This is a genomic window from Streptococcus parasanguinis, assembly GCF_016648925.1.
Classification (GTDB): Bacteria; Bacillota; Bacilli; order Lactobacillales; family Streptococcaceae; genus Streptococcus.
Map to the genome: position 1 here is coordinate 1 of NZ_JACLQX010000017.1, position 48,159 is coordinate 48,159.

A 48,159-nucleotide genomic window follows, 5' to 3' on the forward strand; every position below is an offset into this window, starting at 1 on the left:
AGCCCACTCAACCACTGCGTCTTGCTCGACAATCCAAAAACAATTGAGAGGCTAGGACTTTTGTCCCAGCCTCTTTTAGTCGGTTTTATTAGTAATTTGATGGAAAATCTTTTGCCACGTTTCATGGCGACGCCAGATACTGGTATGGATTTGACCGTCTAGTTCATAGCGGATAAGTTTGGTCTTTTGGCTGATGGACTCTAGTTCAAAGTTTTGGAATTGAACTTGGTCACTTGCGAGAGCCTCTATTAATTCTACCTTGTGGTGTTCGTGACCGGTATCGTCAATCAAGGTATAATTATCCGCTAGCAATGTATCAAACTCTTGCTTAGCATAGAGGCGTTTTTCGTAGGTTAAGAGTTTCTTTTCAACGTTTTCGATCAGCTCATCTTCAGGAATTGAGCTAGGTTCCACATGGACGTCAATGTCAAAGACTCCAAATTCTTCTTTTAGGAGATTCTCGACTTCTTCTGTGATCGCATGGCTTTCATAGACTGAAAGATCGGGATTCATCTCCAAGACAACGTCCAGATAGATATTGCTTCCGTAGGTCCGTCCGCGTTGGTATTTCACACGCGCAATCTTAGGGAGTTTTAAAATAGCTTTTTCGTAATCTTCGAGGAGACTATCGTCAAAGCCATCTGAAAGACTAAAGGAAGATTCCATAAAAATATCGTAGGCTGTTTTGAGGATAAAGAAGGTGATGATGATGGCTACGATTTTATCGACAATTGGATAGTTAAAAGCACTAGCAGCGATCGCGATCGACGTTCCAAGAGATGTGACGACGTCTGAAAGATTGTCTTTTGCGGCTGCTTTTAAGGCTTTTGATTTGGCCCGTTTTGCTAAGCGAAGATTGTAGAAATAAACGCCTAGCATGACAAGGGCTGAAACCACTCCGACGCCAGCACCGAGTGGATCAATGCTAACTGTTTCATTGCTGAAGATCTTTTGGAGGGTATCGCGTAAGACATCAAAACCGACATAAAACATAATGATGGAGGTGACTAGACTAGCTAGATCCTCAATTTTCCAGTGACCAAACTTGTGATCACGGTCAGCTGGTTGGCGAGCGAGACGAATCCCGATGAGCAGGGCAGCATTGCTGATGATATCAGATAAGTTGTTAAATCCATCGGCTACCAAACTGGATGAATGAAGTAGATGGCCGGTAGCCAATTTTACTGAAGAGAGCAATAAATAGGCTAGAATACTAATGATAGCGCCACGTTCGGCCAGTTTTAAGTTACTGTATGGTTTATCCAAAATATCCTCCTAGACCTCGGATGAAATCCTGTTTTCTTTAAGCTACTATTATATCGTTTTTGGAAGGGAAATTCAAATGAGTCCTTTTTTAAAAGAAGCTAGACCGGTTTTTGTGGTATAATAGAACGATTGAATGAATGAGGAGTATGAGATGAATCCTTTATTGAATGGTATGAATGATCGCCAGGCAGAGGCGGTCCAAACGACAGAAGGTCCCCTTTTGATCATGGCGGGAGCTGGTTCTGGTAAGACACGTGTCCTGACCCACCGGATCGCTTACTTGATCGATGAAAAAATGGTCAATCCTTGGAATATTTTGGCCATTACCTTTACCAATAAAGCCGCTCGGGAGATGAAGGAGAGGGCCTATCAGTTAAACCCAGCGACTCAAGATTGCTTGATTGCCACCTTCCACTCCATGTGTGTGCGTATCCTCCGTCGAGATGCGGATCATATTGGCTACAATCGCAATTTTACCATTGTCGATCCAGGTGAGCAACGGACCTTGATGAAGCGGATCTTGAAGTCCTTGAATTTAGATCCTAAGAAATGGAATGAACGAACCATTTTGGGAACTATTTCCAATGCCAAAAATGACTTGATCGATGAAGTGGCCTATGCTGCCCAAGCGGGAGATATGTATACCCAGATCGTCGCCAAGTGTTATGAGGCTTACCAAAAGGAACTCCGTCAGTCAGAAGCGGTGGACTTTGATGATTTGATCATGTTGACCTTGCGTCTTTTTGATCAGCATCCAGATGTACTGACTTATTACCAGCAGAAGTTCCAATACATCCATGTAGATGAGTACCAAGATACCAACCATGCCCAATACCAATTGGTCAAACTCTTGGCTTCTCGCTTTAAAAATATCTGTGTTGTTGGGGATGCGGACCAGTCTATTTATGGCTGGCGGGGAGCGGATATGCAGAATATCCTGGACTTTGAGAAGGATTATCCTGATGCCAAGGTCGTCTTGTTAGAGGAAAATTATCGCTCCACTAAAACCATCCTCCAAGCAGCTAACGATGTGATCAAAAACAATCGGAACCGCCGTCCGAAGAATCTTTGGACCCAAAATGAAGACGGGGAAGAGATTGTTTATTACCGGGCCAATGATGAGCAGGATGAAGCGGTCTTTGTTGCCAAAACCATTGAAGAGCTGAGTCGCGAAGCTGGCTATAAGCATCGTGATTTTGCGGTTCTCTACCGGACCAATGCCCAGTCACGGACCATTGAAGAAGCACTGCTCAAGTCCAATATTCCCTATACCATGGTAGGGGGCACCAAGTTCTACAGCCGGAAGGAAATTCGAGATGTTATTGCTTATTTAAACTTGATTGCTAATCTCAGTGACAATATCAGTTTTGAGCGGATTATCAATGAACCCAAGCGTGGAATCGGGCCAGGTACAGTGGATAAGATTCGTGATTTTGCCCAAATGCAAGGGACCTCACTTCTGGATGCTTCAGCCAATATCATGCTCTCTGGCATTAAAGGAAAAGCAGCTCAGTCTATCTGGGACTTTGCCAATCTCATTCTTGATTTGAGAGAAAAATTGGACCAGCTGACCATTACAGAGTTGGTCGAAGAAGTCCTTGACAATACAGGTTATATGACGGCCCTAACCAATCAGGGAAATCTGGAAAGTCAGGCCCGCATCGAGAATATCCAAGAGTTCCTATCTGTTACCAAGAATTTTGATGAAAATGGCGATTCTGTTGAAGACGAATCAGGTGTGGACACCTTGAGTCGTTTCTTGAACGACTTAGCCTTGATTGCCGATACAGACGATGGAGCGCAAGAGACCTCAGAAGTCACCTTGATGACCCTTCACGCGGCCAAAGGTTTGGAATTCCCAGTGGTCTTCTTGATTGGGATGGACGAAAACGTCTTTCCTCTTAGTCGAGCGGCAGAGGATCCGGATGAGTTGGAAGAAGAACGTCGTTTGGCTTACGTGGGGATCACGCGGGCAGAGAAGGTTCTCTTCTTGACCAATGCCAATTCTCGTTTGCTCTTTGGGCGGACCAGCTACAACCGTCCGACGCGCTTTATCAATGAAATTAGCTCAGATTTGTTAACCTACCAAGGATTAGCGCGTCCGGCCAACACTAGCTTTAAGGCTTCTTATAGCAATGGTGGCGGAACGACCTTTGGAAAAGGCATGAGTCTGTCACAAGCCCTTCAAGAGCGCAAGAGACAAGCAGCTCCAAGTGCCCTCACATCATCAAGCCTCCCCTTTGGCAATAGCAACCGTTCTAGTGACAAAGAGAGCGTCGCTTGGTCTATTGGCGATATTGCTATTCACAAGAAGTGGGGAGAAGGAACCGTGCTTGAAGTATCAGGCAGTGGCAATACCCAAGAGCTTAAGATTAACTTCCCAGAAGTGGGTCTCAAGAAACTCTTGGCCAGTGTCGCGCCGATTGAGAAGAAATAAGTGGAGATCAGGAAGCTAAGTTCACTGTTTCAGATTATAAACAATCAACCTCTATCCAGCAATCTTAAGTTATTACTGAATGAGACTATTGAAATAGATATTTTGTAACTAGTGCAAAATAGATTGAGACTTTTCGCCGTGAGGAAAAGCACCAGAAACACATTAGTTTCTGGTGCTCGGTAGATTTGAGACGTAAGGCTCAAATCTAAGGTATGGAATCCCAACGGGAGTCGCTACCGTCCGTCCTCACTTAAGGAAAGTCTCTATAGAGAAATGAATATTCAGTTAAAACCAGCAAGCCTCGTTTGCTGGTTTTGATTTTACAGGTGACATGATATAATATACTAAGAATAGAGAAAGAGGCAGGCTATGAACGAAATCAAGTGCCCCAACTGTGGGGAAGTTTTTACAGTTAATGAAAGTCAATACAGCGAGCTCTTGTCACAGGTACGGACAGCTGAGTTTGACAAGGAAATTCATGAGCGGATTCGGCAAGAATTGGCTTTGGCAGAGCAAAAGGCCCTAAATGAGCAGCAAGAGAGGTTAGCTAAGAAGGACCAAGAAATTGCCCAGTTACAGAACCAGATTCAACAGTTTGATACCGAAAAAGAATTGACCAAAAAAGAGGTGGAGCAAACCGCTAGCCAAAGTCTGCTAGAGAAAGAAAAAGAAGTTCAACAACTTGAGAATCAGCTGGCGACCTTGCGCTTGGAGCATGAAAACAAACTGCAAAAGACGCTTTCTGACCTAGAGAAAGAAAGAGACCAGATCAAAAATCAGCTCCTTTTACAAGAAAAAGAAAACGAGCTTTCTCTGACTTCGGTGAAACAAAACTATGAAGCCCAGCTTAAAGCGGCCAATGAGCAAGTTGAGTTTTACAAGAATTTCAAGGCCCAACAATCAACCAAGGCCATTGGGGAAAGTCTGGAGCAGTATGCGGAGAGTGAGTTTAACAAGGTTCGTAGCTTTGCCTTCCCTAATGCCTATTTTGAAAAGGACAACAAGGTCTCTGCACGTGGGTCTAAAGGGGACTTTATCTTCCGTGACTTTGATGAAAATGGGCTGGAATTCATTTCCATCATGTTTGAGATGAAAAATGAAGCAGATGGAACTGAGAAGAAGCATAAGAACGCTGATTTTTACAAAGAATTAGACAAAGACCGTCGGGAAAAGAACTGTGAGTATGCTGTTTTGGTAAGTATGCTTGAAGCAGATAATGACTACTTCAACACAGGGATTGTCGATGTTAGCCACGAGTATGAGAAGATGTACGTCGTTCGTCCTCAGTTCTTTATCCAGTTGATTGGTCTCTTACGCAATGCGGCTCTTAACTCTCTAAAATACAAGCAAGAACTAGCACTTATCCGTGAGCAAAATATTGACATCACCCACTTTGAAGAAGACCTGGATGCATTTAAAGTTGCCTTTGCTAAGAACTACAATTCGGCTTCTGTCAACTTTGGCAAGGCTATCGATGAAATCGACAAGGCCATCAAACGGATGGAAGAAGTCAAGAAATTCTTGACTACGTCAGAAAACCAACTCCGCCTCGCTAACAACAAGTTGGATGATGTTTCCGTTAAAAAATTGACTCGGAAGAATCCAACCATGAAGGCTAAGTTTGATGCCTTGAAGGAAGACTAGGAGGCTCCTATGCAGATACGAAAAGCAACCATAAAAGATGCTGAAGCCCTACTGTCTTTATACGAAGACTTGGGCTATCCAACAACCGCTTCTAAGCTGTCTCGACGTTTAGAAATGATACTTTCTCAGCCACATTATGGCTGTCTTCTAGCTGAAAGAAACGGAGTAATTTTAGGTTTCTTAGGTTATGCAAAGCTCTTCTTTTTTGAAGCAGATGGGTCTTACTATCGAATTTTAGCTTTGTCAGTTGCAAAAGAAACAAGACGACAAGGAATTGCTAGTAGGCTAATCGATGAATTGAAAAAACAAGCGGTAAAAGAAGGGGTTAAGGCGCTGGCTCTAAATAGTGGATTAACCGCTGAACGAAATGCTGCACATCAGTTTTATCAGGCAGTTGGATTTGAAAAAGTAACTGCCGGCTTTGCTCTGTATTTAAAAACTCAACATGAATAAACATGATAAAATAGGAGAGAAAACGAAGTAATGTCTTCAACAAAAGGGAAAACCTTATATTTGAACAAAAAGAGCATGGACTATGTAACATTTGGAAAAGGTAAACAGCCATTAGTGATCATACCAGGATTGGGGGATGGATTGCAGACGGTTAAAGGTATGGCTATGCCTTTTTCAATCACATACCGTATACTTGCCAAACGTTACAAAATCTATGTTTTTTCTCGAATCAATGAGCTGAGACAGGGCTATACAACGCGGGATATGGCAGCAGATGTAGCAGAAGCAATGGAGGCGCTGAACTTAGATACATCTTATGTTATGGGGATTTCGCAAGGTGGAATGATTGCCCAATGGTTGGTGGTGGATTTCCCTGAAAAGGTTCAAAAGCTCATCTTAGCCGTGACTACTGCAAAACCTAGTCAACTTGCTAGAGAGCGAATTGAGCATTGGCAAAAGCTTAGTCAATCTGGAACTTTTAAGCATCTCATGCTGGATATCGCAAAGCACTCCTATACGCAAAAGAGCTATCAAAAGTGGCGGTTCCTTTATAATATCATGGGTCGCTTGGGGCGAATCAAAGATGAAAATAGAATTGCCATTCAGTCTCAGTCTTGCCTTACTCACGATAGCATTGAGGTCTTAAAGGAAATTCAGTGTCCAACCTTTGTTCTTGGTGCGCTTGAAGATGATGTGATTGGTGTGGACGGATCCAAGGAACTAGCAAAAGCGATTTCGGATTGTCAACTCCTCATTCTTAAGCATTCTGGGCATGCTCTTTATGAAGAAAATAAAGCATTTCAAGAGGCTGTCTGTGGATTCTTAAACTAAAAAACGCTGGAAAAATTCCAGCGTTTTTATTCTAGTTAAATCGCAAAGAGATCGTTTAGGTTTTCTGCCATGGTTGGGTGGGTAAAGATTTGTTTTGCGATGTAAGTATAAGGGATCTTGTTGTCCATCGCCATGGTGATCAGGTTGATGATTTCGCCTGCAGCTTCTCCAAAGAGCGTCACTCCAAGAATTTCTTTAGTTTCTGGGTTGACCACGGCTTTGAAGGCACCTCGAAGGTCTGCATTGACGTGTCCGCGTGGCATAGCAGCAACTGACAATTCTTTAACAGCAACTGGAAGCCCTTTGTCGCGTGCTTCTTGCTCGGTCAAGCCGACTTGGGCCAAAGGAGGAGCAATGAAGAGTGTTGTCGCATAGTTTCCGCGTGTTTCGAGATTGTAGCTACCATCGCCTGTGAGGTAGTTGAAGACGATGCGGAAGTCATCGAGGGACATATAGGTGAATTGAGGACCACCATTGACATCCCCAACTGCAAAGACACCAGGGACGCTGGTTTCCAAATGACGGTTGACTTGAATCGCTCCACGATCAGTGACTTGGATGTCTGTGTTCTCAAGACCAAGACCAGCTGTATTTGGCTTACGTCCTGTTGCGTAGAGGAGGATATCGAACTCGAAGTTTCCTTTATCGGTTACAAGGGTTAAGCTGTTTTCGCCATCCTTAATTTCTTGGGTATGAACGCCTTGCAAGAATTGAATGCCATCTTCTTCAAGGTAGCCTTTTGCAAGAGCTGCAATGCTTGGCTCGATCCGTGGCAAGAATGCTTCAGAAGCGTCTAGTACCGTTACTTGGCTGCCCAAGGTATTGTAAAGGTGGGCAAATTCCAATCCGATTGGTCCACCACCAAGGACACCGAGGCGTTTAGGTAGGTTTTCCAAACGTTGAATACCGGTTGAATCCACGGCAAATTTACTTTCAGCTAATCCTGGGATCGGAAGGACATTTGGCACAGCACCAGTATTAATAATAATGGTTTCAGCTGTCAATTCTTCCTTTTCCTCACCAGCTTGAATTTCGATGACCTTGTTAGAAACGAAACGAGCCGTCGCATCGATAATGTCTACACCAGTTCCAGCAATCGTTGCGTAGTTCTTACCATTGAGACGAGTAGTGACTGCATTTTTCTCATTCATGGCTTGCTCAAAATCCAAGCCTTTTTCTGCTGCAACAATCAAGGTCTTGGTGGGAATACAAGCGATATTGATACAAGTACCACCGTACATAGATTTGCTCTTTTCAATCAGAGCGACTTTTTTTCCTTGGCTTGATAATTTCGCTGCGAGTGTTTTACCAGCTTTACCAAATCCAATCACAATAACATCATACATTAACATATGTTACACCTTCTTTCGCTTTCTATTGTATCAAATCCATTTTAAAAAGTCTGAAATCTGCTACGGGATTTTTTAGGAGCTCATGAGAAGGGGGAAAGAGGGACAAGAAGTCTTGTTTCATGGTATAATAAAGGGTCGGTGGACCGGATGGTCACACAATCAGTTAGAAAGAGCAAATCAGATGGACGGAATTATCAATGTAAAAAAGGAAGCAGGCATGACCTCACATGATGTGGTATTTAAACTGCGAAAAATCTTAGGAACTAAGAAGATCGGCCATGGGGGAACGCTGGATCCGGATGTGGTGGGAGTGCTTCCAATAGCAGTTGGCAAGGCGACCCGGATGGTCGAATTCATGCAAGATGAAGGCAAGGTCTATGAAGGAGAAATCACTCTGGGATTTTCTACCACAACGGAGGATGCCAGCGGGGATGTCGTGGAGCGGACCCCAGTGGAAGTGCCTTTAGATGCAGAAGAGGTCGATCGCATGATTGCCCAAATGGTGGGAGAGATCGAGCAGGTACCGCCTATGTACTCCGCGGTTAAGGTCAATGGGCGTAAGCTCTATGAGTATGCACGGGCAGGAGAAGAAGTGGAACGCCCTGTCCGACAGGTGACGATTTATGAATTCACGCGTACCAGTGAGATTGGCTACGAGGAAGGACTAGCCCGTTTTCGCTTCCGGGTTAAATGCAGCAAGGGCACCTATATCCGGACCTTGTCGGTGGATTTGGGTCAAAAACTGGGTTATGCAGCCCATATGTCTCATCTGACACGGACCAGTGCTGCCGGTTTGTCACTGGAAGATTCCCTGACCTTAGAAGAAGTGGCTGAAAAAGTAGCACAAGGAGATTTGAGCTTCCTTCACCCACTTGAAATTGGCACCGGGGATCTGGAAAAAGTAGAGCTGACAGTAGAAGAGGTTGGCGAAGTTCAAGTGGGACGCTTTATTCCAGTTGAGAGTGACTCCAAAGAGTTAGCTGCTTTTTACCAAGGAAAATTGGTAGCCATTTTAGAAAAAAGAGAAGAACTTTACAAACCTCGAAAAGTCTTTCTAACAGAAAGTGTGTTACAATAAATTCATGAATATTCGTACGATTACTACTGCTAACCAGATCCATTTGGAGAATGAGACAGTTTTGGTTCTGGGCTACTTTGATGGCCTGCATCTGGGGCATCAAGAACTCTTTAAAAAGGCGCGTCAGATCGCGGATGAAAAAGGCTTGAAGGTCGCTTTGTTAACCTTTCCTGAATCTCCTAAGTTAGCCTTTGTTCGCTACCAACCAGAATTACTGCTTCATTTGCAGAGTCCTGAGGATCGGTTCCAAAAATTAAACGAACTAGGAGTGGATGAGCTCTTCCTCATTGATTTTACGACCGATTTTGCTTCTAAAACCGCCAAAGAATTTGTCGATCAATTTGTCAAAGCCTTGAGAGCCCGAGTTTTAATTGCTGGATTTGATTATAGTTTTGGCTCTGATAAGAAAAAGGCCTCTGACTTAGCTGCTTATTTTGATGGTCAAGTGGAAGTCATTTCTCCTGTATTGGATCAGGGGGAAAAGATTAGTTCAACCCGCATTCGTCAAGCTATCCTAGAAGGACGCGTCCAAGAAGCTGCCTGTCTACTTGGTCACCCTTTATCCAGTCGAGGAATCGTCGTGCATGGGGATGCGCGTGGACGCACCATTGGCTATCCTACTGCCAATTTAGCGCCGATTGATCGGACCTATCTCCCATCAGATGGCGTTTATGTAGTCGATGTCGATTTTAAAGGGCAGACCTACCGTGGGATGGCTTCTGTCGGAAAAAATGTCACCTTTGATGGAAAAGAGCTTCGTTTCGAAGTCAATCTCTTTGATTTTACAGGAGATATCTATGGTCATACCCTGACCATTCATTGGTTGGATAAGATACGAGAAATGGTCAAATTCGATGGGATCGATCAACTAGTGGCTCAATTGAAAGAAGATGAAGCAATTTCACGAAACTGGACCAAGAGGCTGGGACAAAAGTCCTAGCCTCTTAATTGTTTTTGGATTGTCGAGCAAGATGCAGTGGTTGAGTGGGCTCTACTACGCTGATTTCATCAGCTTTTACAGCCCTACTCAACTGTGCGGAGGTGGGACGACGAAATCGAATTCTAACGAATTACCGATTTCTGTCCCACTCTCTTTTTTCGGGCCTCTTCTTGGGAAAAATGAAAGGGATTTCTTTTTTCCACTGAAATTCAGAAAAATCGTCTAGAAATCAAAAAAGCGCTTTTCAAGCACCTATTTTTTTTGTATAATAGAGTCAGATAGTTATATATAAAAAAAGAAGTGAACCACATGATTACATTATTTTTATCGCCGAGTTGTACATCATGTCGAAAAGCTCGGGCTTGGTTAAAAAAACACGATGTTCCATTTAAAGAACACAATATTATGACAAGTCCTTTGAGCAAACAGGAGTTGACAAGTATATTGGCCTTGACCGAAAACGGAACAGACGACATTATTTCAACTCGTTCAAAAATTTTTCAAAAATTGGATATTGATGTTGAAGATTTATCCATCTCAGCCTTGATCCATCTGATTGAGGAAAATCCTAGTCTCTTGCGGAGACCGATTATTTTAGATAACAAACGCATGCAGATTGGCTTTAACGAAGATGAAATTCGGGCCTTCTTGCCACGGAGTTATCGCAAACAAGAGTTACGCTCTGCCACTCTAAGAGCAGAAATAAACTAAGAAGTATGTCGAATGCAAAAAAATTATAGTTACCCACTGGACTTATCGTGGAGCACTGAAGAGCTTGCTTCAGTGCTTTCTTTTTTCAATAAAGTTGAAGAAGCCTATGAAAGTAAGGTAGAGGCCAAAGAATACATGGAAGCCTACCGCGCTTTTAAGAAGGTCGTGCCTAGTATCGGAGAAGAAAAGCGTCTTGGGCGGGAGTTCGAAGAAGTGAGTGGTTATTCTCTCTATCGTGCGACCCAGGCTGCAAAGCAAAAAGAGGAAGGATGGTTTTCTCTTGAAGAATAAATTAGAGTTTGCCAAACAAATCGTTTTAGAAGCTGGAGACTATTTGCGTCTTCATCTTCATGATGACTTGATGATCTCAAAAAAGACTGGGCCGACAGATTTAGTAACCCAGATGGACCAACAGGTTCAAAAGGATTTGGTTGAAAAAATCACAAGTCGCTATCCAGAAGATCGGATTTTTGCGGAGGAAGATGGCCTTCGTTCGCCGATCTCAGAAGGTTCTGTTTGGGTGATTGATCCAATTGATGGGACCAATAATTTTGTGACCCAAAAGGAAGATTTTGCGGTGATGGTGGCCTATTTTGAAGACGGAATTGGTCAGTTTGGCCTGATCTACGATGTGATGCGGGATCACCTTTTTTACGGGGGTGGAGAATTCCTTGTTTATCGCAATGAGGTTGAACTGACGCCCTTTGTGGACCAACCTCTGGAAAACCTTTTGATTGCTTCAAATGTCGGCATGCTTGAGAAAAATGACTGGGGCATGGCCGATCTTGGTATGGACTCTCTTGGCATTCGGGTCTACGGAAGTGCCGGTATTAGTTTTTCAAAAATTCTCTCAGGTGGGATTCTAGCTTATTTTAGCTATATCTGGCCTTGGGATTATGCCGCAGCTGCGATCATGGGGGAACAGTTGGGCTATACCGTTTTAAATCTAAATGGAGATAAACCTAATTACCAGTCAGTGGAACCCATTATGATGGTTCCAAAAGTGAAGTTAACAGAAATTCAAACCTATCTTAAGAAAGGGAGAAGTTAAATGAATTTTCCCAATGGTTTTAAAGAAAAATACCAGCATCTTCTAGGTGAGGATGCTGCTGCTTTTTTTGCGACCTTTGAGCAAGAAGCAGTATCGGCCTTTCGGACTAATCCTTTGAAAGAAACTCAAAAAGCATTTGATGATCCGATTCCCAATACCCCTTGGGGACATTATGGAAAGGTCTCAGGAAAATCCATCGAGCACGCAACGGGCTTGGTCTATTCGCAAGAGCCAGCAGCTCAGATAGTGGCCCAAGTCGCCCAGCCTAAGCCAGGAATGAAGGTCTTAGACTTGGCCGCAGCTCCTGGGGGAAAGACCACCCAACTCTTGTCTTATTTGGACAATCAAGGACTCTTGGTCTCCAATGAAATCCACAAGGGACGCTCGAAAATTCTCGTAGAGAATGTCGAACGTTTCGGTGCCCGAAATGTATTGGTAACCAATGAGTCAGCCGATCGCCTGGCAAAAGTTTTCTCAGGCTTTTTTGATCTGATTGTATTAGATGCTCCTTGTTCGGGTGAGGGGATGTTTCGTAAGCAACCAGATGCCATGGACTATTGGTCTGTCGAATATCCTCGAGAGTGTAGTCTTATTCAAAGAGAAATTCTGGAGGATGCCCTCAAGATGTTGGTTCCAGGTGGTTCCTTGGTTTATTCAACCTGTACCTGGGCTCCAGAGGAAAATGAAGAAATTGTATCCTGGCTTTTGGAAAACTATGATCTGAAGCTGGAAACGATCGAGAAGATCAATGGTATGGCAGAAGGCATTGACTATCCAGAAACGGCGCGCATGTATCCTCATCTCTTTAAAGGGGAGGGACAATTTGTTGCTAAGTTCCGTTATCTAGGAGAGAATCGACCTGCCAAAATCCCTTCCAAAAAGGACCAATTATCTGCAGAACAAAAGAAATGGTGGCAGGAGTTTGCTAAGAAACACTTGAAGATCACTCTAGAAGGTGTCCTCGAAACCTTTGGGGACGAACTCTACTTGGTTCCACTTGGTTTACCAGATTTGCGAAAAGTAAAAATCGCCCGAAATGGCTTGCATCTAGGCACCTTCAAGAAAAATCGATTTGAACCTAGTTTTGCCCTTGGCCTTGCTCTAAAACCGAGTGAGGTCAAAGAGACCGTTTCGATCACGCCTGAAGACTTTGTTCATTATGTGGCGGGAGAGACGGTTCAATTAAAGGAAACGCATCCAAATGGATGGTACCAGGTCCTGGTTGAAGGCAATGGTTTGGGCTTTGCCAAAGTGACCGGACAGACCCTGAAAAATTTCTATCCAAAGGGGCTTCGTTTTAGGTAAAATGCTGGGCAAAGAACCCGTTCTATGATATAGTGGAAGTACAGGTTTTTTTGAAAAAAACTTGTCAAAATCATAAGTGAAATAGTGAAATATCAAGGAGACATGATTTGAAAAAGTCTAAAAAGCTGATCCTAGGACTAGCGACGATCGCATTAGCAGGAAGTTTATCTGCTTGTGCGTCTTGGATCAATCGCGGAGAATCCATCACTGCTGTCGGATCGACTGCCTTACAACCCTTGGTTGAAGGAGTAGTAGATCGCTACATTGAAGAACATCCTGGTAAGATTGTGAATGTACAAGGAGGAGGTTCTGGTACAGGACTTTCACAAGTTCAATCAGGCGCTGTTGATATCGGAAATAGTGACCTTTTTGCAGAGGAAAAATCTGGGATTGATGCTTCTAGTCTGGTCGATCACCAGGTAGCCGTAGCAGGGACAGCCATCATTGCCAATAAAAATATCTCAGTAGATAATTTGACAACAGAGCAATTGCGAAAGATCTTTACGGGTGAATATACCAACTGGAAGCAATTGGGAGGTCCAGATCTTGAAATCACGATTGTGAACCGAGCGGTTGGTTCTGGTAGCCGTGCTGTCTTTGATGCCATCATCATGGATGGCAAACAGCCCAAGCAGGCCCAAGAGCAAGACTCTAATGGAATGGTGAAAAACATCGTTTCTCAGACGCCAGGAGCCATCTCTTATCTAGCCTTTACCTACTTGGATAGCAGTGTTAAAACCATGAAGCTTAATGGCTATCAACCAACTAAAGCCAATGTCGTCAACAATAACTGGCCAATCTGGTCTTACGAACACATGTATACTAAGGGAAAACCTAATGAGTTGTCTAAAAAATTCATTGACTACATGATGACCGATGAGGTTCAGCAAAAAGTTGTTGGCAAGATGGGTTATATCCCGATCAATGACATGAAAGTTACCCGTGATTTAAAAGGGAATGTGACAAAAAAATAAAAGAATTAGGTAAAAAATGAACGAAGTAGCAAAAAAAATGCTGACGAAATCAAAAAACTCCCGCCTAGAAAAATTTGGGAAGACCATTACCTTTCTATGTATGAGTTTGATTGTTGTCGTCGTTGCCATGATTTTGATTTTCGTGGCCCAAAAAGGTTTATCGACTTTCTTTGTTAATAAAGTCAATATCTTTAGTTTTCTATTTGGGAGCTCTTGGAATCCTGCTGCAAAGGAATTTGGAGCCCTACCCATGATTCTAGGTTCCTTTATTGTAACCTTGCTTTCTGCCCTCTTGGCAACGCCGTTTGCCATTGGTGCAGCAGTTTTCATGACAGAAGTCTCCCCCAAAGGAGCTCGTTTCTTGCAACCAGCGATTGAGCTTTTGGTGGGAATTCCTTCAGTTGTTTATGGATTCATTGGTCTTCAAGTGGTCGTCCCATTTACCCGTAGTCTCTTTGGAGGGACTGGTTTTGGGATCCTCTCAGGGGTCTTTGTCCTCTTTGTTATGATCCTACCAACTGTTACCTTTATGACGACCGATAGCCTCCGAGCTGTACCCCGTCATTATCGGGAAGCTAGTATGGCCATGGGAGCGACCCGCTGGCAAACCATTTGGCATGTCACGCTTAAGGCAGCCCGCTCTGGAATCTTTACAGCGGTCGTCTTTGGCATGGCGCGTGCCTTTGGGGAAGCCTTGGCGATCCAGATGGTAGTCGGAAACTCTGCAGTGGTACCAACCTCGCTCACAACACCAGCTTCCACCCTCACCTCTATTTTGACCATGGGAATCGGAAATACCGTCATGGGTACGGTCAATAACAATGTTCTTTGGTCACTTGCCTTGGTATTGCTCCTCATGAGTCTTGCCTTTAACAGTGTGATTAAACTGATTACGAAAGAAAGAGGTAAGAAGAACTATGCACGCTAAACGAATGGATAAAATTGCCACAGGAGTGCTGTATGCTATTTCAGGGATCATCGTTGCGATTCTTGCCTCATTGATCCTTTATATCTTGGTCCGTGGCTTGCCCCATGTATCTTGGCACTTCTTGACTGGGAAATCTTCTTCTTACCAAGCAGGAGGAGGGATCGGAATTCAATTGTATAATTCCTTCTTCCTCTTGGTCATTACCTTGGTGATTTCCTTCCCACTTTCTCTTGGAGCTGGGATTTACCTCTCTGAGTACGCTAAAAAAGGTCGTTTGACCAATTTGGTTCGTACCTGTATTGAGATCTTGTCTTCTTTGCCATCTGTCGTTGTAGGTCTCTTTGGTTACCTGGTCTTCGTTGTCCAGTTCAAATACGGATTTTCGATCATTTCAGGGGCCTTGGCCTTGACCGTCTTTAACCTGCCACAGATGACCCGCAATATCGAAGATAGCTTGCAGCACGTTCACCATACACAGCGCGAAGCAGGTCTAGCACTGGGCTTGTCTCGCTGGGAAACTGTGATTCATGTCGTGGTACCAGAAGCTCTTCCAAGTATTATCACTGGGGTCGTCTTAGCCTCAGGACGGATCTTTGGGGAAGCTGCTGCCTTGATCTATACTGCAGGTCAATCGGCTCCAGCCCTTGATTGGTCAAACTGGAATATCTTTAGTGTGACCAGTCCGATTTCGATCTTCCGTCAGGCTGAAACCTTGGCTGTCCATATCTGGAAGGTCAACAGTGAAGGAACTATTCCAGACTCGATCGAAGTCTCAGCCGGTTCTGCCGCAGTTCTTTTGATCTTTATCTTGATCTTTAACTTTGGAGCGCGCAAACTCGGAAGTTACCTCCATAAAAAACTAACATCTGCTTAAAGGAGAAGAAATGTCAAAATACAATTGGGATGAGAGACACATCATTACTTTTCCTGAAGAAAAGGTGGTCCTATCGACCAAAGATTTGCATGTCTATTATGGAACGAACGAGTCCATTAAAGGCGTTGACATGCAGTTTGAAAAGAATAAGATTACAGCCTTGATCGGTCCCTCAGGATCTGGGAAATCAACCTACCTCCGTAGTTTGAACCGGATGAATGATACCATTGATATTGCGCGTGTAACGGGTGAAATTTGGTATGAAGGAATCGATGTTAATCGTCCAGATATCAATGTTTATGAAATGCGCAAGCACATTGGGATGGTTTTCCAACGGCCCAATCCTTTTGCCAAATCGATTTATAAAAACATTACCTTCCCGCATGAACGCGCTGGGGTGAAAGACAAGAAGATTTTGGACGAATTGGTCGAAACTTCTTTGAAGCAGGCAGCCCTATGGGATCAGGTCAAGGATGATCTTCATAAATCAGCCCTGACACTTTCAGGTGGCCAACAGCAACGACTTTGTATCGCACGGGCCATCTCTGTGAAGCCAGATATCTTACTCATGGATGAGCCAGCTTCAGCGCTTGATCCGATCGCGACAGCGCAATTAGAAGAAACCATGCTTGAGTTGAAGAAGGATTATACCATTGTCATCGTGACCCACAGCATGCAACAAGCAGCCCGTGCTAGTGATTATACTGGTTTCTTCTACCTTGGAAACCTCATCGAGTACGATAAGACTTCGAATATTTTCCAAAATGCGAAATTGCAATCGACTAACGATTATGTATCGGGTCACTTTGGATAAAGTAAAATGACAACAAAAAGGAAAATAGAATGACAGAACCAATTTTGCAAGTCAAGGACTTGTCGGTTTATTACAATAAAAAGAAGGCTCTAAATAGCGTCTCCTTGGACTTTGCTCCAAAGGAGATTACAGCCTTGATTGGTCCTTCAGGATCAGGGAAATCTACCCTTTTAAAAGCCATTAACCGCATGGGCGACCTCAACCATGAGGTCACCACAACAGGAACCATCCTCTACAATGGACATAATATCTACGGACCACGGACCGATACGGTCGAATTGCGTAAGGAAATCGGAATGGTCTTCCAACAGCCCAATCCTTTCCCAATGTCCATTTATGATAATGTGACCTATGGATTGATGATTAATGGTGTCAAGGACAAGGCTGTCTTGGATGAAGCAGTTGAAACCTCTTTGAAACGCGCGTCCATCTGGGATGAAGTCAAGGATCGCTTGCATGATTCAGCTATCGGGCTTTCCGGTGGTCAGCAGCAGCGGGTCTGTGTGGCGCGGGTTCTTGCGACCAGTCCAAAGATTATTCTTTTGGATGAGCCTACTTCAGCGCTAGACCCGATTTCAGCTGGGAAGATTGAAGAAACCTTGTATGGACTAAAAGACCGTTACACCATGCTCTTGGTGACGCGCTCCATGCAACAAGCGAGTCGGATTTCCGATAAAACTGCCTTTTTCTTGGATGGCGATTTGATTGAGTACAATGATACCAATGAAATGTTCTTGAACCCAACTAAGAAAGAAACAGAAGACTATGTCTCTGGTAAATTTGGATAGGAAGAAAATAAAATGTTACGAGTTCAATTTGAAGAAGATTTAGAAAAGTTGCATAACCAGTTTTATGCAATGGGAAATGAAGTGTTGAGTCAGATCAACCGTACGGTTCGTGCTTTCGTGACCCATGACCGTGAATTGGCCCGTCAGGTCATCGAAGATGATGCGGAGATCAACGAATACGAAGTGAAGCTAGAGCGTAAGTCTTTTGAGATTATCGCCCTTCAACAGCCCGTTTCACAAGACCTTCGTGTCGTGATGACCGTCTTAAAAGCAGTCTCTGACTTGGAGCGGATGGGGGACCACGCAGTATCGATTGCCAAGGCAACGATTCGCATGAAAGGGGAAGTCCGTATCCAATCTGTTGAGGAAGAAATCAGCAAGATGGGCCGTGAGGTCAAAGATTTTGTCGAAGCGACACTAGATGTTTACCTCAAAGGCGATGTGGATTTGGCCTATGAAGTTGCTTCACGAGATGAAGTCATCAACCATTACTTCGATAGCATCCAAGAATTAGCAACAGAAGAAATTCGGAAAAATCCAGAGTCCATCGTGACTGGTCGTGATTATTTCCAAGTGATCAACTTCTTGGAACGCATCGGAGATTATGCAAAAAATATCTGTGAATGGGTAGTTTACTTTGAAACAGGTAAAATTATCGAAATGTAAGATCAGGACGTCTTTCCGATCTCAGACAGGCATTCTCATGCTTGTCTTTTCTTTTATTTTGACTTTGTGATAAAATAGTTTTATTAGGGCTTTTGATTGGAAAGCATGGAAAATAAAAAGGAGGAAATTATGCAAGCAGTTGCACATTTTATTGATACATTTGTACCTGAGCACTACGATCTATTCTTGGATTTGAACCGCTCTAGTAAAACTTTCTCAGGGAAAGTGACCATTAACGGAGAAGCAAAAGAGACTCGTATCTCGCTTCACCAAAAGGATTTGACCATCGAAACAGTAGAAGTAGCAGGTCAAGCTCGTCCATTTACGGTTGATGATGCCAATGAAGCAGTTTATGTTGAATTGGAAGGCACAGGTCAAGTGACAGTTACCCTGACCTATTCTGGTAAGATCACAGACAATATGACTGGGATTTACCCATCTTACTACAGCATTGATGGCGTGAAGAAGGAAGTCCTCTCTACTCAGTTTGAGAGCCATTTTGCTCGTGAAGCTTTTCCAAGTGTGGACGAGCCTGAAGCCAAAGCAACTTTCGATCTTTCTTTGAAATTTGACCAAGAAGAAGGTGAAATTGCCCTTTCAAATATGCCTGAAATCGATGTAGAAAACCGCAAAGAAACAGGAATTTGGAAATTTGCTACGACTCCACGGATGTCTTCTTACCTCCTTGCCTTTGCAGCTGGAGATCTTCAAGGAGTGACAGCTAAGACTAAGAATGGAACCCTTGTCGGAGTCTATTCAACAAAAGCTCACCCATTAGAAAACTTAGATTTCTCTTTAGATATTGCCGTTCGTGCTATTGAATTCTACGAAGACTACTATGGCGTGAAGTATCCAATCCCTCAATCTCTTCATATCGCCCTTCCAGACTTCTCTTCAGGTGCGATGGAAAACTGGGGCTTGGTAACCTACCGTGAAGTCTACCTTCTTGTTGATGAGAATTCGACTGCCCAAAGCCGTCAAACAGTAGCCTTAGTGGTGGCTCACGAGTTGGCTCACCAATGGTTCGGAAACCTGGTGACCATGAAATGGTGGGATGACCTCTGGTTGAATGAAAGCTTCGCCAATATGATGGAATATGTCAGCTTGGATGCTATCGAACCAAGCTGGAATATCTTCGAAGACTTCCAAACAACCGGTGTGCCTGCTGCCTTGAAACGCGATGCTACAGATGGCGTTCAATCCGTCCATGTGGAAGTCAAACACCCTGATGAGATCAACACCCTCTTTGACCCAGCAATTGTTTACGCCAAGGGTAGCCGTCTCATGCACATGCTTCGCCGTTGGTTAGGCGATGACGCCTTCCGTAAAGGCTTGAAGATCTACTTTGAAAAACACCAATACAGCAATACCATCGGTCGTGACCTTTGGGATGCTCTTGGGCAGGCTTCAGGTCGTGATGTCGCAGCCTTTATGGATTCATGGTTGGAGCAACCAGGATACCCTGTTGTCTCAGCTTCTGTGGAGAACGATACCTTGATCATCCGTCAAGAGCAGTTCTTCATCGGAGAAAGAGAAGAAAAAGGTCGCAAGTGGGTTGTTCCTTTAAATAGCAACTGGACAGGTATTCCAGATACTTTGGAAACTGAAGTCTTAGAAATTCCAAACTACAGTGCCTTGAAAGCAGCTAACAGCGGAGCTCTTCGCTTCAATACAGAAAATACAGCTCATTATATCAGTGACTACCGTGGGGAATTGTTGGAAGACATCCTTGCTGAACTTGCTAGCTTGGATAGCACTTCGAAACTACAAGTGGTTCAAGAACGCCGTCTCTTAGCGGAAAGTGGTCAAATTTCTTATGCAAGCCTCTTGCCAGTGATTGAACACTTGACAGAAGAAAGTTCCTACTTGGTTGTTTCAGCTGTTTCGAGCGTCTTAGCTGGAATCAGTCTCTTTGTGGATGAAGGAACTGAAACAGAAGCGGCCTTCCATGAGTTGTTGAAACGCCTGAACCGTTACAACTTTGAACGCTTGGGTCTAGAAGCTAAGCCTGGTGAAACAGAAGAAGACGAAAAAGTTCGTCAACTAATGATTGCTAATATGATCAAGGCCAATGATGAAGCTGCAAAAGCTCAAGCGAGCGCTATCTTTGAAGCGCATGCAGATGATTTGGAAAAACTTCCAGCGGCCATCCGTTTGCAAATCTTGGTCAACCAAATCAAGCACCAGGAAACCAAGGAGCTTAGCCAACAATACCTGGATACTTATGTTAAGACAGTTGATGGAAACTTTAAACGCCAGTTGGCGGCTGCACTTTCTTATACCAAGGATAAGGAAACTTTGGAAGCTCTATTGAAGGAGTGGAAGAACAAGGATGTGGTGAAACCTCAGGACTTGGCTATGAGCTGGTATTACAACTTCTTGCATGATGACTTTACCCAAGGTAGAACCTGGACTTGGGCGCGTGAAAACTGGGATTGGATCAAGAAAGCCCTCGGTGGTGATATGAGCTTTGATAAGTTTGTCATCTACCCAGCTAACTGTTTCAAGACCCGTGAACGGTTGAATGAATACAAGGCCTTCTTTGAGCCTCAATTGGATGATATGGCGATCAGCCGTAATATCAAGATGGGAATTAAAGAAATTGCAGCTCGTATTGATCTTATCGAGCGGGAGAAAGCAGCAGTAGAAGCCGCTATCCTTGCGACAAAATAGATTGAAAAAAGATGCTACAGAATTCATTCTGTAGCATCTTAGAATGTAGACAACGTCATCTTTGAAACTTTCCTTAGGTGAGGACGGACATCAGCGAACTTCTTTGAAGTTCCATGACTTAGTTTTGAGCCTAAGGTCTCAAAACTCCCGAGTGCCTGAAACAATTGTGTTTCAGGCACTTTTCTAACGGCGGAAAGTTTCAGTGTATATTTGATTGAGACTTAAAAAATATATTATTTTAATTTTTGGGGCATCATTTAGGTTGGTTAATGATAGTTTAACTACATCCTAATGGAGTGGGAAAGAAGTCCTCTCTTTTCAATTTTTCCACCCTCGCATAGATACAACAGTCTGGAAGAGTGTTGGAGGTTGCAGATAAAGGAAATACTGTTTGCGTCACCTCAAAGCAGTGCTATGAGCAATCAACCAATGTGTCAAACTGTTATTTCTATCTAACATCAAAGGCTGGACAGATTTTGCCCAGCCTCTTTTTTATAAATGACCTGAATAAGACCTCAAAGGAGAAGGATCATTAGTTTACTGGACTTGGTAAGAGGATCTCCGTTCGATAATGGCCATTTTCTTTGAATCGTTTGATAGTTCCTTGGTATTCTTGTACTAGGGCATCAACGTTTCGCAAGCCCCAACCATCTCTTTGACGTGTTTTACGAGTCTCTTGTTCCTGTTCATTAAAGGTATTGTTGATCGAAATAAATAGATTTTGTTGAAAATAACGTATATTCAGAGACAATGTTCTCTCTGATTTATCAGTCAATCGAAGACAGGCTGAAATACTATTATCCAAACAATTTCCTAAAATAACAGCTAGAACATCTGGCTGAATAGATAGTTCTTGTGGGATAAAGCAGTTAATATCCAATTCAATTTCATCTTCCACATCGTGCAGTTTTTGATTCAGTAAATAATTAACCGTTGGATTTTTGGAGTAAAAGGTTTGTTTTCCTGAAATACTATCGGTTAACGATTGAAGGTACTCTCTAGCCTCATCAGGATTTTCTTCTAGAAGTGCCAAGAGGGTTAAATGTTTATTTTTTAAGTCATGCCGAAGACTTTGCAATCGTTGGTATTCTTCTTGAGACTGCTGTGTTTCTCTTAATTGGAATTGAAGTTGTTCTTTATCTAATTTATTTTGATAATAAGCGTGCTGTTGTTGAGAAAGATGTAAGGTAAAATACAGCGAGGAAAACGACAATACAATAAGAGACAAGAGTGAAATGACAGAAAGATAATCTGGTCCAAATACTTGCCCTTGAATAGCAGATACAGTAAAGGCAAAAATAATCGATAAAATCGGCACGATAAATTGATAAAGCCAATTTCTTCTAGATGTTGCCATGCTTAACTTTTGATGTGTTCGAAATAGCTGTCGAAGAACAAGAGTGATCACAGTTGAAAAAAGAAAACTGATGGCAAGGTAACCACTAATCATTCCTAAATTTTTCGATACTTTTGATAGTGGAAGAAATAGTTGGATAGCTTGATTGAGGACAGCTCCGGCTAATAATGTCAGGCTTGTTTGTAAGAATATCCAAAAGGAAGAATCACGAAAGGAGTAGCCAAAATAGAGTCCTACAAGAGAGGATTCTAAAATACTAAGAAGGAGATTGCTGACTAAAAAAACGCGACTTTCTAAAAATAGAAACACTAGAGCCACATGAAAAAGAAAGCAACAACAAAGGACTAAAAGTGTCTCTTTTGAATGTTTACTTTTGGATATTGGCCCATAAAATAAAACACTTGCTAGAAATAAGTCAAACAAGATACTAATGATCCGCAATCCTATTAGCATTAGAAATTCCTTTCACTGAGATAGTTATAGTATTTTTCTTTAAAAGAAGACTGGAACTTACGACTAATTGGAAGTGAATGTTCCTCGGTTCCATTTAGCAAAATAGTTACTGTTTTCGCATCAAAATCTTTGATATATTTGGGATTTACAATATAAGAAGCATGAATTTGAATAAAATAATCAGGTAGTTTATCTAAAATTTCTTGAGTTTTCAGTAAGGACTTATAGGTATCTGCTAGTGTGTAAATAAAAACGGAACGCTTATCTTTCTCAAAATAGGTAATGTCACTTAAAGGAATAGAGTAACTTTGTTTTCCAAATGAGAAGTTAAAGATGGTTTGTCCTAAATCTAAATAACGTAAAATTCTGTCTACTACCTTATTTAGCCTTTGAGGTTCAATTGGTTTTACTAAGTAATCAAAAGTCTGTACTTCAAATACTTGTTCCATATAATCACGATAGCTGGTCACAAAAATAATGGGGATAAAAGGATTGAACTGACGAATTTCACGTGCAAGGTCAATTCCAGAAATTTGTGGCATATCAATATCCAAAAAAACACAATGTGTATCCCTTGTTAACTGTTCTAGCATTTTTTGTGGATTTGTATATAGTTTTGTTTCTACAGGAACCTTGTCGTAAGAAAGTAAATACTGTTCTAACTGACTAGCATCTCTAGTTGAGTCATCACAAATAACGACGTTTAACATAAGTCCCCCTTATCAAATTGAGTTGGCTAATTATGACACTAAAATGGTAAATCATGACGTAAACCAAGGAAAGTCATATGTTTATTATACAATAATCTTATCAAAAATGAAGGAAGCTGGGAAAATCTTCTCAGTCTTGAGTGATGAGATGAAGACATTTGCAACACTGACTATTAGAGATTTGACAAAATCATTTGATAAGCAACATTTTGCTAATAACCATATTTCCTTAGAAATAGAAGCCGCTAAAATTACAGCTTTTTTAGGACACAATGGTGCTGGTAAGTCCACCCTCTTAAATCAAATGATTGGTTTTACCAAACCTGATAAAGGAGACGTTAGCTATGGAGACATTTCTTTTGTACAGAATCGTAAACAAGCTCGCTCAATGATGAGCTATATGTCTCAACAGTATGCACCACTTGAAAAATTAACGGTGGAACAAAACTTAGAAATGCTTGGAAGAATGAGAGGGTTAAACACCATAGATTTACAAAAAGAAATGAATCAGCTCTTAACCGAGTTGGAAATTGAGGACTATCGGGCAAAACAAGGAAAGGATCTCTCAGGTGGTTTAAAGCGTCTGACCTCTTTTGCAATGGCTTTAATCGGATCTCCGACCATCATTCTTCTTGATGAGCCGACGAACGATGTCGATCCAATACGTCGTGAAAAACAGTGGCAATTATTACAGAAGTTGGCGCATAAAGGGCATACCATTATTATTGTGACACATAACTTGTTGGAAGTTGAAAAATATGCAGACAACTATGCATTATTTAACCATGGGAAGTTAATCAAATCAGGACCAGTTCAGCAAATAACCTATCAAAAACAGTATCAAATCTCTTTTGAATTTAGGAATGCAGATAGCTTAGCTCTATTTCAAGATTATACCATTATCAATGGTTCGATTTGCCAGATTGAAATAGAAGAGAAGGAGTTAACGAGACTGCTACCAAAAATAACACAGGAATTGGATAGAAAGAATATTTTTAATCTGTCACTTGCTCAGAAAAACGTATCCATTTCAGATCTTTATAGAGAGGAGTTGACAAACTGATATGACTCAATTTTTTTACTTACTTCGTTGGAACTATCTTCGTCAAAAAGATCTATTTCTACTCTTTACGCTAGCTCAGGTTCTGTTGTCCATTTCACTTCTTTTTGGTTATCCACTAGTGATCGGTGAGATTGATACGACAGCTGCCTACTATCTCTCTTCTGGTTCAGTTCTGATAGGAATCATTTCTATTGGCTGTACTATCTCATCCCCTGTTATAGCAAATGCGAAGTCAGAAGGACATGTAGACTACGTACGAGCCCTTCCAATACCTCGAATTCTGATTTCCTTAGCAGATCTTTGGATGTGGATGATTGCTATTTTGCCTGGAGTGTTCATTTCTGTTATACTGGGCTATTTTCGTTTTTCTGTCCGCCTAAATGTATCTGTTCTGGCTGTTTTCATCCTATTTCTGATCTGTCTTACGATGATCAGTCTTGGATTTGCCATTGCTTATACTTTTTCTCCCAATATTGTCACGCTGATGTCTCAGTTGATTCTCATGATTGGTTTGATGTTTTCTCCAATCATGTACCCAGCGAGTCGTCTTCCAGATTGGGTAAACCATCTCTATCATGTTCTTCCATTTGTCCCTTCTGTCAACCTCCTACGAGCTTGTGTCTATAGTCATGGTCACGTCTCATTTTTTGACTTCACTATTCTGATCATCTGGATTTTGCTAACACAGTTACTGATCTTGAGAGTTCTTTATAAGGAAAAATAAAGGAAGGAGGGGAGATAGAAGGTTCTTCTTCGAAACAGTAATCCATTTAAAAGTAGTTTAATTGAAGAGATTTACAAATGTATGCCTATAACAAAAGAGGCTGGGACAAAAGTCCTAGCCTCTCAATTGTTTTTGGATTGTCGAGCAAGACGCAGTGGTTGAGTGGGCTCTACTACGCTGATTTCATCAGCTTTTACAGCCCTACTCAACTGTGCGGAGGTGGGACGGCGAAATCGAATTCTAACGAATTACCGATTTCTGTCCCACTCTCTTTTTTAATATATCCGCTAAGCCCTTTGTGTATTATTTGAAATACCAGTGGTGTTTGAGGCTGGCAAAAATCGCCTTGCTGGTGATCGTGATGATGACCAGTTTGATGAGGTCAGCAAGGATAAAGGGAGCAACGACCAAAGTAAATGCTTTTTGGAGATCGGTATGCGTGACCAGCATAAAGCCGATAGCTCCTGACACAAAGAGGAGAGCACTACTGAGGAGATTGGCAAAAAAGATAGTGAAAATGCTGGATTTAGCATTGGTAAATAGAGACGTGATCCATGCTCGGAATGGGAAGAAGAGGAGGAAACCAGCAGTAGGACCAAGGAAATGCGAAGCACCACCAGCACCTCCGGCAAATACTGGAAAACCTAAGAAGCCTAAAAGCAGGTAGAGGCAGACTGTGACAAAGGCATGGCTGGGTTTATAGATGGTCCCGATGATCCCGATCATGAGTGTCTGTAGGGTCAAAGGAATCGGACCAAATGGAATGGTGAATTGAGATAGGACGGAGATCATGGCCACTCCAATGGAGATGAGAACTAAGGGAAAGATTTTCTTCATAACAGTTAACCTCGTATTTATTCTATGGTAACTATTCTACAATAAGGAGCTCAACCTGTCAATAGCCCACGCTTGTTTTAGGATTTTTTAAGTAAAAATTTAGGCAGGCTTAAGACTCCTAAAGTATAATCGCCTTACTAAAGGATCGAGCTCCCTTTAAATTTTAAAAGAAAAGTACTTGTACAAAAAGATAAAAGGTAAAAAGATGAATCAAAAAGAAACAAAACAAGTAGTCGAAACGCAAGAATCCAAAGAAAAAATGGTTGTCCTCAAACGAAGTCCTAAGTGGTGGATTGGCATGGCAGCCGTTGGTGGATTGTTGGTTGGTGCTGGAAGTGGCTTTGGTGTCGGTGTCATCGCCTCACAATCTTCCAATAATCAACAATTTTCTCAACCGGTCCAAACGGGTCAGAACCAAGGATCTAATCAGCAACAAAATAGTCAAAATGGCCATGCTTCACAAGGAAACCAGCAAACTGGTGGCCCACAGGATGGCGGTCCTCAAGGCGGTGGTCCACAAGGTGGTGGCCAAGGACAAGGCGGCCCACAAGGTGGCGGACCTGGTCAGATGCCACAGGAAGGCAATGGTGGCCCACAAGGGAATGGTCCAGATAACGGCATGAACCAATCTGGCGGACAAGAAGGGAACCAGGGTTCCTCTAAAAAGTCCAACAAGAAGAATTCAAAAAATAAAAACAAGACGAGTGATAGTCAAAGTAACAAAGAAAACACGACAAACTCATAGAATTAGCCTTCCTCAGGCAGGCTGAATTTGATCATAAAACCAGGTTCTAAACTATAGGAAATGAAGGCAAGTCGTGTTATAATGGTTAAGAATAGATTAGAAAGACTCGCTCACGAAAGAGAAGAGGATACGATAATGATTAAAATTCTATTGGTCGAAGATGACCTTGGTTTGTCAAATTCAGTATTTGATTTTTTAGATGATTTTGCGGATGTCATGCAGGTCTTTGACGGAGAAGAAGGCCTTTACGAAGCAGAAAGCGGGATCTATGATTTGATTTTGCTGGACCTCATGCTTCCTGAAAAAGACGGTTTCCATGTCTTGAAAGAATTGCGTGAAAAAGGCGTGACAACCCCTGTTTTGATCATGACAGCCAAAGAAAGTCTGGATGACAAGGGACACGGATTTGAGCTAGGGGCAGACGATTACCTCACCAAACCTTTCTACCTAGAAGAACTCAAGATGCGGATTCAAGCCCTCTTGAAGCGCTCAGGAAAGGTCAATGAAAATACCCTCAATTATGGCAATTTGAAGGTCAATTTATCTACCAATTCGACTTATGTGGATGGGAAAGAAGTGGAACTTCTTGGGAAGGAATTTGATCTTTTGGTCTATTTCCTTCAAAACCAAAATGTCATCCTTCCAAAGACCCAGATCTTCGATCGTCTCTGGGGCTTTGATAGTGACACAACCATCTCAGTGGTTGAAGTCTATGTTTCAAAAATCCGTAAGAAATTAAAAGGTACTGATTTCGTTGAGAACTTGCAAACATTGCGCAGTGTGGGGTATATCTTAAAAGATGCTAACCAGAATTAAGAAAACCGTCGGGGAAGATGATTTTTCCTACTTCATCCGATATTTTGGGCTCTTTACTTTGATATTCTCAGCCATGACCCTGATTATCATCCAGGTCATGCGCTCGAGTCTCTATACAACGGTCGATGAAAACCTCAAGACTCTCAGTCAGGATCCCTACTCGCTTGTAGCGATTGCTTATCGAGACCAGCGACAGTCAAATACCAAAGGAGATGATAATGATCATGAGATGATGATCCCAGATCATGATAAATCAGAACCTAAAGGGGATGTCACATCCAATACCACTGTTGTTTTGCTCAATAAAAAATATGAAAACTTGACAACCGGTAATGGGTTTTTAAACTTCAAAACCGTGACGTTTGGTCGAAAGCTCCTCAACAAGGTTTCCCAACTTCAAATTACAAATAGCTATGGGAAAAAAGAAAGTTACCGGGCCTATATGGCAGAGTTGAGTTTATCTGATGATGAAAGTGATAGTGATATCAAGTATGCGGTTGTCATGACCAATATCAGTCAGCTAGAGCAGACCAGTGAAGAGCACGAAAGTCAAATTGCCCTTGTCATGATCTGCTTCTGGGGAATCTCTTTATTCGCTAGTCTCTTCTTAGCACGTCTCAGCGTCAAGCCCCTTCTTGAGAGTATGCAAAAGCAAAAGGCTTTCGTGGAAAATGCTTCCCATGAGTTGAGGACGCCTTTAGCAGTTCTGCAAAATCGCCTCGAAACGCTTTTTAGAAAGCCTGAAGCGACCATTATGGAATCGAGTGAGAATATTGCATCCAGTTTGGATGAAGTTCGAAATATGAAGCTCTTGACCACCAACCTTCTTAATATCGCTCGAAGAGATGACGGCTTGAAGCCGGAGATGGAAGATATCGAACCAAGCTTTTTCGATCAGACCTTCTCGAATTTTGAGATCATTGCAGAAGAAAATGGCAAAATCTTCCGAGGAGACAATCAGGTGGACAAAGTCATTTGTTCTGATAGAACGCTCCTCAAGCAATTGATGACCATTCTCTATGACAATGCCTTGAAGTATACCGATGAAGATGGTGAGATCCAGTTTGAAGTTCAATTGAAGGATAAAAATCTTCTTTTGAGAGTGCTGGATAATGGTCCAGGGATTCGAGATGAGGATAAGAAACGGATCTTTGATCGTTTTTACCGGGTCGACAAGGCCAGAACCCGTCAAAAAGGTGGATTTGGCTTGGGGTTATCCCTCGCTAAGCAAATCGTAGAAGCCTTTAAAGGGACCATTCAAGTCAAAGATAATAAACCAAAAGGGACCATCTTTGAAGTGAAATTATCCATTAAGACGGAAAGTCGTAAAAAAAATCGTTCATAATCTTTTAAAAATAGAAAAGAGGAAAACCTATGAGTTCAAAAATGTTGCACACTTGCCTTCGTGTGGAAAACTTAGAAAAGTCAATCGCTTTTTACCAAGATGCTTTTGGTTTTGAAGAAAAACGTCGGAAAGATTTTCCAGACTACAAGTTCACGATTGTTTATTTGGCCTTGCCTGGAGATGACTATGAGCTGGAATTGACTTACAATTATGATCATGGTCCATATGTCATCGGAGATGGCTATGCTCACGTTGCCTTGAGTACTCCTGATCTAGAAGGTTTGAATGCGGAACACAAGGCTAAAGGCTATGAAGTGACAGAACCAAAAGGTCTTCCAGGGACGCAACCGAATTACTATTTCGTTGTAGATCCGGATGGGTATAAAGTAGAAGTCATTCGCGAAAAATAAGAGGGACTAAAAATAGGAGGCTGGGATAAAATTCCTAGCCTCTCAATTATTTTTGGATTGTCGAGCAAGACGCAGTGGTTGAGTGGGCTCTACTACGCTGACTTCATCAGCTTTTACAGCCCTACTCAACTGTGCGGAGGTGGGACGACGAAATCGAATTCTTACAAATTACCGATTTCTGTCCCACTCTCTCTTTTTATGAAACCATTTACAAAAAAGGAATGTTTTTTCGAGAGAAATTTGCTATAATAAAGTTATGAGATTCAAACACACGAAAACTATTTTATTAATCATTACAAATCTCCTTTTACTAAGTCTTTTGTATATCAGCTATCAAAAGATTCAAAGGGTTCGTGAACAAAAAGCCTATCAGGATCAGTTTGCCAAGGTCACCCAACTCGAGAAAAGCTCTGAAAAAGGGAAAGATGTTCAAGTTCAGGAAGGGATTTTAGGAACTTCTTATGTGACGGCTTATTATCCTACTAAGGATGGACAGCCTGTTGAGATTGTGAAAGAGAAGATCCAAGAAGACCTTCAGCGTCTAGGATCCGATGAAAAAACCAAAGAACCAAAGCATTTGACCTTCTACCATAGTGAAGAAGCAGAAGCGCCTTTTGTTGGTTATCACCCTATCCAAATCAAACGGGCTGAATACCAGTACAAAAAAGGGAAATTCATCAAAGATGAGACGGTGAAGTTGCCCCTCTTTTACTTGGATGATGAGAACAATCCTCTGACCCTGAGCCAAGTTTTTGCGGATCCAGATGGAGCCAAGCAGATCTTTTTGGAGGAATTGCGGGGAAATCTAGCCTTTCGTCAGCTGGACGAGGAAAGCATTGATCAAATGGTTGCCCACTTCTCAGAGTTGGATTTGAGCCAATGGGAATTCCAATATGAAAAAGGAAATTTCACCATTCCATTTCCAACCAAGGTTAAGGGAGATGATACCTTCACTGTTCCCTTGTCTAAATTCTATGATGTGATCGATTCAGAGCGCTTGCTTCCTGATGATCTAGCTTCTTACGAATCCTATATAGAAGAACGCCACCGTAAGATGATTGCTCTGACTTTTGATGATGGACCAGATCCAACCACGACTCCTCAGGCGCTGGCCATCTTAAAGAAATACAATGCTAAAGCTACCTTCTTTATGGTTGGAAAAAATGTCAGCGCGAATCCGGATATTGCTAAGCAAGTTCGCAAAGAAGGTCATCAAATCGGGAACCATACCTGGGATCATCCTCAGTTGCCAAAATTGAGCTTGGATAATGCTAAAAAAGAAATCTTGGATACCCAAGAAGCTATTCAAAAAGCGACAGGTGTGCAGACCAAGATTACCCGTCCTCCGTATGGAGCCATCAATAGTGCCATCCAATACGGTGTCGACCAATCCTTCATCATGTGGGATGTGGATAGCCTAGATTGGAAGACGCATAATACGACGGCTATTCTCAATGAAGTGAAAAAAGAAGTCAAACCGGGTTCGATTATCCTCATGCATGATATCCATCAAACCACGATTGACGCTCTACCGACCGTCCTTGACTACCTCAAATCACAAGGCTATACCTTTGTAACGGTGGATGAATTGTTGGATTATCAACTTGAAAGTCATCGCATTTATTACAATGGAAATTAACGTAAAAATCCTCTGCAGTTCATTCACTAGCAGAGGATTTTCTTATTCATTTAAAAAGAGTTCGGAATTTTTTAAAACCAGTTCACGTACAGAAGCGTATTTTTTTAAGGATTTGAGTTCTTTTGGGTGGGTGATAAAGGTGATTACATAGCCCTCACGCCCCATTCGTCCTGTTCGACCGGCACGGTGGGTATAGGTCTCCACATCACGAGGAATATCGTAGTTAATCACACACTCAAGATGTTCAATGTCGATTCCACGAGCGACTAAATCGGTGGCCAGCAAGAGGGTCAGCTGATGGTCTTTGAAGCGTTCCAGAATGACCTTGCGGTATTTGACATTGACATCGCTTGCGAGCGATACGGCCTCAACACCCCGGTATTGTAGTTTTTCTTCAGCACTACCCAGATCAGACAGGCTATTGAAAAAAGCCAGACCACGAAAATCTTCGACGTAGGCGAGTTTGCGGAGCAATTCGACCTTGTCCCGCTTATCCACTCGCATATAAAAATGTTGGATATTGTCCAAAGAAACTCCATTAACCGTAACGCGAAGAGTATTTTCCTCTAGCTGGTCTGGATCGACCTTAGCTGTGGCGCTCATGTAGACATATTGGTGGTCACGGGGAGCATAGTGGCTGATCTTGTCGATGAAGTGGTACTGAGAATCGCTCAGTAATTGGTCGAATTCATCTAAAATGATGGTTTCTACATTCATCATTTTGATCTTTTTCAGCTTGATCAGCTCAAAGATCCGACCAGGCGTCCCAACCAGGATTTCGGGTCCTTTTTTGAGGCGTTCGATTTGCCGTTTTTGACTAGATCCTGAAAGGAAGAGTTGTGTCTGGAGACCGAGAGGCTCTGCCCATTGTTTGGTGACATCAAAAATTTGTCCTGCTAATTCTGTATTAGGAGCCAAAATCAAGAGTTGTTGGGCCTTCTTCGGTTTGAGTTTGAGCAAGTTCGGAAAGAGATAGGCGAGTGTCTTACCTGTACCGGTAGGACTGATCCCGAGGACATTTTCTCCTTCATAGATAGGGGAGAAGATCTGTTCCTGAATTTCAGTGAATGTATCAAATCCAAGTGTTTCTAACTGGTCTTTCCAGCTTTGTGGAAATTGTTCTTTCATTCTTTTTCATCCTTAAATTGTATTCCAGCGCTTTGACGCATCTGGTAGAGGGTTTCATGGACCTGCTCAGCTGTTTGTAACCATTCAAGATAAGCAGCTGGCTTTTGATGAGCGATGGCAAGGGCAAAGGCTTCCGCCTCATCTTGCATTTGGTGTGGGCAGGACTGGATCGGAAGGTCGATGACTTCCCCAGAATGGCTGACGAAGCGAGCCTGGTTGATGGCTGCTACAGCATTGAGAGTTAGTGTTCCAGTCTTGGTGTAGATTTCAGCAGGTAGATGGCTGGTGATATTTTTCCCTGCCTGAATGGCAACCTGAAACTCTGGATAAATCAAGACACCTTGACCATAGAGATCAACCGAATTGGGTAATTGCTGAGCGGTGTAGCGGCTGGATATCGGTTCTCCAAAGAAGCCAATGGCCAAGTAGAGGCAGTAGACTCCCAGATCCATCAAGGCTCCCCCTGCATAGACATCTGAGAAAATATTGGGCATCTCACCCGCAAGAAGGGCCGGCAATTTAGAAGAATATTTGGCAAAGGTGAAGTTGGCGCCCAGTATTTCCTGATTAGAGAGGAAGTCTTTAACTACTTGAAAGGCCGCTTCTTGGTAATTTCTGGCAGCTTCAAAGAGATAGACCTGGTGCTCCTTAGCGAGCTTGACCAGTTCTTTCCATTCAGAAGGGTTGGTCACAGCCGGTTTTTCAATGATGACATGCTTCTTTGCTAAAATAGCAAGCTTGGCCTGAGCGAAATGAAGAGAATTAGGGCTGGCAATGTAGACCACATCCAGTTCACTGTCTAAGAAGTCAATGAAATCCGTGTAGCAAGAGATTGCTCCATAAGGCTCACAAAACTCTTGAGCAGTCTTCATCTTTCTCGAATACACAGCCTGCAAGTGATAGTGGCCCGTCTGATGAGCAGCTGTAATAAATTCATGTGAAATCCAACTCGTACCAATAATTCCCAGCTTTAACATAAGGTGTCCTTCCGTCATCGATTCACTCTATTATACCATGAAAAGGGGGAGGGGACAGTATAAAGTAGAAAATATGCACTGATTATTGTATAATGAAGTGATATGCTTAGAAGGGAAAACATAGGATTGAGAAATTCAGAATTACTGATCATTATTCCTGCTTATAATGAGAGTGGAAATATTGAAAAAACAATCAAGATGATTGAAGAACATACACCTGAATTTGATTATGTCATTATCAATGATTGTTCTACAGATCATACACTTGAAATTTGTCGCAATAACAACTTTAACGTTATCGATTTACCGATTAATTTAGGAATTGGTGGTGCTGTTCAGACTGGTTATCAATATGCAGTTAAAAATGGCTATCAATATGCTGTTCAAGTGGATGGAGATGGTCAGCATAATCCTGAATTTATCAGAAAGATGCTGCAAGTCCTTCAAGAGAAGAATGTGAACATGGTGATTGGCTCTCGTTTCATTGAAAATCAAGGTTTCCAATCCTCCTTCGCGCGACGGATTGGAATTTCATTTTTTGAAAAATTAATTAAGATTTTAACCGGTCAAAAGGTAACAGATCCTACATCAGGATTGCGGGTGGCCGATCGAAAAGTGATTGAAGAATTTGCTAAACAATATCCAAGTGATTATCCAGAACCAGAGACGATTGTGTCCCTCTTAACCTCAGGTTATTCCGTTGCAGAAGTACCGGTCTTGATGAACGAGCGAGAACACGGAGAATCATCGATTACATTCAGTAAGTCTGTTTACTATATGATCAAAGTGACAATGGCAATGCTATTGGCTAGAATTGGTGGAGGATATAAGAAATAACATGTTAAATATTTGGTTAACCCTTATTGTAATTATTTTTATCGTTTATATTCTACGCCTAGTTGCAAAGAAAGTCGTTGAACTGAGAAATGTCATTTCTTGGCTCATTCTTTGTTTGCTATCGTTGCCAGTCATTTGGTTTCCTAATTTGATTGGAGCAATATCTTTATTTCTTGGTATTCAAACGCTAAGTAACTTTATTTTTTTATTAAGTACATTTTTATTAATATTTTTAATTTTTTCATTAACTCGTACTGTATCAAAACAATCAGTACAGATTAAGAAATTGTCACAAACGATTGCTTTATTAAGAAGTGAGAATGAAAATGAACAATAAAGTAAATAGGAGTATTTATTTTTGGAATTTTGCAGGAAATATAGCAGCAGCTGCAGTCTCAATATTGTATTTGATTATTGTCTCTCGTTATACTTCTGCAAGTGATGCTGATAATTTTAGTTTGGCTTATGCAATTGGAAACCTATGGGTTGTCATTGGTATTTTTCAAGTTAGAAATTATCAGGCGACTGATTTGAAAGAAACGTACTCGTATTTGGAATATTGGCTAACTAGGGTTATTACAGTTTGTTTAATGTTAGTTTCACTATTTCCGTATTTATTTTTTAGTGGAAATAATGTTGGAAAAGGGGATTTATTTTTAATTATCATCCTAACAGTTATTTATCGTTCATGTGATGCTTTTTCTGATTTATTCCAAGGATTATTTCAACAACATGAACGTTTAGATATTGCAGGGAAATTAATGGTGCTTCGTTATAGTTTAAGCACAATCATTCTCCTAATTAGTTTGTTACTTTCAAATTCTTTAATTTTTTCTTTAATTTGTTTATGTTTTTTTAATGTTCTTTTTGTTTTTGGGGGTGATTACATCCAATCCAAACAAATAAGAACGATACCTTTTAATCAGATTTCATCTGCTACATTTAAGCGATCAATTAGCATCATGAAAACTTGCCTTCCATTGTTTGTCAACGGCTTTTTATTGGTATATGTATTGAATTATCCAAAACAAGTGATTGATAAATTGCTAGTAGAGGGCGTATTACGTGAAGGTGCTCAAAGGGATTTCAGTATTCTATTCATGCCTGTTTTCTTTATGAGTTTATTTGTATTAGCACTAAGACCGTTAATAACCGATTTGGCAAAACAATGGTCAGAAAAAAGATTTTATACATTTAATGCTATGATTCGTAAGATTTTATTATTGCTTATGATTTTGGGACTAGTAGTATCAATACTGGCCTATTTGATAGGGATTCCTATTTTGAATATTATAAGTGGTATTGATTTATCAAATTATAGTTTATTACTTACTATTTTAGTGCTTTCCGGCTTTTTATATTCTATAGCTTCTGTCATAGGTGATTTTTTAATTATATTGAGGAAACAAGTCTATCTACTCTATGTTTATGTCGCAATGGCGTTATTGACGAATATTCTTACGCCTATAGCGATGAGGGAGTTTGGCTTGTTTGGAGCAGGGCTTAGTTTTGTTATTGTTATGTTGTTTTACACCATTGCTAGTTGGATTGTCTTTGTAATTATGAGAAGGAAGGAGATTCAAAAATATGAATCAGTGGAATGATCATACATTTGTAATCTGTGCTTATGGGGATAGTCCTTTTTTAGAGGATTGTATAAACTCGTTATTAAGCCAAACCGTAAAAAGTAATATCATTTTGTATACTTCTACTCCAAGTGTATTTATCGAAAGTATTTGCCAAAAATATGCCATTCCGTTTAATACAACTGTAGGTGGCGGGATTGGGAAAGATTGGAATAATGCTTTATCTTTTGTTACTACCCAATATGCTACAATAGCCCATCAAGATGATTATTATGAGCCAACCTATTTAATGGAAATTCAAGAGAGGATAAAGAAGCATCAAGATGCTATCATTCTTTATTCTGATTATTTTGAAGAAAAAAATGGAGAGGTCATTAAACCGACTTCAAATCTAAAAATCAAATCATTAATGTTAAAAACAATCTCATTATTCCCTAAAACTAAGTGGTGGAGAAATCGGATTCTTGCTTTTGGAAATCCAATTTGTTGCCCTGCTGTAACTTATAATTTAGAATTGGTTAAGGGCTTTAGATTTGATGAGGAATGGAGAGTTAGTCTAGATTGGCTTGCCTGGTACCATTTGGCTAAATTTGATGGCAGATTTGTATATGTTCCAAAGAAATTAATGTGTCATCGTATTCATGAAGACTCTGAAACGAGTAATACCATTAGTGACAATACTCGAACAAAGGAAGATTACATGATGTTTAAACTCTTTTGGCCAAACGGATTAGCGAAATGTTTAAATCGTTTTTATAAAAAGAGTCAGGATACGAATGGTTAAAGATTGCGTGCTCGAGGTTTGATAAAAATATAAAAGTTTGAATATCTTAATTATTTGCAAAACTATGGGTTCTATAAAAATATATAAAGGATAAGATTGTGAAAGAAGCGCCTAAGATTAGTGTCATTATTCCAGTATATAATGCAGAATTATATCTCAAAAGATGTATAGATTCCGTTTTGAATCAAAGTTTTAAATCATTTGAAATTATTGCAATTGATGATGGTTCAAAGGATAATTCGTTTAAAATATTGAATGAATACCAACAATTTTCTCCAAATATTAGAACTTTGAGTCGAGAAAATAAAGGTGCAGCCTATACTAGAAATGAAGGCATCAAGCTTGCAAAAGGTGAATTCATCATGTTTATCGATAGTGATGATTATATAAACCCAGATTACTTGCAGGTGTTTTATGATGAAATATCAAGTGGGATAGATGATGCAGTTATTGGTGGTCTTCAGAGAGTAAACCAAGATGGTAAACAACTATTTTCTATCCAATTGGGTAAAGATAAATGGTCGAAATATAGATCGATTTCACCATGTGCTCGCATCTATAGAAAAAAATTTTTAGTAGATCACGAACTTTCTTTTCCAGATATTCCGCTGGCTGAGGACTTGTTATTCAGCTTAACGGTATATACAAAATCTGAAAATATAAGAACTATCCCATATTGTGGATATAATTGGTTTTATAATGAGAATAGTGCCTCTAATACATTAAATAAAGGATTTAACCCAAATTTGGATATCAAGAATGTACTTGATAAAATTGCAGCGATTATCCCTAAAGATTTTTCTGAAACTAAATTAATTAAATTTTTTATAAAAAAATTTACTCTTTATTGGTTATTGGACGGTGGGAGACATTCTACAAGTGCAGAGTTTTTACGTCAATATAAAGAAATTAATGATTGGATCAGGATAAATGGAATGAAGTCCACTCTTTCTGTTTTTGATCGAGAAATTAGAGATGAGAGGTTTATGGTTAAACTAGCTATCTTTACAATGAACTTGATTGAAAAGCTCGGTTTATTAAAACTGTTTGCAAAACTGTATTGTAAAGGGTAGTTAGAAGATATACAGTTTACTGATAAGTTAGTAGCAGATGTTAATAGGAGCAATGAATGGTTATATCAGTTGTAGTCCCATGTTTTAACGAAGAAGAATCGATTCCATTATTATATCGAGAAATGGAACGTGTTCGGATGAAGATGGGAGAAAAGTTTGAATATATTTTTATAAATGATGGCTCTTCAGATGGTACGCTATCCGTTCTTCGAAAGCTACATCTTACAGATTCAAATGTGCACTACCTTTCTTTTTCTCGAAATTTCGGAAAAGAGGCTGCACTATATGCTGGACTTGAGCGTGCTAGTGGTGAATACGTGACCGTCATGGATGTAGATCTGCAGGACCCTCCGGAGTTATTGATCGAAATGAAGCAGAAGTTGGAGGAACAGCCGAATTTAGACTGTGTCGGAACGAGACGCGTAACCCGTGATGGGGAACCACCGATCCGCTCTTTCTTTGCACGGATGTTTTATAAATTGATCAATCATATTAGTCAAGTGGAAATGGTTGACGGGGCGCGTGATTTTCGTTTGATGCGTCGTCCTATGGTCGATGCGATTCTTGAGCTCTCGGAGTACAATCGTTTCTCAAAAGGAATTTTTGCTTGGGTAGGATTTGAGACAGAATACCTCGAATATAAAAATGTAGAGCGCGTGGCAGGAGAGACGTCTTGGAATTTTTGGTCCCTCTTTAAGTATTCGATTGAAGGGATTGTCAATTTCTCGGATGCCCCATTAAACATTGCCTTTATTGGTGGGCTATTATCTTGGATTTTGGCCTTTATCATGATGATTTTGATTGTAATCCGTACCTTAGTCTTTGGGGATCCTACTTCAGGTTGGCCATCCCTTATGACAGTGATTCTTTTCCTGGGAGGGTTCCAATTATTGACCATTGGGATTTTAGGGAAATATATCGGTAAGATCTTCATGGAAACCAAGAAACGTCCAATCTATGTTATCAAAGAGAAAAGCAAGTAAAAAGCAGAAAACTTCTGCTTTTTTTGCTATAATGATAGGGAAAAAGCATTTGAAAGGAATTTAACATGATTTTAATTACAGGTGCAAATGGTCAACTTGGAACGGAGCTTCGCCATTTGTTAGATGAACGAAATGAAGAATATGTAGCTGTTGATGTAGCTGAAATGGACATCACAAATGCAGAGAAAGTAGACGAGGTCTTTGCGGAAGTCAAACCAACCTTGGTATATCACTGTGCTGCATACACAGCTGTTGATGCTGCTGAAGATGAAGGAAAAGAGTTGGACTATGCCATCAACGTGACTGGTACGGAAAATGTAGCAAAGGCATCTGAAAAACACGGTGCAACCTTGGTTTATATCTCAACAGACTATGTTTTTGATGGTAAAAAACCAGTGGGACAAGAATGGGAAGTAGACGATCAACCTGATCCTCAAACAGAGTACGGTCGTACCAAACGTATGGGGGAAGAATTGGTTGAGAAGCATGTGTCTAACTTCTATATTGTCCGTACAGCTTGGGTCTTTGGAAACTACGGTAAGAACTTTGTCTTCACCATGCAAAATCTTGCGAAGACTCACAAAACACTTACAGTCGTCAACGACCAACATGGTCGTCCAACCTGGACACGTACTCTCGCAGAGTTTATGACTTATTTGGCTGAAAATCGTAAAGAATATGGTTATTACCACTTGTCTAACGATGCGAAAGAAGATACAACTTGGTATGACTTTGCAGTTGAAATCCTCAAAGATACGGATGTAGAAGTGAAGCCAGTGGATTCCAGCCAATTCCCAGCTAAAGCGAAACGTCCACTGAACTCAACGATGAGCTTGGCTAAGGCTAAGGCTACAGGGTTCGTCATTCCAACTTGGCAAGATGCCTTGAAAGAATTTTACAAACAAGAAGTGAAATAAGATCAATAGAAGCGACCCTCAAGGGTCGCTTTTCTGTTTGGATTAGGCAAAAAGCCTAGAAAATGATATAATTGAAAAGACTGTGAATGATTTGAAAGGGAACTCTATGCAACATGTTTTTATTATCGGAAGTCGTGGACTTCCGGCTCAATATGGCGGTTTTGAGACTTTTGTGGACCAATTGGTTTCGTATCAAGTGTCTCCAGATATCCAGTACCATGTTGCCTGCCTTTCTAATGATCAAGCTTTTCAACATTTTGACTACAAGGGTGTCGATTGTTTTACCATTAAAGCCCCTAAGCTTGGGCCTGCGCGTGTCATCGCCTATGATATGATGGCCATCAACTATGCCTTGAAGCTTATTAAGAAACAAGGAATTGAACAGCCGATTTTTTACGTCTTGGGCAATACAATCGGAGCCTTTGTGGCGCCTTTTGCGCGCAAGATCCATAAGATAGGCGGACGATTTTATATCAATCCAGATGGACTGGAGTGGAAGCGGGCCAAGTGGGCTAAACCGATCCAAGCCTATCTCAAGTATTCTGAAAAGATCATGACGCGCCACGCAGATTTGGTGATTTCTGACAACCCAGGAATCGAGTCCTATATCAAAGAAGCCTACCCTTGGTCCAAGACGACCTATATTGCCTATGGGACGGACTTATCTCCGACCTTCCTGACCAGTCAGGATAGGAAGGTCAGAGAACTCTATCAGAAATGGCAGACACAGGAGAAAAACTATTACTTGATTTTGGGTCGGTTTGTTCCAGAAAATAATTACGAGACTGCCATTCGTGAATTCATGGCCTCTTCTACCAAGCGGGATTTGGTAATCATTTGTAACCATGAAGACAATCCCTATTTTGAAGAGCTTCGAGCTCGAACGGGCTTTGATCAGGACCCACGTGTAAAATTTGTAGGAACGGTCTACGATCAAGACCTGTTGAAGTATATCCGTAAAGAAGCCTTCGCCTATATTCATGGTCATGAAGTGGGAGGAACCAATCCAGGTCTCCTAGAGGCTCTCGCTCAGACGGATTTGAATTTGGTTTTAGGTGTTTCCTTTAACCAAACGGTCGCAAAGGACACAGCCCAATATTGGACCAAAGAAACTGGGAATTTGGCGCATTTGATTGACCAGGTTGATTCTTTAGAAGATGTATCTGAATGGGGTCAATTAGCCAAGGCCAATATGAAGCATAACTTTACCTGGGAAAAAATTGTAGGTGAGTACGAGGAATTATTCTTATCATGAAAGTAAATATCTTGTTGTCCACCTATAATGGTGAACAGTATCTAAAAGAGCAGGTCAAAAGTATCCAAGACCAGACTTATCAGAACTGGCAACTCTTGATCCGAGATGATGGATCAACAGATGGTACGGTAGAAATCATTCAAGAGCTGGTGGCTCAGGATGAGCGTATCCACTTTATCAATCAAGGAGCCATCGAAAATCTGGGTGTCATCAAGAGTTTTCACACACTCTTAAAATATGAAAAGGCTGATCTTTATTGCTTTAGTGACCAAGATGATGTCTGGCTTCCTGAAAAGATTGCCCTACAAGTGGAAGAAGCAGAGAAACATCCGCAAGAGGAGCCTTTGCTGGTCTACACAGATTTAAAAGTGGTCGATGAAAACTTGAATGTGCAGCACGAAAGTATGATTCGCACCCAGTCTGATCATGCCAATACGGAACTGATTCAAGAATTAACAGAAAATACGGTAACTGGTGGAGTAGCCATGATTAACCATGCCCTGGCTGACTTATGGACAGGTCAAGAAAAGCATGCGCTTCTCATGCATGATTGGTACCTAGCATTGTTGGCAACTGCTTTTGGGAAGCTCATCTATATTGATCAACCGACAGAGTTGTACCGTCAGCACAGTAGCAACGTTCTGGGGGCTCGTACCCTTAGAAAACGGGTTAAAAATTGGGTTCGCCCTCATATTCTGTTTGCTAAATATTGGAATCTCATCGAGTCCAGTCAAGAACAAGCAAAAAATTTATTGGATCTGCCTGTCAGTTCCCAAACTAAAGAAATCATTGAAAACTTTGTCACCATTATGGATGTTCCACTGAGAGAACGTCTGAGACGGATTCGTCAGTATGGTTATCGGAAGAACCGGACTTTTCACACGGTTGTGTTTACCAGCTTGATTCTGACAAAGTTTGCATATCGAGGTAAAAAATAATGTTTGACGTTTTTAGTCAGAAAAATCGAATTTTATTACGAGAGTTAATCAAAACAGACTTTAAATTACGCTACCAAGGATCAGCAATCGGTTATCTTTGGTCGATTTTAAAGCCCCTGATGACTTTTACGATCATGTATATTGTCTTCATCCGATTCTTACGCTTGGGTGGAGATGTGCCCCATTTCCCAGTTGCCCTCTTGTTGGCCAATGTAATCTGGGGCTTCTTCTCAGAAGCCACATCTATGGGGATGGTGTCGATCGTTAGTCGAGGCGACCTATTGCGGAAGTTGAACTTCTCCAAACATATCATTGTCTTGTCTGCGATTTCAGGAGCAGCCATCAACTTTGTTATTAACCTTGTAGTGGTCTTGATTTTTTCATTCTTTAATGGAGTGACATTTTCTTGGACAGCTTTGATGGTCATTCCGTTGTTCTTTGAGTTGTTCTTGATGGCGACAGGATGCGCCTTGATCTTAGCGACATTTTTTGTTCGTTTCCGCGATCTTGGACAAGTCTGGGAAGTACTCTTGCAAGCAGGCTTGTATGCGACGCCAATTATCTATCCGATTACCTTTATTGCAGACCGCAATCCATGGGCTGCTAAGTTGGTCATGATGAATCCTTTGGCTCAAATTATTCAAGACATGCGTTATTTCTTGATTGATAAGGCCAACACCCCTGTCTGGCTTTTGGTGGAAAATAAGTTCTTGGTTCTGATTCCTTATGTCTTGCCCATTCTTATTTTTGTCGCTGGCTTTGCTTACTTTAACAAACATGCTAAGAAATTTGCGGAGATTCTCTAATGACAGATAAACAAATTGCAGTAAAAGTAGATCATGTCAGCAAGTACTTTAAGTTGCCAACAGAAGCAACCAATAGTCTTCGAACTGCCCTGGTCAATCGCTTCAAAGGAATCAAAGGATACAAAGAACAACATGTTCTTAAGGATATTTCTTTTGAAGTAGAAAAAGGTGATTTTTTCGGGATCCTCGGTCGAAATGGTTCTGGGAAATCGACTCTCTTGAAAATTATTTCTGAAATCTATGTGCCAGAAAAAGGTACCGTCACTATTGATGGAAAACTGGTGTCCTTTATCGAGCTTGGAGTGGGCTTTAACCCTGAACTGACTGGTCGAGAAAATGTCTATATGAACGGGGCCATGCTGGGCTTCTCAACAGCTGAAATTGATGCCATGTATGATGACATCGTAGACTTTGCTGAGTTGCATGACTTCATGAACCAGAAACTCAAGAACTACTCATCAGGGATGCAGGTTCGGCTGGCCTTTTCGGTCGCGATTAAGGCCCAAGGGGATATCTTGATTTTGGACGAGGTCCTCGCAGTAGGAGATGAGGCCTTCCAGCGCAAGTGTAACGATTACTTCCAAGAGCGTAAGAAATCAGGAAAAACCACTATCCTAGTTACTCATGATATGGGAGCCGTCAAGAAATATTGTAACAAGGCTGTTTTGATTGAAAATGGTTTGGTGAAGGCTTTAGGGAGTCCAGAAAATGTTGCCAATCAGTACAGTTTTGATAATACAGCTCCTTTGCAACAGGGAGGAGAAGCTAATGGAGCAGGTAATTCAAACCAGGAAGAAAATGTCTTGGTTGAAAATTTTCAGCTTCAGTTGTTAAGCTCAAACAAATTACGTCCTCAAGATCCTATTCAGTTCCAGATTGATTTTGATGTTCGTGAAGATATCAAGACCTATATCGCTCTGTCTTTAACGGATATTGATCGGAACATTTGGATCTATAATGATAATTCTATGAATCAACTGATGAGTGGAACTGGACATAAAACGGTTCATTATACTTGTTCACTGCCAACTGTAAATGACTTAAAAATGAAATTGGAAGTGACAGTAAGGGATGAGGAAGGGCAGATGTTGGCCTTTTCAGACGCCACCCAGACCCCACTGATCTTTATCAATCGAGATGATATCGCTTTGGATGATAAATCAGCAATGGATTCGGCAAGTGGCTTAATCCAACGCAATGGAACATGGTCAATGACTGACTAGACTGAGGGAAATATGGAAACGACGCCTTTTGTTTCGATTATCTGTACGGTTTTTAATAAAGAGCCCTGGCTAAAGAAGACGATTGATAGCTTCTTAGCCCAACAAACTGAGTTTGATTATGAGATTATCCTGGTGGATGATGCTTCAAGTGATGGATCTCGTTCTATCATTCAGGATTATCAAGCCAACTACCCTGATCTGATCCGTGCCTTTTATCAGAATGAGAATCAGGGAATCGCCAAAACCTGGGTAGCTATCTGTAAGGAAGCACGGGGGCAATACATTGCTCGCTGTGACGGAGATGATTTTTGGGTTGACCCTTTTAAACTTCAGAAACAGGTTGACTTGTTAAAAAGTAAACCCGATTGCAAATGGTCCAATACAGATTTTGATATTTATGATGAAAAAGGAACTCTCGTTTCTAAGGCTGGCTTTGCTAATCATACGATTCCATTAGCAGATACCTATGAAAAGATGCTTGCAACAAGAGGTTTTACCATGGCCTCTACATGGCTAGTTGATAGAGATCTGATGGTAGAAGTTAATCAAGAGTTAGACTTAACGACATCAGATGATACTTTCAACCTTCAATTGGAACTCTTTCAACGGACTTCTTTAGCCTATCTGGATGAAGCGACAGTTGCTTATACCATTAATCAAGGATCGGATTCTCGTCCAACTGATTTCAGAAAACTAGAACGCCGATTTCATAAGTTGTTGAAAACACAACTTGAGTATCTTGATAAATATCCAAATGCCGATTATAAAGAGATGACGAAGATCCTTTTAGATCGTAATAATACTTATGAGATTCGTCTTTCCAAACCAATGGATTCTCTTTCACACATCGGAATGGAGTCTGTTACAATTTATTTTGGTGACGAAGAAAATACTTATTCGGAAGATCGTACCATGACCAAACTTCTTCAAAAAGAAGATAGTCTGGCAATCGAAATTCCGAAGGGAACTTCTGTTATCCGAGTTGATCTGTCTGAAAGTCCAAGTTATTACTCTGATGTTGAATTGAGAGATTCTAACGGAAAGGTTTGCTCGCCAGTTTATAGTAATGGTATCGTTACAGATAATTTGTTTCTTTTTAGTGAACCAGATCCTCAATTGATTTATGAAGTTGAAGAAGAAGGTGTGTATCAACTGAGCTATAAAATGATTTCTATAGATAATCCCTCTGCACCGGATTATATTGGAAAAGTTTTTGCTGCCGAAATGTTAGATTGTCAAAATAGTTTGAAAAATCTTGAGGCAGAGTTACAAGCTACGAAAGAAGCATATAATACAGTCATCCATTCTCGCCGTTGGACCATTCCAACAAAGATCTTGAAATTCTTTAGAATAAGGAAATAATATGCAACGTTTACTTTTATATGTTCACTATAATAAGTTTAATTTTATTAGTGGACATGTACTTTACCAATTAGAAAACATTCGTCCCTTGTATTCACGGGTGGTCTTTATCTCCAATAGTCAACTACCAGAAGATGTGAAGTCTAATTTAGTAGCACAGCATCTGGTAGACGATATTCTAGAGCGCCAAAATAGTGGCTTTGACTTTGCGGCTTGGCGGGATGGAATGAAGACAGTTGGCTTTGACCAACTGGCTCATTTTGATTCGGTTACCCTCATGAATGATACCTGCTTTGGACCTCTTTGGGATCTAGAACCAATCTACCAAAAATTTGAGAATGATGATGAGGTTGATTTCTGGGGAATGACCAATTACCGGAAAGACAAGGATTTTAACGAGCATATTCAGAGTTATTATCTCAGCTTTAAAAAACAGGTTATTGAATCAAGTACTTTCCATGAATTTTGGCAGGGAGTTCAAGACTTTACCAATGTTCAGGATGTGATCGATAACTACGAGACCAAGGTCACAACGAACTTCTTGGATGATGGTTTTCACTATAAGACGGTCTTTGATACCATTCATGAAGACACCACAGGAATGCTCTATCCAGACTTTTCTTACTATAATCCTACAGCGATTCTCAATCATAAGGTTCCTTTCATCAAAGTCAAAACCATTGCAAATAATGAAGGAATTATGCCTTATATTTTTGACGAGTTGGAGCGTGTATCGAACTATCCATTAGACTTGATCCTCAACCACATGTCTATGATTGATCGTCCGGACTATCCTTATCTCTTGTCTCGTAAGTACTTGAAAAACCAGGAATTAGCTGGAGAGTTCGGTAAAAAAGTTGCGGTTCATCTTCATGTCTTTTATGTGGACCTCTTGGAAGAATTTCTAGATGCTTTCCAAGCTTTTCATTTCGCTTATGACTTATGGATTACGACAGATATTGAAGAGAAGAAGCGGAATATTGAGCAAATTCTTTCTAATCGAGCAGAAGATGCGACGGTTGTGGTGACTGGAAATATTGGACGAGATGTGTTGCCATTGTTGCTCTTAAAAGAGCAACTCTCTCGTTATGACTATGTAGGCCATTTCCATACCAAGAAATCCAAAGAAGCAGATTTCTGGGCAGGTGAATCTTGGCGCAAAGAATTGATCGAGATGCTGGTCAAACCGGCTGATCAAATCCTAGCCAATATGGAAGCCAATCCAAAAGTCGGAATCACTATCGCAGATATTCCAACTTTCTTCCGTTACAATCGAATAGTGGTTGCTTGGAATGAGGCTCTTATTTCACCAGAGATGAATAAGCTCTGGGAACGGATGGGAGCTACCAAGACAATTGATTTCAAAAATCTCAATACTTTTGTTATGAGTTATGGGACCTTTGTTTGGTTTAAATATGATGCTTTGAAACCACTCTTTGATTTGAATTTGACAGCAGCAGATGTTCCAGCAGAACCTCTTCCTCAAAATTCGATATTGCATGCGATCGAACGTTTGTTGATCTACATTGCTTGGGATCAAAAGTATGACTTTAGGATCTCTCAAAACCCACATGTTCTGACACCATTTATTGATAATAAGCAATTGAACAATCGTGAAGATCTTCAACCCCATACCTTTGTAGACTTTAATCAAATTGGGGGGATAAAAGGAGCCTTGAAGTATATCGTAATTGGTCCTGCAAGAGCTGTGAAATATATACTAAAAAGAATGATAAAAAGAAAGTAGAGTAAATTATATGGGAGTTATTGATAAGACTAAAATTAGAAATATTTTAATCGCTATATTTTTAGTATTATTTTCAAGAGTGTTTTTGGCCAGTTTATTTCAGTTTACTATCAATCTCAAAATTATACTATTAATTATTAGTATTGTAATTTATTTTATTCTTTTTGATCCAAAAGATAAAAAGAAATTGCCAATTAATGCTTTTTTTCTGATAATTATTTTCGGTAGTGTCATTTCAGTAGTGAAACCAGTCCAATATGGATTAGATGAAGAGTCTCATTTGCCAAACGTAATCAGTATTTCGGATAGTCCTATTTTTAAATATTCTAATGAGAAATTGGAAGATTATAATTCAGTTTTTAAATATGATGCACTAAGAAATCCTAGTAAAAAAGATAAAAATTATTGGTTCAATGTTGAGCATAAGGAAAGTAAAATTAAAGGAGTAAGAGTTGGATTTGATAATCCAGCCTTTATTCCTAGTGCAATTGGATGGAATATAGGTAGATTAATCTCTAAAAAAGTGTTTGTTTCCTATTATTTGGGAAGAATCTTCGAAGTCATAGCATATGCCATTCTAGTATTTATTGCATTAAAAATCAGCAAAGTTTATAGAGAAGCGATATATTTATTTTCTACATTCCCTGCAGTATTGTACATTATAGCAGGTTATCATTATGATTATTTATATTTTGGAGCAACTTTAATTAGTCTTGCTATATTGACAAATATTCTATCAGGTGAACGTAAAATTGATAGAAAATATGCTTTTGTATTTCAATGCTCTACATTACTATTTTCATTTGCAAAATTTCCGTTTGTATTAATTGGAAGTCTATTTTCAATATTGCCAAATAAGTATTATCAGGATAAATCAGTAAGAAAATTCAGTTCAATCCTGTTTGGTTTAAATTTATTCATTTCCTTTACATACGTTGGAATCATTAAATTGTTTGCTTCAGACAATGCTTTGTCAGGCAAAGGACCAGGACTATTATATTTTGTAACACATCCATTACCATTAATTAGAACTTTACTTTTAGCGCCATACGGTATTATTCATGATTTTGTTTCTGAACCATTGAAATATGTTTCAGAATCGTCTCCGTTTTTAATTGCAATTTCGATAGTTACTTTCTTTTTTGCTATGTTTGTCATTGCATTAAAAAATAAAATTGAAATGCCAACATTTTTTAAATATTACTGTCTTCTTTTACTTGCAGGTATTGCCTCATTAATAGTAATTGCTATTTCAGGAGATCCTAGGGTATACCACAAAGGTGATATTACTGTAGGTGGTGTACAAGGTCGTTATTATTATTTTATTCTGATGTTTTTGCCACTATTTTGTGGATCATGGTTTAGAAAATTATTTGGTTTTTTAGATATGACCATTCAAAATGAAGATTCGAATTTTGAATGTAGTTTGCAATATATGTTAGTGTATTTAAATATTTTAACAATTAGTATCGGAATATACACTCAATTGCAGGGATAAAAAATTTATAGGAAGGATAAAAAATGAAGAGAAAGAGGAAATTAGATTTAAGAGATTTTCTTTTTAAAACTGTATCTTATACAAATATTACGATGCAGACGAAAAGGATAGTGTAGATATCGGTGGTCGACTTATCATAAAAAAAAAAAGCGGGAGGGGAG

45 protein-coding genes are annotated in these 48,159 nt (G+C 40.7%); 38 read left to right on the plus strand and 7 right to left on the minus strand.

From position 1 onward, the window contains the following. Nucleotides 1–75 precede the first annotated feature (75 nt). Nucleotides 76–1,266, minus strand: a complete 1,191-nt coding sequence (locus H7T97_RS06945; protein ID WP_195529101.1) for a cation diffusion facilitator family transporter — start codon at nt 1,264–1,266, stop codon at nt 76–78. A gap of 151 nt (nt 1,267–1,417) precedes the next feature. On the opposite strand from H7T97_RS06945, the gene pcrA reads away from it, so the two are divergent. The 4 genes from pcrA to H7T97_RS06965 all read left to right on the plus strand — a co-directional run bounded on the left by pcrA (nt 1,418) and on the right by H7T97_RS06965 (nt 6,631). After that, nucleotides 1,418–3,703, plus strand: a complete 2,286-nt coding sequence (gene pcrA, locus H7T97_RS06950) for a DNA helicase PcrA (protein WP_201089885.1) — start codon at nt 1,418–1,420, stop codon at nt 3,701–3,703. A 369-nt stretch (nt 3,704–4,072) separates the two neighbouring features. Next, nucleotides 4,073–5,347 (plus strand): DUF2130 domain-containing protein, encoded by a 1,275-nt coding sequence (locus H7T97_RS06955; RefSeq protein ID WP_201089887.1) that lies wholly within the window; start codon nt 4,073–4,075, stop codon nt 5,345–5,347. A 9-nt stretch (nt 5,348–5,356) separates the two neighbouring features. Then, nucleotides 5,357–5,800 carry a GNAT family N-acetyltransferase gene (locus tag H7T97_RS06960; RefSeq protein ID WP_049482313.1) on the plus strand — a complete coding sequence of 148 codons (444 nt, stop codon included), beginning with the start codon at nt 5,357–5,359 and terminating at the stop codon, nt 5,798–5,800. Between the two features lie 30 nt (nt 5,801–5,830). Then, nucleotides 5,831–6,631: an alpha/beta fold hydrolase gene (locus H7T97_RS06965; RefSeq protein ID WP_049474798.1), complete on the plus strand. Its 801-nt coding sequence runs from the start codon at nt 5,831–5,833 to the stop codon at nt 6,629–6,631. A gap of 35 nt (nt 6,632–6,666) precedes the next feature. Here H7T97_RS06965 and H7T97_RS06970 read toward each other — a convergent pair whose 3' ends face one another. Then, nucleotides 6,667–7,983, minus strand: coding sequence for an FAD-containing oxidoreductase (locus H7T97_RS06970; RefSeq protein WP_049474797.1), 1,317 nt, complete (start codon nt 7,981–7,983; stop codon nt 6,667–6,669). Between the two features lie 181 nt (nt 7,984–8,164). Between H7T97_RS06970 and truB the strand changes: the two genes are divergently transcribed. The 13 genes from truB to H7T97_RS07035 all read left to right on the plus strand — a co-directional run bounded on the left by truB (nt 8,165) and on the right by H7T97_RS07035 (nt 20,785). Continuing rightward, nucleotides 8,165–9,061 carry a tRNA pseudouridine(55) synthase TruB gene (gene truB / locus H7T97_RS06975; RefSeq protein ID WP_049472264.1) on the plus strand — a complete coding sequence of 299 codons (897 nt, stop codon included), beginning with the start codon at nt 8,165–8,167 and terminating at the stop codon, nt 9,059–9,061. 4 nt (nt 9,062–9,065) lie between these two features. Continuing rightward, on the plus strand, nt 9,066–10,001 hold the full coding sequence (locus H7T97_RS06980) for a bifunctional riboflavin kinase/FAD synthetase (protein WP_155167801.1): 936 nt from the start codon (nt 9,066–9,068) through the stop codon (nt 9,999–10,001). Between the two features lie 309 nt (nt 10,002–10,310). Then, nucleotides 10,311–10,712: a Spx/MgsR family RNA polymerase-binding regulatory protein gene (locus tag H7T97_RS06985; protein WP_155167800.1), complete on the plus strand. Its 402-nt coding sequence runs from the start codon at nt 10,311–10,313 to the stop codon at nt 10,710–10,712. A 12-nt stretch (nt 10,713–10,724) separates the two neighbouring features. Then, nucleotides 10,725–11,003: a UPF0223 family protein gene (locus H7T97_RS06990; protein WP_003003480.1), complete on the plus strand. Its 279-nt coding sequence runs from the start codon at nt 10,725–10,727 to the stop codon at nt 11,001–11,003. Continuing rightward, nucleotides 10,993–11,763: an inositol monophosphatase family protein gene (locus tag H7T97_RS06995; RefSeq protein WP_155167799.1), complete on the plus strand. Its 771-nt coding sequence runs from the start codon at nt 10,993–10,995 to the stop codon at nt 11,761–11,763. The genes H7T97_RS06990 and H7T97_RS06995 overlap by 11 nt, the downstream gene beginning before the upstream one ends. Next, on the plus strand, nt 11,764–13,068 hold the full coding sequence (locus H7T97_RS07000) for an RsmF rRNA methyltransferase first C-terminal domain-containing protein (protein WP_201089889.1): 1,305 nt from the start codon (nt 11,764–11,766) through the stop codon (nt 13,066–13,068). Between the two features lie 107 nt (nt 13,069–13,175). Further along, nucleotides 13,176–14,042, plus strand: coding sequence for a phosphate ABC transporter substrate-binding protein PstS family protein (locus tag H7T97_RS07005; protein WP_049518365.1), 867 nt, complete (start codon nt 13,176–13,178; stop codon nt 14,040–14,042). Nucleotides 14,043–14,058: 16 nt separating this feature from the next. Next, nucleotides 14,059–14,970 carry a phosphate ABC transporter permease subunit PstC gene (pstC, locus tag H7T97_RS07010; protein ID WP_014713132.1) on the plus strand — a complete coding sequence of 304 codons (912 nt, stop codon included), beginning with the start codon at nt 14,059–14,061 and terminating at the stop codon, nt 14,968–14,970. Beyond that, entirely contained in the window at nt 14,960–15,844 is an 885-nt protein-coding gene (pstA, locus tag H7T97_RS07015; protein WP_003006597.1) for a phosphate ABC transporter permease PstA, read from the plus strand. Before pstC ends, pstA begins: the two co-directional genes overlap by 11 nt. Before the next feature lie 10 nt (nt 15,845–15,854). Next, nucleotides 15,855–16,658, plus strand: a complete 804-nt coding sequence (pstB, locus tag H7T97_RS07020; RefSeq protein WP_003006600.1) for a phosphate ABC transporter ATP-binding protein PstB — start codon at nt 15,855–15,857, stop codon at nt 16,656–16,658. 29 nt (nt 16,659–16,687) lie between these two features. Next, complete coding sequence (gene pstB / locus H7T97_RS07025) at nt 16,688–17,446, plus strand: phosphate ABC transporter ATP-binding protein PstB (protein ID WP_070595193.1); 759 nt, start codon at nt 16,688–16,690, stop codon at nt 17,444–17,446. Nucleotides 17,447–17,458: 12 nt separating this feature from the next. Beyond that, on the plus strand, nt 17,459–18,112 hold the full coding sequence (gene phoU, locus H7T97_RS07030; RefSeq protein WP_003006603.1) for a phosphate signaling complex protein PhoU: 654 nt from the start codon (nt 17,459–17,461) through the stop codon (nt 18,110–18,112). A 129-nt stretch (nt 18,113–18,241) separates the two neighbouring features. Then, nucleotides 18,242–20,785: a M1 family metallopeptidase gene (locus tag H7T97_RS07035; RefSeq protein WP_070595195.1), complete on the plus strand. Its 2,544-nt coding sequence runs from the start codon at nt 18,242–18,244 to the stop codon at nt 20,783–20,785. A 532-nt stretch (nt 20,786–21,317) separates the two neighbouring features. Here H7T97_RS07035 and H7T97_RS07040 read toward each other — a convergent pair. Continuing rightward, a complete protein-coding gene (locus tag H7T97_RS07040) occupies nt 21,318–22,595 on the minus strand; it encodes a sensor histidine kinase (RefSeq protein ID WP_155167797.1) in 1,278 nt (425 codons plus the stop codon). Continuing rightward, nucleotides 22,595–23,305, minus strand: a complete 711-nt coding sequence (locus tag H7T97_RS07045) for a LytR/AlgR family response regulator transcription factor (protein WP_070586064.1) — start codon at nt 23,303–23,305, stop codon at nt 22,595–22,597. The genes H7T97_RS07040 and H7T97_RS07045 overlap by 1 nt, the downstream gene beginning before the upstream one ends. A gap of 106 nt (nt 23,306–23,411) precedes the next feature. Here H7T97_RS07045 and H7T97_RS07050 point away from each other — a divergent pair, with 106 nt between their 5' ends. Further along, entirely contained in the window at nt 23,412–24,368 is a 957-nt protein-coding gene (locus H7T97_RS07050; RefSeq protein WP_070595199.1) for an ABC transporter ATP-binding protein, read from the plus strand. 1 nt (nt 24,369) lies between these two features. Next, entirely contained in the window at nt 24,370–25,092 is a 723-nt protein-coding gene (locus tag H7T97_RS07055; RefSeq protein WP_070595201.1) for an ABC transporter permease, read from the plus strand. Between the two features lie 303 nt (nt 25,093–25,395). Here H7T97_RS07055 and H7T97_RS07060 read toward each other — a convergent pair whose 3' ends face one another. Continuing rightward, complete coding sequence (locus H7T97_RS07060; RefSeq protein WP_201089891.1) at nt 25,396–25,929, minus strand: biotin transporter BioY; 534 nt, start codon at nt 25,927–25,929, stop codon at nt 25,396–25,398. 205 nt (nt 25,930–26,134) lie between these two features. On the opposite strand from H7T97_RS07060, the gene H7T97_RS07065 reads away from it, so the two are divergent. From H7T97_RS07065 to H7T97_RS07085, 5 genes are all read left to right on the plus strand, one after another. Then, the gene (locus H7T97_RS07065; protein ID WP_201089892.1) at nt 26,135–26,674 is read left to right on the plus strand and encodes a hypothetical protein; all 540 of its coding nucleotides are present in this window, start codon (nt 26,135–26,137) and stop codon (nt 26,672–26,674) included. A 135-nt stretch (nt 26,675–26,809) separates the two neighbouring features. Beyond that, on the plus strand, nt 26,810–27,490 hold the full coding sequence (locus H7T97_RS07070) for a response regulator transcription factor (protein WP_021152983.1): 681 nt from the start codon (nt 26,810–26,812) through the stop codon (nt 27,488–27,490). Further along, entirely contained in the window at nt 27,474–28,835 is a 1,362-nt protein-coding gene (locus tag H7T97_RS07075; RefSeq protein WP_070595204.1) for a sensor histidine kinase, read from the plus strand. The genes H7T97_RS07070 and H7T97_RS07075 overlap by 17 nt, the downstream gene beginning before the upstream one ends. Nucleotides 28,836–28,864: 29 nt before the next feature. Next, nucleotides 28,865–29,245 (plus strand): lactoylglutathione lyase, encoded by a 381-nt coding sequence (gene gloA, locus H7T97_RS07080; protein WP_003006623.1) that lies wholly within the window; start codon nt 28,865–28,867, stop codon nt 29,243–29,245. Between the two features lie 256 nt (nt 29,246–29,501). Continuing rightward, nucleotides 29,502–30,884, plus strand: coding sequence for a polysaccharide deacetylase family protein (locus H7T97_RS07085; protein WP_201089894.1), 1,383 nt, complete (start codon nt 29,502–29,504; stop codon nt 30,882–30,884). Between the two features lie 42 nt (nt 30,885–30,926). Here the strand turns inward: H7T97_RS07085 and H7T97_RS07090 are convergent, their stop codons facing one another. Beyond that, entirely contained in the window at nt 30,927–32,012 is a 1,086-nt protein-coding gene (locus H7T97_RS07090; protein ID WP_201089897.1) for a DEAD/DEAH box helicase, read from the minus strand. Next, nucleotides 32,009–32,989 (minus strand): Gfo/Idh/MocA family protein, encoded by a 981-nt coding sequence (locus tag H7T97_RS07095; protein WP_061455591.1) that lies wholly within the window; start codon nt 32,987–32,989, stop codon nt 32,009–32,011. The genes H7T97_RS07090 and H7T97_RS07095 overlap by 4 nt, the downstream gene beginning before the upstream one ends. Before the next feature lie 102 nt (nt 32,990–33,091). Between H7T97_RS07095 and H7T97_RS07100 the strand changes: the two genes are divergently transcribed. The 14 genes from H7T97_RS07100 to H7T97_RS07165 all read left to right on the plus strand — a co-directional run bounded on the left by H7T97_RS07100 (nt 33,092) and on the right by H7T97_RS07165 (nt 47,998). After that, complete coding sequence (locus tag H7T97_RS07100) at nt 33,092–33,826, plus strand: glycosyltransferase family 2 protein (RefSeq protein ID WP_049522879.1); 735 nt, start codon at nt 33,092–33,094, stop codon at nt 33,824–33,826. A gap of 1 nt (nt 33,827) precedes the next feature. Continuing rightward, a complete protein-coding gene (locus tag H7T97_RS07105) occupies nt 33,828–34,163 on the plus strand; it encodes a DUF2304 domain-containing protein (RefSeq protein ID WP_049472006.1) in 336 nt (111 codons plus the stop codon). Then, nucleotides 34,153–35,430, plus strand: coding sequence for a lipopolysaccharide biosynthesis protein (locus H7T97_RS07110; protein ID WP_065426856.1), 1,278 nt, complete (start codon nt 34,153–34,155; stop codon nt 35,428–35,430). Before H7T97_RS07105 ends, H7T97_RS07110 begins: the two co-directional genes overlap by 11 nt. Continuing rightward, complete coding sequence (locus H7T97_RS07115) at nt 35,414–36,196, plus strand: glycosyltransferase family 2 protein (protein ID WP_049472004.1); 783 nt, start codon at nt 35,414–35,416, stop codon at nt 36,194–36,196. The genes H7T97_RS07110 and H7T97_RS07115 overlap by 17 nt, the downstream gene beginning before the upstream one ends. Nucleotides 36,197–36,294: 98 nt before the next feature. Beyond that, entirely contained in the window at nt 36,295–37,269 is a 975-nt protein-coding gene (locus H7T97_RS07120) for a glycosyltransferase family 2 protein (protein WP_231065236.1), read from the plus strand. Between the two features lie 56 nt (nt 37,270–37,325). Continuing rightward, on the plus strand, nt 37,326–38,252 hold the full coding sequence (locus tag H7T97_RS07125) for a glycosyltransferase family 2 protein (RefSeq protein WP_201089899.1): 927 nt from the start codon (nt 37,326–37,328) through the stop codon (nt 38,250–38,252). A 65-nt stretch (nt 38,253–38,317) separates the two neighbouring features. Next, entirely contained in the window at nt 38,318–39,169 is an 852-nt protein-coding gene (gene rfbD / locus H7T97_RS07130) for a dTDP-4-dehydrorhamnose reductase (RefSeq protein WP_201089901.1), read from the plus strand. A 106-nt stretch (nt 39,170–39,275) separates the two neighbouring features. Beyond that, nucleotides 39,276–40,424: a beta 1-4 rhamnosyltransferase Cps2T gene (gene cps2T / locus H7T97_RS07135; RefSeq protein WP_195423035.1), complete on the plus strand. Its 1,149-nt coding sequence runs from the start codon at nt 39,276–39,278 to the stop codon at nt 40,422–40,424. Then, nucleotides 40,421–41,362: a glycosyltransferase family 2 protein gene (locus H7T97_RS07140; RefSeq protein ID WP_201089903.1), complete on the plus strand. Its 942-nt coding sequence runs from the start codon at nt 40,421–40,423 to the stop codon at nt 41,360–41,362. Before cps2T ends, H7T97_RS07140 begins: the two co-directional genes overlap by 4 nt. Continuing rightward, nucleotides 41,362–42,168 carry an ABC transporter permease gene (locus H7T97_RS07145; RefSeq protein ID WP_003003247.1) on the plus strand — a complete coding sequence of 269 codons (807 nt, stop codon included), beginning with the start codon at nt 41,362–41,364 and terminating at the stop codon, nt 42,166–42,168. The genes H7T97_RS07140 and H7T97_RS07145 overlap by 1 nt, the downstream gene beginning before the upstream one ends. Then, complete coding sequence (locus tag H7T97_RS07150) at nt 42,168–43,391, plus strand: ABC transporter ATP-binding protein (protein WP_201089905.1); 1,224 nt, start codon at nt 42,168–42,170, stop codon at nt 43,389–43,391. Before H7T97_RS07145 ends, H7T97_RS07150 begins: the two co-directional genes overlap by 1 nt. Before the next feature lie 12 nt (nt 43,392–43,403). Further along, nucleotides 43,404–44,753: a glycosyltransferase gene (locus H7T97_RS07155; RefSeq protein WP_201089907.1), complete on the plus strand. Its 1,350-nt coding sequence runs from the start codon at nt 43,404–43,406 to the stop codon at nt 44,751–44,753. Between the two features lies 1 nt (nt 44,754). Then, a complete protein-coding gene (locus H7T97_RS07160; protein WP_049482474.1) occupies nt 44,755–46,500 on the plus strand; it encodes a rhamnan synthesis F family protein in 1,746 nt (581 codons plus the stop codon). 10 nt (nt 46,501–46,510) lie between these two features. Beyond that, on the plus strand, nt 46,511–47,998 hold the full coding sequence (locus tag H7T97_RS07165; protein ID WP_049471995.1) for a DUF2142 domain-containing protein: 1,488 nt from the start codon (nt 46,511–46,513) through the stop codon (nt 47,996–47,998). Nucleotides 47,999–48,159: the final 161 nt, after the last annotated feature.

What these genes read in the sequence shown, in the direction of transcription:
- pcrA (WP_201089885.1), top strand. Translation starts at nt 1,418, where the DNA reads ATGAATCCTTTATTGAATGGTATGAATGATCGCCAGGCAGAGGCGGTC.
- H7T97_RS06955 (WP_201089887.1), top strand. Translation starts at nt 4,073, where the DNA reads ATGAACGAAATCAAGTGCCCCAACTGTGGGGAAGTTTTTACAGTTAAT.
- H7T97_RS06960 (WP_049482313.1), top strand. Translation starts at nt 5,357, where the DNA reads ATGCAGATACGAAAAGCAACCATAAAAGATGCTGAAGCCCTACTGTCT.
- H7T97_RS06965 (WP_049474798.1), top strand. Translation starts at nt 5,831, where the DNA reads ATGTCTTCAACAAAAGGGAAAACCTTATATTTGAACAAAAAGAGCATG.
- H7T97_RS06970 (WP_049474797.1), bottom strand. Translation starts at nt 7,983, where the DNA reads ATGTTAATGTATGATGTTATTGTGATTGGATTTGGTAAAGCTGGTAAA.
- truB (WP_049472264.1), top strand. Translation starts at nt 8,165, where the DNA reads ATGGACGGAATTATCAATGTAAAAAAGGAAGCAGGCATGACCTCACAT.
- H7T97_RS06980 (WP_155167801.1), top strand. Translation starts at nt 9,066, where the DNA reads ATGAATATTCGTACGATTACTACTGCTAACCAGATCCATTTGGAGAAT.
- H7T97_RS06985 (WP_155167800.1), top strand. Translation starts at nt 10,311, where the DNA reads ATGATTACATTATTTTTATCGCCGAGTTGTACATCATGTCGAAAAGCT.
- H7T97_RS06990 (WP_003003480.1), top strand. Translation starts at nt 10,725, where the DNA reads ATGCAAAAAAATTATAGTTACCCACTGGACTTATCGTGGAGCACTGAA.
- H7T97_RS07000 (WP_201089889.1), top strand. Translation starts at nt 11,764, where the DNA reads ATGAATTTTCCCAATGGTTTTAAAGAAAAATACCAGCATCTTCTAGGT.
- pstC (WP_014713132.1), top strand. Translation starts at nt 14,059, where the DNA reads ATGAACGAAGTAGCAAAAAAAATGCTGACGAAATCAAAAAACTCCCGC.
- pstA (WP_003006597.1), top strand. Translation starts at nt 14,960, where the DNA reads ATGCACGCTAAACGAATGGATAAAATTGCCACAGGAGTGCTGTATGCT.
- pstB (WP_003006600.1), top strand. Translation starts at nt 15,855, where the DNA reads ATGTCAAAATACAATTGGGATGAGAGACACATCATTACTTTTCCTGAA.
- pstB (WP_070595193.1), top strand. Translation starts at nt 16,688, where the DNA reads ATGACAGAACCAATTTTGCAAGTCAAGGACTTGTCGGTTTATTACAAT.
- phoU (WP_003006603.1), top strand. Translation starts at nt 17,459, where the DNA reads ATGTTACGAGTTCAATTTGAAGAAGATTTAGAAAAGTTGCATAACCAG.
- H7T97_RS07035 (WP_070595195.1), top strand. Translation starts at nt 18,242, where the DNA reads ATGCAAGCAGTTGCACATTTTATTGATACATTTGTACCTGAGCACTAC.
- H7T97_RS07040 (WP_155167797.1), bottom strand. Translation starts at nt 22,595, where the DNA reads ATGCTAATAGGATTGCGGATCATTAGTATCTTGTTTGACTTATTTCTA.
- H7T97_RS07045 (WP_070586064.1), bottom strand. Translation starts at nt 23,305, where the DNA reads ATGTTAAACGTCGTTATTTGTGATGACTCAACTAGAGATGCTAGTCAG.
- H7T97_RS07050 (WP_070595199.1), top strand. Translation starts at nt 23,412, where the DNA reads ATGAAGGAAGCTGGGAAAATCTTCTCAGTCTTGAGTGATGAGATGAAG.
- H7T97_RS07055 (WP_070595201.1), top strand. Translation starts at nt 24,370, where the DNA reads ATGACTCAATTTTTTTACTTACTTCGTTGGAACTATCTTCGTCAAAAA.
- H7T97_RS07060 (WP_201089891.1), bottom strand. Translation starts at nt 25,929, where the DNA reads ATGAAGAAAATCTTTCCCTTAGTTCTCATCTCCATTGGAGTGGCCATG.
- H7T97_RS07065 (WP_201089892.1), top strand. Translation starts at nt 26,135, where the DNA reads ATGAATCAAAAAGAAACAAAACAAGTAGTCGAAACGCAAGAATCCAAA.
- H7T97_RS07070 (WP_021152983.1), top strand. Translation starts at nt 26,810, where the DNA reads ATGATTAAAATTCTATTGGTCGAAGATGACCTTGGTTTGTCAAATTCA.
- H7T97_RS07075 (WP_070595204.1), top strand. Translation starts at nt 27,474, where the DNA reads ATGCTAACCAGAATTAAGAAAACCGTCGGGGAAGATGATTTTTCCTAC.
- gloA (WP_003006623.1), top strand. Translation starts at nt 28,865, where the DNA reads ATGAGTTCAAAAATGTTGCACACTTGCCTTCGTGTGGAAAACTTAGAA.
- H7T97_RS07085 (WP_201089894.1), top strand. Translation starts at nt 29,502, where the DNA reads ATGAGATTCAAACACACGAAAACTATTTTATTAATCATTACAAATCTC.
- H7T97_RS07090 (WP_201089897.1), bottom strand. Translation starts at nt 32,012, where the DNA reads ATGAAAGAACAATTTCCACAAAGCTGGAAAGACCAGTTAGAAACACTT.
- H7T97_RS07095 (WP_061455591.1), bottom strand. Translation starts at nt 32,989, where the DNA reads ATGTTAAAGCTGGGAATTATTGGTACGAGTTGGATTTCACATGAATTT.
- H7T97_RS07100 (WP_049522879.1), top strand. Translation starts at nt 33,092, where the DNA reads ATGCTTAGAAGGGAAAACATAGGATTGAGAAATTCAGAATTACTGATC.
- H7T97_RS07105 (WP_049472006.1), top strand. Translation starts at nt 33,828, where the DNA reads ATGTTAAATATTTGGTTAACCCTTATTGTAATTATTTTTATCGTTTAT.
- H7T97_RS07110 (WP_065426856.1), top strand. Translation starts at nt 34,153, where the DNA reads ATGAACAATAAAGTAAATAGGAGTATTTATTTTTGGAATTTTGCAGGA.
- H7T97_RS07115 (WP_049472004.1), top strand. Translation starts at nt 35,414, where the DNA reads ATGAATCAGTGGAATGATCATACATTTGTAATCTGTGCTTATGGGGAT.
- H7T97_RS07125 (WP_201089899.1), top strand. Translation starts at nt 37,326, where the DNA reads ATGGTTATATCAGTTGTAGTCCCATGTTTTAACGAAGAAGAATCGATT.
- rfbD (WP_201089901.1), top strand. Translation starts at nt 38,318, where the DNA reads ATGATTTTAATTACAGGTGCAAATGGTCAACTTGGAACGGAGCTTCGC.
- cps2T (WP_195423035.1), top strand. Translation starts at nt 39,276, where the DNA reads ATGCAACATGTTTTTATTATCGGAAGTCGTGGACTTCCGGCTCAATAT.
- H7T97_RS07140 (WP_201089903.1), top strand. Translation starts at nt 40,421, where the DNA reads ATGAAAGTAAATATCTTGTTGTCCACCTATAATGGTGAACAGTATCTA.
- H7T97_RS07145 (WP_003003247.1), top strand. Translation starts at nt 41,362, where the DNA reads ATGTTTGACGTTTTTAGTCAGAAAAATCGAATTTTATTACGAGAGTTA.
- H7T97_RS07150 (WP_201089905.1), top strand. Translation starts at nt 42,168, where the DNA reads ATGACAGATAAACAAATTGCAGTAAAAGTAGATCATGTCAGCAAGTAC.
- H7T97_RS07155 (WP_201089907.1), top strand. Translation starts at nt 43,404, where the DNA reads ATGGAAACGACGCCTTTTGTTTCGATTATCTGTACGGTTTTTAATAAA.
- H7T97_RS07160 (WP_049482474.1), top strand. Translation starts at nt 44,755, where the DNA reads ATGCAACGTTTACTTTTATATGTTCACTATAATAAGTTTAATTTTATT.
- H7T97_RS07165 (WP_049471995.1), top strand. Translation starts at nt 46,511, where the DNA reads ATGGGAGTTATTGATAAGACTAAAATTAGAAATATTTTAATCGCTATA.